The 56,861-nt window shown below is 61.8% G+C and carries 56 protein-coding genes (2 of these 56 running past the window's edge); 30 read left to right on the top strand and 26 right to left on the bottom strand.

Annotation, left to right across the window (positions count from 1 at the left end; all coding sequences use genetic code 11):
* Positions 1–163, top strand: partial view of a sterol desaturase family protein gene (locus tag D6858_RS15210; protein WP_120112571.1) — the 3' portion only. 800 nt of this gene lie to the left of the window's left edge; the window shows 163 of its 963 coding nt (coding positions 801–963); its start codon lies beyond the left edge, outside the window; it ends in the stop codon at positions 161–163.
* Between the two features lie 33 nt (positions 164–196).
* The gene (locus tag D6858_RS15205; protein ID WP_120112568.1) at positions 197–1,783 is read left to right on the top strand and encodes a GMC family oxidoreductase; all 1,587 of its coding nucleotides are present in this window, start codon (positions 197–199) and stop codon (positions 1,781–1,783) included.
* Positions 1,784–2,019: 236 nt separating this feature from the next.
* Here the strand turns inward: D6858_RS15205 and D6858_RS15200 are convergent, their stop codons facing one another.
* The 5 genes from D6858_RS15200 to D6858_RS15180 form a co-directional block, all read right to left on the bottom strand.
* On the bottom strand, positions 2,020–3,357 hold the full coding sequence (locus tag D6858_RS15200) for an ammonium transporter (RefSeq protein ID WP_120112565.1): 1,338 nt from the start codon (positions 3,355–3,357) through the stop codon (positions 2,020–2,022).
* A 26-nt stretch (positions 3,358–3,383) separates the two neighbouring features.
* Complete coding sequence (locus tag D6858_RS15195) at positions 3,384–3,722, bottom strand: P-II family nitrogen regulator (RefSeq protein WP_120112563.1); 339 nt, start codon at positions 3,720–3,722, stop codon at positions 3,384–3,386.
* 152 nt (positions 3,723–3,874) lie between these two features.
* A complete protein-coding gene (locus tag D6858_RS15190; RefSeq protein WP_120112560.1) occupies positions 3,875–4,573 on the bottom strand; it encodes an endonuclease/exonuclease/phosphatase family protein in 699 nt (232 codons plus the stop codon).
* Between the two features lie 19 nt (positions 4,574–4,592).
* A complete protein-coding gene (locus D6858_RS15185; protein WP_120112557.1) occupies positions 4,593–5,171 on the bottom strand; it encodes a pyridoxamine 5'-phosphate oxidase family protein in 579 nt (192 codons plus the stop codon).
* Positions 5,172–5,291: 120 nt separating this feature from the next.
* Complete coding sequence (locus D6858_RS15180) at positions 5,292–6,866, bottom strand: helicase HerA-like domain-containing protein (protein WP_120112554.1); 1,575 nt, start codon at positions 6,864–6,866, stop codon at positions 5,292–5,294.
* A gap of 108 nt (positions 6,867–6,974) precedes the next feature.
* Between D6858_RS15180 and pabB the strand changes: the two genes are divergently transcribed.
* From pabB to ribA, 9 genes are all read left to right on the top strand, one after another.
* On the top strand, positions 6,975–8,771 hold the full coding sequence (pabB, locus tag D6858_RS15175) for an aminodeoxychorismate synthase component I (RefSeq protein ID WP_120112551.1): 1,797 nt from the start codon (positions 6,975–6,977) through the stop codon (positions 8,769–8,771).
* Positions 8,768–9,418, top strand: coding sequence for an RluA family pseudouridine synthase (locus tag D6858_RS15170; RefSeq protein ID WP_120112549.1), 651 nt, complete (start codon positions 8,768–8,770; stop codon positions 9,416–9,418). The genes pabB and D6858_RS15170 overlap by 4 nt, the downstream gene beginning before the upstream one ends.
* Complete coding sequence (arfB, locus tag D6858_RS15165; RefSeq protein WP_120112547.1) at positions 9,411–9,824, top strand: alternative ribosome rescue aminoacyl-tRNA hydrolase ArfB; 414 nt, start codon at positions 9,411–9,413, stop codon at positions 9,822–9,824. Before D6858_RS15170 ends, arfB begins: the two co-directional genes overlap by 8 nt.
* 147 nt (positions 9,825–9,971) lie before the next feature.
* Positions 9,972–10,139: a 50S ribosomal protein L33 gene (gene rpmG, locus D6858_RS15160; RefSeq protein ID WP_013832249.1), complete on the top strand. Its 168-nt coding sequence runs from the start codon at positions 9,972–9,974 to the stop codon at positions 10,137–10,139.
* Positions 10,140–10,203: 64 nt separating this feature from the next.
* Positions 10,204–10,872: a LolA family protein gene (locus tag D6858_RS15155; RefSeq protein ID WP_120112545.1), complete on the top strand. Its 669-nt coding sequence runs from the start codon at positions 10,204–10,206 to the stop codon at positions 10,870–10,872.
* A 331-nt stretch (positions 10,873–11,203) separates the two neighbouring features.
* A complete protein-coding gene (locus tag D6858_RS15150; RefSeq protein ID WP_120112542.1) occupies positions 11,204–13,363 on the top strand; it encodes a TonB-dependent receptor in 2,160 nt (719 codons plus the stop codon).
* Positions 13,363–14,370 (top strand): PepSY-associated TM helix domain-containing protein, encoded by a 1,008-nt coding sequence (locus tag D6858_RS15145; protein WP_120112539.1) that lies wholly within the window; start codon positions 13,363–13,365, stop codon positions 14,368–14,370. Before D6858_RS15150 ends, D6858_RS15145 begins: the two co-directional genes overlap by 1 nt.
* 79 nt (positions 14,371–14,449) lie before the next feature.
* A complete protein-coding gene (locus D6858_RS15140) occupies positions 14,450–15,244 on the top strand; it encodes an exodeoxyribonuclease III (RefSeq protein ID WP_120112537.1) in 795 nt (264 codons plus the stop codon).
* Positions 15,241–16,305: a GTP cyclohydrolase II gene (ribA, locus tag D6858_RS15135; RefSeq protein WP_240623873.1), complete on the top strand. Its 1,065-nt coding sequence runs from the start codon at positions 15,241–15,243 to the stop codon at positions 16,303–16,305. Before D6858_RS15140 ends, ribA begins: the two co-directional genes overlap by 4 nt.
* Positions 16,306–16,338: 33 nt before the next feature.
* Here the strand turns inward: ribA and D6858_RS15130 are convergent, their stop codons facing one another.
* The 6 genes from D6858_RS15130 to recQ all read right to left on the bottom strand — a co-directional run bounded on the left by D6858_RS15130 (position 16,339) and on the right by recQ (position 21,210).
* The gene (locus D6858_RS15130; RefSeq protein WP_225082119.1) at positions 16,339–17,328 is read right to left on the bottom strand and encodes a right-handed parallel beta-helix repeat-containing protein; all 990 of its coding nucleotides are present in this window, start codon (positions 17,326–17,328) and stop codon (positions 16,339–16,341) included.
* A 58-nt stretch (positions 17,329–17,386) separates the two neighbouring features.
* Positions 17,387–17,644: a hypothetical protein gene (locus D6858_RS15125; RefSeq protein WP_120112532.1), complete on the bottom strand. Its 258-nt coding sequence runs from the start codon at positions 17,642–17,644 to the stop codon at positions 17,387–17,389.
* Positions 17,645–17,647: 3 nt separating this feature from the next.
* Entirely contained in the window at positions 17,648–17,848 is a 201-nt protein-coding gene (locus D6858_RS15120) for a type II toxin-antitoxin system antitoxin (RefSeq protein ID WP_120112529.1), read from the bottom strand.
* Positions 17,849–17,872: 24 nt separating this feature from the next.
* Positions 17,873–18,790: an SPFH domain-containing protein gene (locus tag D6858_RS15115; protein ID WP_420823843.1), complete on the bottom strand. Its 918-nt coding sequence runs from the start codon at positions 18,788–18,790 to the stop codon at positions 17,873–17,875.
* An 85-nt stretch (positions 18,791–18,875) separates the two neighbouring features.
* A complete protein-coding gene (locus D6858_RS15110; protein ID WP_120112524.1) occupies positions 18,876–19,418 on the bottom strand; it encodes a hypothetical protein in 543 nt (180 codons plus the stop codon).
* The gene (gene recQ / locus D6858_RS15105; RefSeq protein ID WP_420823841.1) at positions 19,408–21,210 is read right to left on the bottom strand and encodes a DNA helicase RecQ; all 1,803 of its coding nucleotides are present in this window, start codon (positions 21,208–21,210) and stop codon (positions 19,408–19,410) included. Before recQ ends, D6858_RS15110 begins: the two co-directional genes overlap by 11 nt.
* Positions 21,211–21,342: 132 nt before the next feature.
* On the opposite strand from recQ, the gene D6858_RS15100 reads away from it, so the two are divergent.
* The 4 genes from D6858_RS15100 to D6858_RS15085 all read left to right on the top strand — a co-directional run bounded on the left by D6858_RS15100 (position 21,343) and on the right by D6858_RS15085 (position 24,126).
* Positions 21,343–21,669 carry a hypothetical protein gene (locus D6858_RS15100; RefSeq protein WP_120112521.1) on the top strand — a complete coding sequence of 109 codons (327 nt, stop codon included), beginning with the start codon at positions 21,343–21,345 and terminating at the stop codon, positions 21,667–21,669.
* Between the two features lie 92 nt (positions 21,670–21,761).
* Positions 21,762–22,013 (top strand): hypothetical protein, encoded by a 252-nt coding sequence (locus tag D6858_RS15095; protein ID WP_120112768.1) that lies wholly within the window; start codon positions 21,762–21,764, stop codon positions 22,011–22,013.
* Between the two features lie 41 nt (positions 22,014–22,054).
* Positions 22,055–23,269 (top strand): acetyl-CoA C-acetyltransferase, encoded by a 1,215-nt coding sequence (locus tag D6858_RS15090; RefSeq protein ID WP_120112518.1) that lies wholly within the window; start codon positions 22,055–22,057, stop codon positions 23,267–23,269.
* A 2-nt stretch (positions 23,270–23,271) separates the two neighbouring features.
* A complete protein-coding gene (locus tag D6858_RS15085; RefSeq protein WP_120112516.1) occupies positions 23,272–24,126 on the top strand; it encodes an HTD2 family dehydratase in 855 nt (284 codons plus the stop codon).
* A gap of 22 nt (positions 24,127–24,148) precedes the next feature.
* Here the strand turns inward: D6858_RS15085 and ppk2 are convergent, their stop codons facing one another.
* Complete coding sequence (gene ppk2, locus D6858_RS15080; protein WP_120112513.1) at positions 24,149–24,919, bottom strand: polyphosphate kinase 2; 771 nt, start codon at positions 24,917–24,919, stop codon at positions 24,149–24,151.
* A gap of 73 nt (positions 24,920–24,992) precedes the next feature.
* Between ppk2 and phhA the strand changes: the two genes are divergently transcribed.
* Positions 24,993–25,934: a phenylalanine 4-monooxygenase gene (gene phhA, locus D6858_RS15075; RefSeq protein ID WP_120112510.1), complete on the top strand. Its 942-nt coding sequence runs from the start codon at positions 24,993–24,995 to the stop codon at positions 25,932–25,934.
* Positions 25,935–26,022: 88 nt separating this feature from the next.
* Here phhA and D6858_RS15070 read toward each other — a convergent pair whose 3' ends face one another.
* The 5 genes from D6858_RS15070 to D6858_RS15050 all read right to left on the bottom strand — a co-directional run bounded on the left by D6858_RS15070 (position 26,023) and on the right by D6858_RS15050 (position 31,815).
* A complete protein-coding gene (locus D6858_RS15070; protein ID WP_120112507.1) occupies positions 26,023–26,277 on the bottom strand; it encodes a hypothetical protein in 255 nt (84 codons plus the stop codon).
* Between the two features lie 71 nt (positions 26,278–26,348).
* On the bottom strand, positions 26,349–26,612 hold the full coding sequence (locus D6858_RS15065; RefSeq protein WP_120112504.1) for a GlsB/YeaQ/YmgE family stress response membrane protein: 264 nt from the start codon (positions 26,610–26,612) through the stop codon (positions 26,349–26,351).
* 106 nt (positions 26,613–26,718) lie between these two features.
* Positions 26,719–27,531 (bottom strand): undecaprenyl-diphosphate phosphatase, encoded by an 813-nt coding sequence (locus D6858_RS15060; RefSeq protein WP_120112501.1) that lies wholly within the window; start codon positions 27,529–27,531, stop codon positions 26,719–26,721.
* Between the two features lie 85 nt (positions 27,532–27,616).
* Entirely contained in the window at positions 27,617–29,788 is a 2,172-nt protein-coding gene (locus tag D6858_RS15055; protein WP_120112499.1) for a M13 family metallopeptidase, read from the bottom strand.
* Positions 29,789–29,973: 185 nt separating this feature from the next.
* On the bottom strand, positions 29,974–31,815 hold the full coding sequence (locus tag D6858_RS15050; RefSeq protein ID WP_120112497.1) for an ABC transporter transmembrane domain-containing protein: 1,842 nt from the start codon (positions 31,813–31,815) through the stop codon (positions 29,974–29,976).
* A gap of 172 nt (positions 31,816–31,987) precedes the next feature.
* Between D6858_RS15050 and D6858_RS15045 the strand changes: the two genes are divergently transcribed.
* Complete coding sequence (locus tag D6858_RS15045; protein ID WP_120112495.1) at positions 31,988–33,241, top strand: polyhydroxyalkanoate depolymerase; 1,254 nt, start codon at positions 31,988–31,990, stop codon at positions 33,239–33,241.
* A 5-nt stretch (positions 33,242–33,246) separates the two neighbouring features.
* Here the strand turns inward: D6858_RS15045 and D6858_RS15040 are convergent, their stop codons facing one another.
* Both D6858_RS15040 and D6858_RS15035 read right to left on the bottom strand, forming a co-directional pair.
* Positions 33,247–33,918, bottom strand: a complete 672-nt coding sequence (locus D6858_RS15040) for a DUF4126 domain-containing protein (RefSeq protein WP_120112766.1) — start codon at positions 33,916–33,918, stop codon at positions 33,247–33,249.
* Between the two features lie 100 nt (positions 33,919–34,018).
* Entirely contained in the window at positions 34,019–35,008 is a 990-nt protein-coding gene (locus D6858_RS15035; RefSeq protein WP_165859719.1) for a LytTR family DNA-binding domain-containing protein, read from the bottom strand.
* On the opposite strand from D6858_RS15035, the gene D6858_RS15030 reads away from it, so the two are divergent.
* Positions 35,007–35,561: a DUF2306 domain-containing protein gene (locus tag D6858_RS15030; RefSeq protein WP_205664975.1), complete on the top strand. Its 555-nt coding sequence runs from the start codon at positions 35,007–35,009 to the stop codon at positions 35,559–35,561. The genes D6858_RS15035 and D6858_RS15030 overlap by 2 nt on opposite strands.
* 80 nt (positions 35,562–35,641) lie before the next feature.
* On the opposite strand, the gene D6858_RS15025 is transcribed toward D6858_RS15030, so the two are convergent.
* The 4 genes from D6858_RS15025 to D6858_RS15920 form a co-directional block, all read right to left on the bottom strand.
* Positions 35,642–36,820: an acetyl-CoA C-acyltransferase gene (locus tag D6858_RS15025; RefSeq protein ID WP_120112490.1), complete on the bottom strand. Its 1,179-nt coding sequence runs from the start codon at positions 36,818–36,820 to the stop codon at positions 35,642–35,644.
* A 106-nt stretch (positions 36,821–36,926) separates the two neighbouring features.
* Positions 36,927–37,376, bottom strand: a complete 450-nt coding sequence (locus D6858_RS15020) for a MaoC family dehydratase (RefSeq protein ID WP_102154638.1) — start codon at positions 37,374–37,376, stop codon at positions 36,927–36,929.
* A gap of 60 nt (positions 37,377–37,436) precedes the next feature.
* Positions 37,437–38,834: a DUF5935 domain-containing protein gene (locus D6858_RS15015; protein ID WP_120112487.1), complete on the bottom strand. Its 1,398-nt coding sequence runs from the start codon at positions 38,832–38,834 to the stop codon at positions 37,437–37,439.
* Positions 38,831–38,977: a hypothetical protein gene (locus tag D6858_RS15920; RefSeq protein ID WP_165859718.1), complete on the bottom strand. Its 147-nt coding sequence runs from the start codon at positions 38,975–38,977 to the stop codon at positions 38,831–38,833. The genes D6858_RS15015 and D6858_RS15920 overlap by 4 nt, the downstream gene beginning before the upstream one ends.
* A 121-nt stretch (positions 38,978–39,098) precedes the next feature.
* Here D6858_RS15920 and D6858_RS15010 point away from each other — a divergent pair, with 121 nt between their 5' ends.
* The 9 genes from D6858_RS15010 (at position 39,099) to D6858_RS14970 (ending at position 52,689) form a co-directional block, all read left to right on the top strand.
* On the top strand, positions 39,099–40,331 hold the full coding sequence (locus D6858_RS15010; protein WP_120112484.1) for a TIGR04063 family PEP-CTERM/XrtA system glycosyltransferase: 1,233 nt from the start codon (positions 39,099–39,101) through the stop codon (positions 40,329–40,331).
* Between the two features lie 44 nt (positions 40,332–40,375).
* Positions 40,376–41,827, top strand: coding sequence for a hypothetical protein (locus tag D6858_RS15005; RefSeq protein ID WP_120112482.1), 1,452 nt, complete (start codon positions 40,376–40,378; stop codon positions 41,825–41,827).
* Between the two features lie 208 nt (positions 41,828–42,035).
* Entirely contained in the window at positions 42,036–46,676 is a 4,641-nt protein-coding gene (gene gltB, locus D6858_RS15000; protein ID WP_120112480.1) for a glutamate synthase large subunit, read from the top strand.
* An 11-nt stretch (positions 46,677–46,687) separates the two neighbouring features.
* Entirely contained in the window at positions 46,688–48,124 is a 1,437-nt protein-coding gene (locus D6858_RS14995; RefSeq protein WP_120112478.1) for a glutamate synthase subunit beta, read from the top strand.
* A 459-nt stretch (positions 48,125–48,583) separates the two neighbouring features.
* A complete protein-coding gene (locus tag D6858_RS14990) occupies positions 48,584–49,348 on the top strand; it encodes a helix-turn-helix transcriptional regulator (protein WP_120112476.1) in 765 nt (254 codons plus the stop codon).
* A 116-nt stretch (positions 49,349–49,464) separates the two neighbouring features.
* Positions 49,465–50,610: a D-glycero-beta-D-manno-heptose-7-phosphate kinase gene (gene rfaE1 / locus D6858_RS14985; RefSeq protein WP_120112474.1), complete on the top strand. Its 1,146-nt coding sequence runs from the start codon at positions 49,465–49,467 to the stop codon at positions 50,608–50,610.
* Positions 50,607–51,620 carry an ADP-glyceromanno-heptose 6-epimerase gene (gene rfaD, locus D6858_RS14980; protein ID WP_120112472.1) on the top strand — a complete coding sequence of 338 codons (1,014 nt, stop codon included), beginning with the start codon at positions 50,607–50,609 and terminating at the stop codon, positions 51,618–51,620. Before rfaE1 ends, rfaD begins: the two co-directional genes overlap by 4 nt.
* Positions 51,617–52,147, top strand: a complete 531-nt coding sequence (gene rfaE2, locus D6858_RS14975) for a D-glycero-beta-D-manno-heptose 1-phosphate adenylyltransferase (protein ID WP_165859717.1) — start codon at positions 51,617–51,619, stop codon at positions 52,145–52,147. The genes rfaD and rfaE2 overlap by 4 nt, the downstream gene beginning before the upstream one ends.
* On the top strand, positions 52,141–52,689 hold the full coding sequence (locus D6858_RS14970; RefSeq protein WP_120112469.1) for a D-glycero-alpha-D-manno-heptose-1,7-bisphosphate 7-phosphatase: 549 nt from the start codon (positions 52,141–52,143) through the stop codon (positions 52,687–52,689). Before rfaE2 ends, D6858_RS14970 begins: the two co-directional genes overlap by 7 nt.
* Before the next feature lie 243 nt (positions 52,690–52,932).
* Here D6858_RS14970 and ung read toward each other — a convergent pair whose 3' ends face one another.
* Positions 52,933–53,637, bottom strand: coding sequence for a uracil-DNA glycosylase (gene ung, locus D6858_RS14965; protein ID WP_120112467.1), 705 nt, complete (start codon positions 53,635–53,637; stop codon positions 52,933–52,935).
* 79 nt (positions 53,638–53,716) lie between these two features.
* On the opposite strand from ung, the gene D6858_RS14960 reads away from it, so the two are divergent.
* The 3 genes from D6858_RS14960 to D6858_RS14950 are packed head-to-tail and all read left to right on the top strand — an operon-like array spanning position 53,717 to position 55,632.
* On the top strand, positions 53,717–54,337 hold the full coding sequence (locus D6858_RS14960) for a ribonuclease D (protein WP_120112465.1): 621 nt from the start codon (positions 53,717–53,719) through the stop codon (positions 54,335–54,337).
* A 27-nt stretch (positions 54,338–54,364) separates the two neighbouring features.
* Positions 54,365–55,060, top strand: a complete 696-nt coding sequence (locus D6858_RS14955; protein WP_120112462.1) for an LPS export ABC transporter periplasmic protein LptC — start codon at positions 54,365–54,367, stop codon at positions 55,058–55,060.
* Positions 55,057–55,632, top strand: a complete 576-nt coding sequence (locus D6858_RS14950; protein ID WP_120112459.1) for an LptA/OstA family protein — start codon at positions 55,057–55,059, stop codon at positions 55,630–55,632. The genes D6858_RS14955 and D6858_RS14950 overlap by 4 nt, the downstream gene beginning before the upstream one ends.
* 48 nt (positions 55,633–55,680) lie before the next feature.
* Here D6858_RS14950 and holA read toward each other — a convergent pair whose 3' ends face one another.
* Positions 55,681–56,727, bottom strand: a complete 1,047-nt coding sequence (gene holA / locus D6858_RS14945; RefSeq protein ID WP_120112456.1) for a DNA polymerase III subunit delta — start codon at positions 56,725–56,727, stop codon at positions 55,681–55,683.
* Positions 56,724–56,861, bottom strand: the 3' portion of a protein-coding gene (gene lptE / locus D6858_RS14940) for an LPS assembly lipoprotein LptE (protein ID WP_240623865.1). It continues 363 nt past the right edge of the window; only the last 138 of its 501 coding nucleotides appear in the window; its start codon lies beyond the right edge, outside the window; the stop codon is at positions 56,724–56,726. The genes holA and lptE overlap by 4 nt, the downstream gene beginning before the upstream one ends.

Genomic DNA, 56,861 nt, shown 5'->3' with positions numbered 1-56,861 from the left:
ATCATATCTTCTTCGCCCACCCGGCTGGAGCCACGACGGCAGCCGGGAAACATCGGACACGATGCGCGAACGCTGGCTGGCGCGACAGGCGCAGCAGGAAACGGCAACGCCAAAGCAAGTTTCATCTGAAAACCCGATTGCAGGGACTCGCGAAGCCGCCTAACCCTTGTCTCCAGATAAAAAAGGAGCCTTGGGAATGGATGAGTTCGACGTCATCGTAATCGGCGGCGGCAGCGGCGGCAGTGCAGTTGCCGGGCGACTGGCGGAAGCGGGCAAGCGCGTGTGCCTGCTGGAAGCAGGACCGCGCAACGATAACATGTTTATCAAGACGCCGGGGTTCATGCCCTTCATCCGCAATGCCTCCAACTATCGGTACGATACGGTTCCGCAGAAGGGGCTGAAAGGGCGCATCGGTTATCAGCCGCGCGGGCGCGGGCTTGGTGGGTCGAGTGCCATTAACGCGATGATCTATATCCGCGGCAACCGCTGGGATTACGATAACTGGGCCGCGCTCGGCTGCGACGGGTGGAGTTACGACGACGTGCTGCCCTATTTCAAGCGGGCGGAACACAATGTGCGCGGTGAGGACGAATACCACGGGGCCCGTGGCCCGTTGTGGGTCAGCGATCAGAAGTACTGCAATCCCGGCAGCCACGCCTTCGTCGATGCGGCGACGCAACTGCAGCTTCCCCACAATGCCGATTTCAACGGCGCGAAACAGGAAGGTTTCGGGCTGTATCAGGTAACCCAGAAAGATGGTGAGCGCTGGTCGGCAGCCCGCGCCTATGTCGAACCGCTCCGTAGCAGTCACAATCTGGATATCCGTATCGGGGTGACAGTGCAGCGGATCGAGATATCCGAAGGCCGCGCGCGCGGGGTGACTTATACTGTCGCAGGCAAAGAACGCACGCTGTCGGCCCGCGGTGGCGTTGTGCTGTCGGCGGGCGCGTTCAATTCGCCGCAGATCATGATGCTGTCAGGTATCGGCCCGGCAGCGCATCTCAAGGAACACGGGATTGATGTGCTGGCCGATATGGCCGCTGTCGGTTCGGACCTGCAGGATCACCCCGACTACGTATCGAGCTGGGAAACGGACAATACCGATTTCATCGGCACCAGCCTGAAAGGCAGTGTGCGGATGGTGAAGGCCATCGTCGAACACCGCCGTAAGCGCACCGGCATCATGACCACGCCCTACGCCGAGGCTGGGGGTTTCTGGAAAGTGATGAACGATGCGCCTGCGCCTGATGTCCAGTGGCACTTCGTCCCGGCCATGCTGGAAGATCACGGACGGCAAAGCGTAAAAGGCCACGGCTTCTCGCTTCATGCCTGCGTACTGCGCCCCGAAAGCCGGGGAACCGTGCGGCTGGCCAGCAACGATGCCGACGATGCGCCGCGGATCGATCCCAACTTTCTCGACGACGAACGCGATATGGCGACTTTGCGTGCAGGGGTGCGGCTATCGCACCGCATCGTCGATGCGCCGGCAATGGCCGTCTACAATCCGCAGGATCGCTACCCCGTCGATCTCGACGATGACGATGCACTGGACGATCTCATCCGCAGCCGCGCGGATACCGTCTATCACCCTGTCGGCACATGCCGGATGGGCAGCGATCCCGACAGCGTCGTCGACCCGCAGCTCAAAGTGCGCGGTATCAATGGTCTGTGGATCGCCGATGCATCGATCATGCCGCGGCTGGTCAGCGGCAACACCAACGCGCCCAGCATCATGATCGGTGAAAGATGCGCGGACCTCGTGAAGGCGGAGCTGAAGCACTAACCACGTGGTATTGCGCCAGATGGCCCGCCGTTGGCGGGCCACAAGCCACATGAGCCCAAAGCAAAGGCATAAAGGTTTCTAGGTGTGGCCCCATAATCAGCCCACAAAAAAGAGGCCGGAGCGGCTGGCTCCGGCCTTGTAAAGGTGTTGTTCGCAGGAGGAACATCTGATGGCGGGACCGGGATTGAGGAGAGGAGAGAGTCCCCGATCCCGCCAAACTGGATAATCTTGTTCGATCAGTTGTAGGCGCGCTCTCCGTGTTCGCCGATGTCGAGACCTTCCTGTTCGACTTCGGGGGAGACACGCAGCCCGGTGATAAGCTTGGCGATGTAGATCGCGATCACGGTGCCGATAGCAGCCCAGACCAGCGAGACGAGCACGGCCTGAATCTGGATCCAGACCTGTGCACCCATCGCAGTGGAGCCATCGCCCGGCCCGCCGAATACCGGCTGATATACGATGCCGGTGCCGATGGCGCCAACGATGCCGCCTACGCCGTGGATGCCGAATGCATCGAGCGAATCGTCGAAGCCGAGCTTGGGCTTGAGCTTGCTGACCACCAAGAAACACACGATCGAGGCGACAGCGCCCAGCACGATCGCACCAAACGGGCCGGAGTTGCCGGCAGCCGGGGTCACTGCGACAAGACCGGCAATAATCCCCGAGCAGAAACCGAGTGCCGAACCTTTGTGGCCGGAGACCTTTTCCGCCAGCATCCAGAACAGACCTGCCGACGCTGTAGCAACAAAGGTGTTGATCATGGCGAGGCCTGCGGTGCCGTCGGCTTCTAGTTCCGACCCGGCGTTGAAGCCAAACCAGCCCACCCAGAGCAGACCGGTGCCCACCATAGTCAGCGTCAGGCTGTGCGGCGGCATCGGTTCGCTGGGATAGCCTTTGCGCTTACCGAGGATGATCGCAGCGACCAGTGCGGACACGCCCGCATTGATGTGCACCACAGTGCCACCCGCAAAGTCCAGCGCGCCGAGCTTGAACAGCAAACCGCCGCCTGCCCAGACCATGTGTGCAATCGGGAAATAGACGATCGTCAACCACACAGCCGTGAACACCATCACTGCCGAAAACTTCATGCGCTCGACTGTCGCGCCCAGCACCAGCGCTGCGGTAATCGCGGCGAAAGTCATCTGGAAGCTGACGAACACGTATTCGCTGATCACTTCGTCAGAGAATGTCGCTGCAGTCGAATCGGGCGTGACCGACGACAGGAACAGCGAACCGGAACTGACGAAATTACCGATGAACCCTTCCGAGGTCGTCGGCCCGAAGGCCATCGAGTAACCCCACATCACCCAGATCAGCATCGCCAGCGCCGCTGCCGCGCCGATCTGCGTCATTGTGGACAGCATGTTCTTCGACCGGGTCAGGCCGCCATAAAACAGCGCAAGCCCCGGCAGGATCATCAGCAGAACGAGAACCGTTGCGGTCATCATCCAGGCATTGTTGCCGGGGTTGGGAACAGGTGCCGCCTTTTCGGCAGCTTCCTGAGCAAAGGCGGCGGTGGTGGCGAGCATCGAGCCCCCTGCCACGACCGCGCCGGTAACGAGTTTGCGGATCATTGGAGTACCCCTCGTGTCCATGGGAATTACAGCGCGGTGTCGCCGGTTTCGCCGGTGCGGATGCGCGTGGCGGATGCGAGATCGAGCACGAATATCTTGCCATCGCCGATGGCCTCTGTGCTGGCGACTTGCTGGATCGTCTCGACAACTTGTGGGGCGATCGCATCGCTCGTCGCGATCTCCAGCTTCACCTTGGGAAGCATGTTGGTCGAATACTCGGCCCCGCGATAGATTTCCGTCTGGCCCTTCTGGCGCCCGAAGCCCTTCACTTCGGTCACCGTCATGCCCGCGACGCCGATGCCCGAAAGAGCCTCACGCACTTCGTCGAGCTTGAACGGCTTGATTACGGCGATGATGAATTTCATCCCTGCCCCCTTGCTGACCGCCGGACGATCCCGGCTCGGCCTATTCAGCAAGAGGTGTGCCAACCGCGCGAATCTGCCCGAAATACGTGCATTCGGGCAGATTCCAGAAATCCACGTTGTCCATATATGCCTTAAAATTAGGCTTTTGCCTATTATTCAGGCAATTCGAGGCGCGCCCAGACGGGAAGATGGTCCGATGCCTGGGACGCCAGTGCGCTGCGATGGACACCATGCTCCACCACCCGCCATTCTTGCGATGCGACAATCCGGTCCAGGTTGGCCACCGGTCTGCGGCTGGGGAAGCTTGGCCCGGGCACCAGCGATTGCCACCCGGCACCGAATTCGCGCATCGCACCGCTCGCCTTGCCCCACTGGTTGAGATCGCCAAGCAACACCGCTGGACACCCACCCTCGCAATCGTCGACGTGATCGAGCACGGCGCGGATCTGATCCCGTCGCCGGAGGCCTGATAAGTCTAGGTGCATTCCCACAACGCGCAAACGCCGTTCGCCCACAAAAAAGTCGCCCCGCACGGCCCCGCGTGGTTCCAACGTGGGCAGTACGAGCGGCTCCGATTCGACTGGCTTGAAACTACGCCGCACCAGCAAAGCATTGCCGTGCCAGCCCAGACTGCGTGGCCTGCGCGCTACGGGCAGCGGGCGCCAGGGCGTGTCGTCGAGCGCGGCACGCTCTATGACGCTCACTCGCTGGCCAAACCGGCGATCGCACTCCTGCAAGGCGATTACATCGGCATCGATTTCCCGCAACACCGATACGATACGATCGGCATCACGGATGCCGTCAATGCCGACACCCTTGTGTATATTATAACTGGCGAAAGTGAGCTGCACTGCGCTCAACCAACACCGATCATTCGCTGACGGTTCCGGCTTCGCCCGCAATATAGCGGTCGGTCGGGCGCGCGGGCAGCCCATCGATACTGCGATTGCGCGCGATGTATTTTTCCCTCCACACTCCGGGATCGGCCTGCCGGTGATACTTGGTCAGTGTTTCGCGCTGGCGGTCGAATTCCATCAGCGGCACGCCCCAGCCACAACTGGTCTGCACACTTTCGACTGCGATATCGAAAATCTGCCGTGTGCCGGGCAGCAACGCGAAATGCGCGGCCAGATCTTCCCATTCGGAGTCGGCAGGCAATACCGCTCGCCCCGTGCCGTATATCCGCAAAATCAGTGCTGGCTGCTGAAAGTTGCACACCATCACTGTGATACGCCCGTCAGCCATCAGATGGGCGTTGGTTTCATTACCCGATCCCCCCAGATCGAGATAGGCGACTCGTGTAGGTGACAGAACGCGAAGCGTATCGGCAAGCCCCTTGGGACTGAGATTGATCCGCGCATCTGCGGCAGCCGTGGCGACGAAAAACACCGGCTGCGCGACGATCATCGCGATATGGTCTTCCGTAAGCGCGTCGAAGAATTCAGCCATCTTGCAACAAGAATAGGCCGCAAATGGGCCTTCTGCCAAGTGTAACAGACTTGATAGTGATTCAGCGCAGCTTCTTCTCTTTCTTGCCCAACCCGCGCACTCTGCCGCGCACCAGGCTCATTACCGCATCAGACCGCCCAGCAGGTTGCGAACAAAACGGCCGGCAATCTGCCCGCCAAAGCTGGTCGCAATCGTCCCTGCGGCACTGGTTGTTGCGCTCCGCACAGGATTGGCGCTGGATTTACGGCCGCTTATCTTCGCGGCGACGATCGCGGCGGTCGAACTGGCAGCGGCGCCCATCGCCGCCTTGCCCGCCCGTTCCCACAACGATGTAGTCTTGCGCGAACGCTTAGCAACTTCGTCCTTGCCCTTCTCCGCCACTTCTTCGGCGGTATCAGCGGCATCGACAGCTTTGGCGGCGAGCACTTCCTGTGCACTCTCGCGATTAACCGCCGTATCGTATTTGCCATCGACTGGGCTGACCGACTGGATGATTGCGCGTTCTTTCGCAGTCAACGGCCCAAGTCGGCTGCGCGGCGGCTTGATAAGGGTGCGCTGGACGACAGACGGCGCGCCATCGGCCATCAAAGTCGATACCAGCCCCTCACCCACTTTCAGCTGCGTGATGGCCTCTGCCACGTCGAGTTCGGGATTGATGCGGAAGGTATCGGCAGCGGCCTTGATCGCCTTCTGATCGCGCGGCGTGAAGGCACGAAGAGCATGCTGTACACGGTTGCCCAGTTGCCCCGCCACATCTTCGGGAATATCGATCGGATTCTGCGTACAGAAATAGACGCCCACTCCCTTGGACCGGATCAACCGGACCACCTGCTCGATCTTGTCGAGCAGGGCCTTGGGCGGATCGTCGAACAGCAGGTGTGCTTCATCGAAGAAGAACACCAGCCTGGGTTTTTCCGGGTCGCCCACTTCGGGCAAAGTTTCGAAGAGTTCGGCCAGCAACCACAGCAGGAAAGTGGCATAAAGCTTGGGGCTCTGCATCAGCCGATCGGCGGCCAGCACGTTGATATACCCGTGCCCCTTTTCATCGACCTTCAGGAAATCGTCGATCTCCAGCGCGGGTTCGCCAAAAAAACGGTCGGCCCCTTGCGATTCGAAACTGAGCAACTGGCGCTGAATCGCACCGACGCTGGCTTTGGTGACATTGCCATACTTGCCACTCAACACGCCGCAATTTTCCGCCGACCATTGCAACATCGCCTGCAGATCGCTGAAATCGAGCAGAAGCAAACCGTTATCGTCGGCATAACGAAACACGATCTGCAAAACGCCTTCCTGCGTATCGTTGAGATCAAGCAAACGCGCGAGCAACAGTGGCCCCATCTCGGAAATAGTGGTGCGGATCGGGTGCCCCTGTTCGCCGTACAAGTCCCAGAAAATCGCGGGATTATCGGAATAGGTATAGTCATCCATGCCCAGATCCTTCGCCCGTTGTTCCAGCGAAGCGGCATGTTTGAAATCATGACTGCCCGGCATGGCGATACCCGACAGATCGCCTTTCACATCGGCCAGAAATACCGGCACGCCATCGGCGGAAAAGCTTTCCGCCAACCCCTGCAAGGTCACTGTCTTGCCAGTGCCAGTCGCCCCGGCGATCAACCCGTGGCGGTTGGCACGGCCAAGGTTGAGATACTGTTTCTCTCCATTGGCAGCCAGACCGAGAAAGATTTCACCCATTGCTCAAGATACTCCGGCATTTGGTTGACCCGGTAATCGCATGGCGCAGCGTGCCCTGCACGGTCAAGCACCCTCGACTTGCGCGCCGAAGAAGCTAAGGCAGGGGCAATGGGAGAACGCAGCCCTTTCGTATTGCTTGACGACGCGCGCGACAGTGGTGCCGCCAGTGCGCGGCACTATGCTAATCCGCGCGCAGTGTTCGTCGCCTATCGCCCGGCAGAGGTGTCATCGGTGCTGGAAGCGGCCGAAACCACACGGATCAGCAAAGGCGGCATTCTCGCGGGTTATATCGCATTCGAAGCCGGGTTCGCGCTCGAACCCCGGCTCGCTCCGCTGGCCGATGCGCGCAGCGGTGCTGCCGGACCGCTGGTGTGGCTGGGCCTGTTCGATGCGGAAGAAACCATCTCCGCCAACAGAGTGCCAGACTGGCTGGATGCCAATTCCGACGGGACCGCGTCGCTTGGCCCGCTCGATCCACAGCTGTCCACCGGCGGCTATATCGAAGCGTTCGACGCTATGCAGGATGCGATTCAGGCTGGCGATATCTACCAGGCCAATCTGACTTTCCCTGTCGCCGGCAGCTATCGCGGCGATCCACTTGCGCTTTACGCGGCGCTGCGCCGCGATGCGAAGGCGGGTTATGGCGGTGTGGTGTTCGACGGGCAGCACTGGCTGCTCAGCCTCTCGCCCGAACTGTTCGTGTCGCTTAAAGGCGAGACCGCACGGGTCAAACCGATGAAGGGCACACGCCCACGCGGACATAATTTGGAAGAGGATCACGATCTCGCAGAAGAACTGGCCAATTCGGAAAAGGATAAGGCCGAAAATCTGATGATCGTCGATCTGATGCGAAACGATCTCAGCCGGGTTGCCGTGCCGGGAAGCGTGCAGGTCGAATCGCCTTTCGCGATCGAAAGCTATCCCACCGTGCATCAGATGGTTTCCACGGTAGAGGCCAGGCTTGCCCCCGGCATGGGCACGATGGATCTTGTCCGCGCGATGTTCCCGTGCGGATCGGTGACAGGCGCCCCCAAAATCCGGGCACTGGAAATGATTGCCTCGGTGGAACGCGATGCGCGCGGGCCATATTGCGGCGCCATCGGCCGCATCGGACCGGATGGAGACGCCGCCTTCAACGTGGCCATTCGCACCTTGCGCCTTTCCGAGATTGAAAACGGACAGGGCACCGCGGTTCTGGGCCTCGGCTCTGCAATCGTGGCCGATAGCGAAGCGCTGTCTGAATGGCGCGAAGGCATTTTGAAAGGCGATTTTGCCCGCCGCAGCGCGGGTGCGTTCGATCTGATCGAAACGATGCGGTTCGATCCGGAAACCGGCATTGAGCTGCTGGAACTGCATCTTGAACGAATTAAGGCGAGCGCAGAGGAATTCGGCTTTTCATTTGATCGGCACGCAGCACGTAATCAGATTCAGGCACTGTGTTTCGATCTCGATGCGGCATCGAAAGTGCGACTGCTGGTGGCCCGCAGCGGCGCGATGGGCCTGGAAGCATCGCCTCTGCCCGAAACGCCAGAACGACCGCTGACCTGCGCGATCCTTCCGCTGCCGGTCAGTTCAGGTGACTGGCGCCTGCGACACAAGACCACTGACCGCGCGTTCTATGATGCGGCGCGTGAAGTGGCGCGCGATGCCGGGGCAGACGAAGCTCTGTTGTTGCGAGACGATGGACTGCTGACTGAAGGCTGCTTCACCTCGCTATTCGTGAAAAGGCGCGGTATGCTGCTGACCCCACCAGCATCGCTTGGCCTGCTGCCAGGTGTACAACGGCGCCACCTGATCGATCAAGGCCGCGCGCGTGAGGAAAATCTGACGCTAGATGATCTGACGGATGGCTTTTTTATCGGTAACGCCCTGCGCGGACTGATGCCTGCGAGACTCCTGATATGATCCCCATCCTTTATGAAGATGGCGAAGCGCTGGTCATCGACAAGCCCGCGCGCCTGCCGCTCGAACGTCCGCGTGCGGGCGGCGCATCGCTGGCAGACCGGATCAGCGAACTGCGGCTGGGCTTCCAGCGCGATCCGGTGCCTGTCCACCGGCTCGATACCGACACATCGGGATGCCTGTTGCTGGCCCGCAATCCAAAAGCGCTCAAGCGGTTCAACAAGGCATTCGAAGATCGCGTGGTCGAAAAGCGCTATCTGGGCATAGTGGAAGGCACCTTGAACGATAGCGAGGGCACGATCACGCTCTCGCTATCCAAAATCAGTTCGGCGGAGGCCGGGTGGCGGATGATCCCGGCGAAGAAGGGTAAACCGGCGACCACACATTGGCGCCAAATCGCGTCGGCGGGTGGGCTGACTCTGGTCGAGTTCCGGCCCGAAACCGGGCGCACGCATCAGATTCGCGTCCATGCGGCATCGGGTCTCGGCGCGCCGTTGGCGGGGGATCCGGTCTATGGCAACCGGGCGACCGCGCCTCGCACAATGCTCCATGCAGCGGGCCTCGTTGTTCCGCGCGAGGGCAAATCGCCTGTCGTTGCCCTATCGCCGCTGCCGCCCGATTTCGCACAACTCGGCTTCGCGCATGAGTGATGCCGATGCAACGGTCGAGCGTGCGCTTTCGCTGGTGGAAGAAAGCTTCATCGCCGCATCCGGGCCAGGCGGGCAAAACGTCAACAAAGTGGCGACCGCGGTGCAACTGCGGCTCAACGTGTTTGCGCTGCGCCTGCAACCACAGGTCTTCACCCGGCTCAGATCGCTGGCGGGCAGCAGGATGACGAGCGGGGGCGAAATCGTGCTGACCGCCCGCCGGTTTCGCACACAGGAAGCGAATCGCGCCGACGCCCGCGACAGGCTGGCAGAACTGATTCGCAAGGCCCACGAAAGCCCGCGCAAACGCGCCAAGACCCGTCTCAATCGAATCAACAAGGAAGCCCGTATTAAGGCAAAGAAATCCCGCGGCACGGTGAAGGCCAACCGCGGCAAAATCGATTGGTAGACGCAGTGCAGGCCCGCTCCCTCGACACTTGACTTTATCCACCGTTTGCAGCATTGGCCGCCCCGGACGGGCGGCGCACGTGTGCCGCCCTTGGTATTTGTGAGGTCCGGCAGGGCTTCCATCAAGCACGCATCAGGACGCAAGAAAATGGCGAAGCCCGCAACCGTCAAGATCCGGCTGGTTTCCACCGCCGATACCGGTTTCTTCTATGTGACCAAGAAGAACCCGCGCAACACGACCGAGAAAATGTCGTTCCGCAAGTACGACCCGGTTGCGCGTAAGCACGTCGAATTCAAGGAAGCCAAGATCAAGTAAGCTGAATGGCCGGAACCGGTTGGGTTCACAGGCGGTTCAAGGCTCCGACGCAATAAACCGGAGCATGATGATCTTGACCACATTCCGCAAAGTCCCGTTGCGCGCCGCCATTGTCGGCGCGCTTTCGCTTGCCCTGCCTGCAGGTGCTGCTTTCACTCTGGCGGCGACGCCAGCAGTGGCCGCCAGCCCAGACAAGCTCGATACCGCCGTATCGGCGCTTCGTGCGATCTCGACGATGACTGCCGATTTCGTGCAGACCGATGCCAAGGGGCAGTCGCTTTCCGGCAAGATGACGCTGAAGCGTCCCGGCAAAATTCGCTTCGAATATGCGAAGGGCACCGACATGCTGATCGTTTCGAATGGTAGCTCGCTCTATCTGATCGATTATGCGGTGAATCAGGTTCAACGCTGGCCGATCAAGAGCTCGCCGCTCGGTGCGTTGCTCGACCCCAGCCGCGACGTAAAAAAATACGGCAAGTTGATGTCGACCAGCACGAACGACGTGATTGGCGTCGAAGTGCGCGATCCGAAGCACCCGGAATACGGCGTTATCACGCTTGTGTTCAGCCGCAACGCATCGGCCCCTGGCGGATATGAACTGGTGAGCTGGGTCGCACTCGATTCGCAGAACAATCGCACAACCGTGCGGCTGAAAAATCAGCGCTACGGCGCCAGTGTTTCGGACAGCACATTCAAGTTCAAGGATCCGCGCCGTTCGGGCCGTCGCCCTTAATCAACGCATACAGGGTGGATCGTTCGCATCCTGCGACAAAGCGCGACAATGCGTTCATGGACCTGAAAGGCACTCGTTCCTACATATAGGGCAGCAGGATGGCTTGAGAGGGCGGTTTCCCCCCTGTTGCCCCCTCTACCCTTAACGGGTCACCTGCAACAGCGTGACGAACGCTCAAAAGGAACCCTCGTGCCAATGCCCCCGGCACGAGGGTTTTCCTTTGCTATTGCCGTTCTCACCTGAACCAGAGTACGCATAGACAGCCCCGCTACACCGCTATTGCAATCCATTATCATTATCCTTAGGGCGCCTCGCATTCACAGGAGGTTCCATGCATTTCGGTCGGCTTTTTATCGCATCAGTGTCCACTCTCGCCTTTGCCACACCGGCTGTCGCGCAAGATGCGGCGGAAGCAGACGGAGATGCCGCGGTAGAGGCAGCCGCTTCGTCCGATATCGTGGTAACCGCCACACGAACTCAGCTCCCTGCCAGCGCGCTGCCGCTCACTATCGATGTGCTCGATTCGGAAACATTCAACCGCCAGCTGACCATCTCCGGTTCGACCGTTGACGCGGTATCGGCGCTTCTCCCGTCGTTTTCTCCGACGCGGGAAAAACTGAGTGGCGCCGGGGAAAGCCTGCGCGGCCGGTCGCCGCTGTATGCAATTGATGGCATTCCGCAGTCGACCCCGGTTCGCGACGGTTCGCGCGATGGCTATACCATCGACCCGTTCTTTATCGACCGGGTGGAAGTGATCTACGGATCGAACGCCCTGCAAGGCATTGGCGGCACGGGTGGCGTGGTCAATCAGGTCACCGTAGCCGCGCCTAAGGAAGATGGCGTTTCTATCCGTACTCTGTTGCAAGGAACTGCGTCCGATAGCTTTGCGGGCGAGGCGCTGGGCGGTAAAGCCGCCGCTCTGGCGGGCTGGCGCAATGGCGCTTTCGACGCCTCAATCGGTGGTGCGTTCGAACGACGCGGCGCATTTATCGACGGGGCAGGCAAACGCATTGGCGTGGATGGCGCACAAGGTGAAATTCAGGATAGCGATAGCTGGTCGGTATTTGGCCGTCTCGGATACGATCTGGGTCCGGACACCCGCGTCGAGCTGGTCGCCAATCATTTCGAACTGCAGGGCAATGGCCATTATGTAAGGGTTCCGGGCGACCGCGCCGAAGGTCGGCCTTCATCAAGCGAACTGGGCCAGACCCCTGGTGATCCGCCATCGAATACCGCCGACATGGTTTCCCTCTCACTGACGGACAAGAATCTCGCGGGAGGCACCTTCACGCTGCAAGGTTTCTACAACCGGACACGAGACCTTTTCGGCGGCGACATCAACAGCACCTTCCAGGATCCCGCCATCGATCCCACAGGCCAGCTCTTCGATCAGTCCGCCAACAAGTCGCGGAAAGTCGGCGGCAAGGTAACTTATGAACGGGGTATCCCCGGATTTGACGATCTCGTCGTCACCCTCGGTTTCGATGCTCTGTTCGACAAGACCGAACAGACCCTGATTCAGACCGGGCGCGCCTGGGTGCCCGAAACCGAATTCCGCAGCCTCGCTCCCTTCGCGCAGGCTAACCTCAAGCTGCTAGACGGTGTCGTGCGCCTTGCCGGTGGCGTGCGCCATGAAGATGTGAAGCTGACGGTGGACGATTACCACACGCTGGCATCGTACAGCGATAACGGCACCCCCATATTCGTCGCAGGCGGATCGCCTTCGTTCAGCCGCACTCTTTTCAACGGCGGGGTTATCGTCGAGCCGATTCAGGGTCTGCGCGCATATGGCAGCTTTGCCGAAGGGTTCACCATTGCCGATGTTGGCCGCATTCTGCGCAGCATCTCCGAAGAGGGGGTGGATATCGACGATTTCCTGTCACTCGAACCGGTGATCTCCAATAACAAGGAACTGGGCGTCGAGCTTGAGCGTGGCCCGGTGAAGGCCACTGCCAGCTATTTCTGGTCGTCGAGCAAACTCGGCTCGCGGCTGGTGATGAACAGCGACGGCATCTTCGAGGTCGTCCGCGCGCCAGTGGATATCGAAGGTCTTGAGCTCAACCTCAAGACCCAAACTCCCGTTCCCGGACTGGACGTGTCTTTCGGCTATAGCCACCTGGTCGGCAAGACAGACGGTAACGGAGACGGTATTCTGGAGGCCGATCTCGACGGTGCGAATATCTCGCCGGATCGACTGAACCTTGCAGCCGATTTCACCCGTGGCCGTTTCAGCGCACGGGCGCAGGGCCGGTTTTATCTGTCGCGCACGTTCGACGGGCAACCGGCGGACAGCGCCTTCGAAGGGTATACCCTGCTCGACGCCTACATCGGGTATCGCACCGGGCTTGGTCTGGTCTCGCTGGGCATTCAGAACGCGCTCGACGAATATTACCTGACCTACGACAGCGACACTGTCCGCACATTCGACAATTCGCGCTACTTCGCCGGGCGCGGACGCACCTTCACGCTATCGCTGCAAAGCGAGTTCTGATGAACCTGCTGGCCACGCTACACCGCTGGGCCGGGGCGACGATCGGAGCGATCCTGATCGTCCTCGGTCTGTCGGGGGTCGCGCTGGTCTGGGAGGACCAGTGGATCGGCGTACCCGGCGCCAATGATCGGGCGGACGTCTCTGCGTCAGCCCTCACTCGCACAGTCAACTCCGCAATCGCGCATCATGCCGGCCTGACGCGAATTACATTCGCAGGCGATAGTATCGGTCTGCACCAGGCAGCATATGCCGATGGCAGCGGAGCCTATCTGAACGGTCAAGGCGCCATCGTCGAACAATGGTCGGGCATGTGGCAACGCCCCGAATTGTGGATTTTCGACCTGCACCATTATCTGTTTGCGGGCGATATCGGCAAAACGATTACGGGTGTCGCCGGGCTGGCGGGGGTATTCTTCGTTATATCGGGTGCGATCCTGTGGTGGCGCACCCGGCGTACGTTCGTTTTCCGCCTCTGGCCCAAGCGGATGACGCGCAGCGCCATTATCCGCCAGCATCGCGATCTTGGCATCATCGTTGCGCCATTGTTGTTCGTCGTGATGTTGAGCGGCACGGTGATGATATTCAAACCGATCGGCGCGGTTCTGGTTGCGCCGTTCCCGGCAACGGTCGAACATCCGGCGCTGCCTGCCACACAAGTTGACAGGACTGACTGGAACGCCATTTTCCGCCTTGCCGAAAAGACTTTTCCCGGCGCCGAAATCCGCCGCATTCAGTTTCGCGACGGAACCACGAGCATTCGCCTGCGACAATCGTTCGAATGGACACCCAACGGGCGATCTTTCCTACGGATCGACAATACCGGGATCGTTACTGTCGATGCCCCAACCGCCACCCTTGATCGGCAGAGCGTGACGGAGAAATTCTATCCGATTCATGCGGGCAAAGTCGGTGGAAACGGGTGGAAAATCGTGCTGACGCTGACCGGGATCAGCATGGTCATGCTCGGCGCGCTGGCGTTCTTCGGATTTTGGCTCCGACGGAAATAATCCCGCTGGCCGCATCTGGCGGTAAAAGGATACAAGGTAACGCCTTGCCCGCACGGCCCGCGCTCCCTATCGAAACGACATGCTGTCTGTTGCCACATGGAATATCAATTCGGTCCGCCTGCGTATCGAGCAGGTCCAACGCATGTTGCGCGAACAGTCGCCCGACGTTCTCTGCCTGCAGGAAATCAAATGTCAGGAAAGCCAGTTTCCGGCGCAGGCGCTGGCCGACATGGGCTATATCCATCAGGCGGTACACGGTCAGAAGGGATATCATGGCGTGGCTACGGTCAGCCGGGTGCCCTTGCGCGAAATCACCCGGTTCGACTGGCAGGATAATGGCGAAGCGCGCCACGTCGGTGTCGAACTGACCGAAGGCGAAGGCAAAGGCCTTGTCATCGAAAACGTCTATATTCCGGCAGGCGGCGATATTCCCGATCGCGAACTGAACCCGAAATTCGGGCAGAAGCTCGATTTTCTGGAACGGATGACGCGCTGGTCCGACACACTGGGCCGCCCCACATTGCTGGTCGGGGATTTCAACATCGCCCCGCTCGAATGCGATGTTTACGATCACAAGGCTTTGCTGAAAGTAGTCAGCCATACCCCCCTGGAGGTGGAGACATTGGGCAAATTGCGCGATGCTCACGGGTGGGTCGATCTGGGGCGTCATTTCATCCCGGCGCCGGAACGCAATTATTCGTGGTGGTCGTATCGCAGTTACTGGCGGCAGAAGGATCACGGGCGGCGGCTCGATCATATGTGGGCCAGCCCCGACCTTGCGCCGCAGGCATCGACGCATCGCTTCGTTGAAGAAACCCGGCGCTGGGAGCAGCCGAGCGACCATATCCCGCTGATTACGGAGTTTTCGCTCTGACGGGGCCAAGCCCGCAACGCCGCGCGGCGCAGGCAGTCGATGCCTTGCGCCACGGCTGGCCCATCGCACTGGATGGCGGGCCAGTGCTGTTGCCTGCCGAAACCGCGATAGCAAATGGCGCGACATCGCGGCTTGCCCTGATTTCCGCCGCCCGTGCCGCAACGCTTAAGCTGGCCAATCAACGCGAAGCGGCCGAACCGCATGCTCCCGTACTGGTCCGCGCTGCCGAACCCTTCGATCTTGCCGCCGCGCGCGCATTGGCTGACCCGGCGCTCGATCTGGCCACTCCGCTGAAAGGGCCGTTTCGGGCGGAAACACTCGAATGGGAGGAGGCGGCACAGGCCGGGCTGGCGCTGGCACGGATTGCCGGGATTTTGCCGGCCTTCATGGTCGATCCGCAAAATGCAGGCGAGCCGCAACCATTTGCCCCCGGCGATCTGTCGGCCCTGTCCGATCCAGTCCACCTGACTATCGCCAGCCGTGCGCGCTTGCCTGTCGATGCCAGCGATCAGGCCGAAATCGTCGCCTTCCGCAGTATAGACGATACGCGCGAACACGTTGCGTTGATCATCGGAGAGCAGCGCAGCGATCGCGTGCCCATCGTGCGGCTTCATTCCGAATGCCTGACGGGCGATGTGCTTGGCAGTCTGAAATGCGATTGCGGGCCACAACTCGACGCCGCGCTCCACGCCATCGCGCACGAGGCGCAAGCGGGCGGCTGGGGCGTGTTGCTCTATCTGCGGCAGGAAGGGCGTGGGATCGGGCTGGTCAACAAACTGCGCGCCTATCGCCTGCAAGACGATGGGTTCGACACCATCGATGCTAACCAACGGCTGGGCCTGCCCGACGAGGCTCGCGATTTCCCAACCGCAGCGCGTATGCTTGAACTGCTGGGCGTCTCTGAAATCCGGCTGATGACCAACAATCCGGCAAAAGTCTCAGCGCTGGAACAAGCGGGCGTGAAGGTGATCGAACGACTGGCGCACCAGTTGCCCGACAACCCGCACAATGCGCGCTATCTGGCGACCAAGCGTGATCGGGCAGGGCACCTGCTGACATAGCAGGCGGTGGTTTGATCGCGCTATACGGTAGCGTTATCGTTTCTCGAACGGCTTGATTCCGTCCCCCAGTGTATTGGGCCCAAGCTTCAGCGCCGCACCTGTCCAGTCAGCGACGAAGGCACTGCTGCGGCGCAGCGAAGGCGCGAAACGGGCATCGTTGCCTGCAATTGTCAGACCGGTCGACGGATTGGAGCGGTTTTCCGCTCCGATCGCGATGAATGCAGAGTAGTTCTCTTTATCCCGCCCCTGCACGAACCAGTTGTTGGTGATCTGGCCGGTTGCCCCATTGGGAAGGTCGATCATGTAATTGGTGGCGCGGCCCGCGGAATCGTCGAAATCGCTCGATGCGATCTCCACCACTTTCGCGCGCGCTTTCAGATAATGGCCGCCGGTTCCGCGCTCAAAACGGGTGCGCGTCACCCGCAGATGGCCATATTCGCCAACGTAGAGCGAATGGGCGCATCCCGACTGATCCTCGCAATTGCCAAGCCCTGAGAAGGTGGACTTGTCGATCACAATCGTTCCGTTGGGATCGCTGGCGGTCAGAATCCCCTGCTGGCTATCGAGGAACCAGCTTTGGGCCACCGTCAGGTCTCCGTGTTCCAGCCGGATACCCGCGCCGTTGTAATCGGGCACCGCCATATTGCGGAACACCAGACCGGCCACGCGGGCGGAGCGGCCACCAAGAACCAGCGCGGCTTTTCCCTGACAGGTTGTGCCCGCAAACACGCTCTTGCCCGGGTCGGTCGCGAGATAGGTGATATTGCCGTCGCTTTGCACCGCACATTCGCGATAAGTGCCCGGCGCAATGGCGATTGTGGCTGTACCCCCGCCGATGGCATCAACAGCCGCCTGCAAAGAGGGGTAGCCGCGCTTGGTTTCCACTACCGTGAACGGTGCACGCGCATCCTGTGCCAGCAAAGCTGCTGTCGGGATTGCCGCAATAGCAATCGTAGCAATTGCTCCGATCAGCAGCGGGGAGATGCGTGCAGGCGCGGCGGGCGGCAGGGCGTGGCTATCCATACCGCCCGCGATAGAGAGAATGGGTTAACGCCCGGCTAAGGCTGATCCATGCGAGCGATCAGTCTTTTGCACCCCAGCGCCAGCGCCAGGGGCCGCGTGTGCGTTTCTTCGCGATGATAATCAGCAGGCCGGTAGCAATGGCAAGACCAGTCCACCGCAAGATAGGGTCGAGATCCGGGACATTGACCAGCCCCAGGACGAGCGCGAGGAATGCAATGATCAGAGCCCATCCCTGCCAGGCAATGGGCAAGCCCGCACCATATCCAAATCGCTTGGGCTCAAACCAGTACCCTTCCTCGAAAAATTTATGCAACATGGCTTAATCTCCTTTCGGGGGGCGACCGCGACGGGCGGGCTTCGAGTGTGCGATCGAAATCCCACGTGCCTCCAGCGCTTCGCGCAACAGCATCTCTATTTCCGCATTCGCACTCCGCAATTCGGCCGCTGCCAAACGTTCGATCGCGGCATGGACCGCTGGATCGAGACGCAGGGCGAAGGCTTTCTTCTTGGCAAGCGACATGGGTGAAAAGTCCCGTCAGGGCTCCTACTGGTACAGGGTCCCGGCGTTGACCACCGGCTGCGCCTCACGTTCACCGCACAATACGACCATCAGATTCGATACCATTGTCGCACGGCGTTCGTCGTCCAATTCGACGATCTCGTCTTCGCTCAACTTAGCAAGCGCCATTTCCACCATACTGACGGCGCCCATCACCAGCTTCGCTCGCGCAGCAATCACGGCTTCGGCCTGCTGACGACGTAGCATGGCTCCGGCGATTTCCGGCGCATAAGCAAGGTGCGTCAGCCCGGCTTCGTCCACGACGATCCCGGCAACATTCAGTCGTTCGTTCAGTTCGACCTGCAATTCGCGGTTTACCACATCGGGGCTGCCGCGCAGAGTGGTTTCTTCCTGCTCCAGATCGTCATAGGGATGGCGTGCCCCCACGGTTCGCAGACCGGCTTCGATCTGGATGTTCACGAATTCCTTGAAATCATCGACATCGAACGCTGCCTGCGCGGTATCGGCCACCCGCCACACCACGTTGCAGGCGATATCGATCGGATTGCCTTTCAGATCATTGATCTTGACCCGGTCCGAATGGACGTTGTGGGCGCGGGCAGAGATCTTTTTCCGCATCATCCACGGCCAGATCCAGCGCAGGCCTTCCGTCCGGTCGGTGCCCGAATAGGCGCCGAACAGCGTGATAACCGCAGCCTGATTGGGCTGGATCATATAGAATCCTGACGCCACCAGCAGCGTACCCACGATTGCCAGCAGCACACTGCCTACAAATAACAGCTTTACCACCCGCTCCGCCCCGGCAGGCGGAAATCCGCCCGCCACAAGCCATACGCCCACCACGACAATCGCCAGCAAGACGAACAGCATGAAATAGCCATTGAAGGTTTTCGCCGGCCGTTCGCGGCTGGTATTCATTCCCTTAAGTTCGACAGACACGATAACGGTTCCTTCGATATAATTATGATATCATATTTATATCGATCCGCCGGATTGTCAATCAAAACCGGACGTGCGACCGGGAAGCTCAGGGTTCGGTGTTGAAGCTTTCGCTGCGCGCGACCGGCTGTGCCATGCCCCATTGCTTCACCTGTTCATCGATCGCTGCCACCCGGTCATAAAATGCACGATAATCGGGATCGAAGCACCCATCGTAAAAGGCGACTGTCCGGGTTTCCGAGCGCCGTGCGACCTCCAGCCTTCCGTAAACGCCGTCCGTCCGCAAATTGTGGCACTGCTGATAGGCCAGGGCCGGGTTTGGCAGCGCAGCGACTTCTCCCCACAGCCGGTCAAATCCCTCCGGCCCGACATCGAACTCATGATGGTCCAACCGATAGGGTCCGTATGGGGCATAATTTGCCGAAACCCGTTCTGTATATGTCCCCCGGCCATTCGCTTCGACCGACCAGTTGCCAACCGGCCTGCCCCAGCTTGTCAGCGACATGGCGATGCGGTCTGGCGGTTGCGCGCCCTCCATTCCGGATGTTGATGCGACACATGCTGTCAGTGATACGGCCAGCAGAAACGATACGGCCAGGCGCAACACAAAGATACTCCGATCAGTCTGCATGGCGGATCACCGCAAGGAACTCATCGCCATAGGCATCGAGTTTCTTTGCCCCTACTCCGCCGATGGCACTCAATTCATCACGCGATTGCGGTCGTCGAGCCGCCATCTCCCGCAGGACGGCATCGTGGAATACGACATAAGGGGGCACACCCGCGTCCTGCGCCAGCTGGCGGCGCCGCTCACGCAGAGCATCGAACAGCGGATCACCCACCGGATTGGTCTCTGCATTGGTGCCGCGCCTGCGATTACTCCGTTCGCGGCGCGGTGGGATCACGATCTCCACACTCGCTTCGCCTTTCAGGATCGCCTTGGCATCGCCGGCCAGTTGCAGGCCGCCATGCTCGGTCGCAGTCAGGCTGCCACGCGCCTGAAGCGCCCGGCTCAGCGGCTGCAGCAGGCGCGCCTCTTCACCCGTAACAATCCCGAATACACTCAGGCGATCATGCCCGCGTTCGGCAACGCGGGCGTCGTTCGATCCGGTGAGCACTTTCTGAACATGGCCAAAGCCATATGTCTGCCCGGTGCGATAGACAGCCGACAGCAGCTTGCGCGCCAGTTCGGTCGCATCGGTCACACCGGGAGGCGACAGGCAGTTGTCGCAATTGCCGCATCGTTCTGGCGGATGTTCCCCGAAATGGCGCAGCAGGACACCGCGCCGACAACCCGGCGTTTCAACCAGACCGGCCAGCGCGTCGAGCCGCTGCCGTTCCGATTGGCGACGGGATTCGTCCACTTCGCTCAATCGCTGGCGCGCGGTGGCAAAATCGCTCGCGCCCCATAACATGACCGCCTGTGCGGGATCGCCATCGCGCCCCGCCCGCCCGGTTTCCTGATAATAGGCCTCTATCGATTTGGGGATACCCGCATGGGCGACAAACCGCACATCCGGCTTGTCGATCCCCATGCCGAAAGCAATCGTCGCGACGATCACCATATCTTCGCTGGCAACAAAAGCCGCCTGATTGGCGGCGCGCTGTTCTGGCGGCAGACCGGCATGATATGGCAGCACTGATCGTCCGGTCGCTGCGGCGAGCTGTTCGGCCAGCTTTTCCACCCGCGCACGAGTCGGTGCATAGACTATGCCCGGCCCCGGCTGTTCAGCCATCAACGCAGCCACTTGCCGCGCGGGATTATCGCGATCGCGGATGGCATAGCGGATATTGGGCCGATCGAACCCGGCCACGATCAGCCCGCTTTCTGGGATGCCGAGCTGAGTCAGAATATCGATGCGTGTATGCGCATCCGCTGTCGCGGTCAGCGCCAGGCGGGGCACATCGGGGAATGCATCCATCAACGGACGCAGTTGCCGGTAATCGGGCCGGAAATCGTGACCCCATTCGGATACGCAATGCGCTTCGTCGATAGCGAACAGCGCAATCCGCGTACTGGCCAGCAAATCGCGGAATTGCGGCTGGCTGGCCCGTTCCGGGGCGACATAAAGCAGATCGAGATCGCCACGACGAAACGCGTCCATCGTTTCGCGCCAGTCGGCATCGGCGCTGGTCAGCGTGGCAGCGGCGATGCCATTGGCCCGCGCGGAACGAAGCTGATCGTGCATCAGCGCGATCAGCGGGCTTACCACCACGCAGGTGCCGTCCATCATCGTCGCAGGCAACTGATACGTCAGCGATTTCCCTGCCCCGGTCGGCATTACCGCCAGCGTCGACTCACCTGCCAGAACGCGGGCGACAACCTGATCCTGCACTCCGCGAAAGCTGTCGAAACCGAACACCTCTCGCAAGGCGGCACGGGCATGGGCAAGATCGGCAGACGGGGCAAACATGGTATCCATTGGCCCAGCCAATGCCACAGCGCGCTGCGCGGGGGAACGGGGGAGGCGGCTGTGTGGACAGCTTCGCGTTGCCCTTGGCCGAGCCGGTGGCTAAACCCACGCACAACCCATTCCAACTGGAGAGACCACAGAATGAAGAAATTTGCCTATGTAGCGATCCCGCTGGTGCTGACTCTGGCCGCCTGCGGCAAGTCCGACGATGCATCGACCGAAGCGGAAGCCGACACCGTCGAAATGCCTGCTGACGACGCGATGGCAACCGTCACCGAAACGCCGGAAGCCGACGACGCCGCCAACGCCGCCGCCCCAGCCATCGACGCCGCATCGGAAGCGGCCGCTCAGAAAGTGCAGCAAACCGCGCAGCAGGCGGGCGAAAGCGCAGCTGAAGTCGCCGCTCGCGCACAGGCAGCCGCCGCTGCCGCCGCCGCAGCGACGGGTGAACAGGACGCAAAGGAATAAGCGCTTCCGCTTAATCCGATGGACAGGCGGGCGGGTCGCATGGCGCGATTCGCCCGCTTTTCCTTTTCGCCGTATGCGGTATGGCATCGGCTATGCGTTTCATCCGGCCACTTGTCGCCCGCCCCGCCACCGTGCTTTCCACTGTTGCAACGGTGCTGCTGCTTTCTGCGTGTAGCTCGCAGAGTGAAGATCCCGGCCCCACCGGCATGACCGAGAGCGAGAGCAAGGCGCTCGACGATGCCGCTCAGATGATTGAGGAGCGGCGCCTGCCGCCCGACGCTATCCCCAACCCCAGCGCAGAGGCGGCGACCGATACCGCCAGCCAAAACCCAGCCAACAACTGATTACGCGGGCGGCCCACCGCCCCTTTGGGAGAGAAACCAGCATGAGCCAACGCCGCGCCGTCATCGTCAGCCCACTTCGCACACCGGTGGGCAAATTCCTCGGCGCGCTCTCGTCGCTCGATGCCGGCCAGCTCGGTGCAATTATTCTCAAAGCGTTGATTGACCGATCTGGAATCGATCCGGCGCGGGTCGACGATGTCGTGTTCAGCCAGGGATATGGAAGTGGCGAAGCCCCCGCGATTGGCCACTGGGCGTGGCTGGCGGCAGGGTTGCCTCTGGAAGTGCCTGGCTATCAGCTCGACCGGCGCTGCGGGTCGGGACTACAGGCGATCGTCAATGCCGCTATGATGGTGCAATCGGGCCATGCCGACGTGGTCGTCGCTGGTGGCTGCGAGAGCATGTCCAACGTCGAACACTATGCAACCGGGCTGCGTGCCGGGAAGAAAGCCGGGAATATCGAATTGATGGACCGCCTGACCCGCGGCCGGGTGATGAGCCAGCCGATCGAACGGTTCGGGGCCATCAGCGGAATGATCGAAACGGCGGAAAATCTTGCCAGCGATTATGGCATCACGCGCGCCGCGGCCGATGCCTATGCTGTCCGCAGTCACCGCAACGCCACTGCTGCGTGGGAGGCGGGCCGATTTGACGCTCACCTCGTCCCCATCGAAGTGCCGCAGCGGCGCGGGGAACCGGTTGTCTTCGCAAAAGACGAAGGTTTCCGTCCGGATGCCAGCATGGAAACCCTCGGCGCACTGCGCCCGCTCGAAGGGGGTGTTGTCACCGCCGGCAATGCCAGCCAGCAAAACGATGCCGCTGCCGCCTGCCTTGTCGTAGCCGAAGACAAACTGGCCGAACTGGGGCTGGAACCTGCGCTGTGGTTCACCGGATATGCCGCCGCCGGATGCGACCCAAGCCGCATGGGTATTGGCCCCGTCCCGGCGGTCGAGCGTCTGTTTGCCCGCACCGGCATGGGCTGGAACGATATCGGCATGGTCGAACTGAACGAAGCCTTCGCACCGCAGGTTCTCGCTGTGCTGAAAGGGTGGGGCTGGTCGGAAGACGACAGCCGGATGGACATGCTGAACGTCAACGGATCGGGTATCTCGCTCGGCCACCCCATCGGCGCGACCGGGGGCCGCATTCTGGCAGATATGGCCGCAGAAATGGCGCGTCGCGAAGTGCATTATGGGCTTGAAACCATGTGTATCGGCGGCGGACAGGGGATCGCCGCTATTTTCGAGCGGGCAACGTGACGATGAACGACTGGACTGCATGGGTCGGGCGCGAAGAACGCCGCAGCGACACGCTTGATGCCGCTCTGGCGGCGCGCTGGCTGGCGACATTCGACCTGCCCACCCCGACCGACGGGGCGATGCCGCAAGGCATTCACCTGTGCCTGTGCCCCCCCGATGCGCCAACTGCGACACTGGGGGAAGACGGCCACCCTGTGCGGAACGAGAGCGATGCCAGCTTCCTGCCCCCGATCCCGCTTCCCCGCCGGATGTGGGCATCGAGCAGGATGGAATTTCATGCCCCGATTGCCATCGGCGCAACTATCGAGCGCACCAGCAGAGTCGCTTCCGTCACACCCAAATCAGGCCGCAGTGGCGAAATGGTGTTCGTCGATGTCGTCCACGATACTGCCGCCGATGGCGCGCTGGCCGTGCGGGAGACGCAGACGCTGGTCTTTCGCGAGACGTCACCAGCCGATGCCCCACTCCAGCCGCCCGAACCTGGTGAAGGGATGTTCGATCCCGCAGAGTGGGGCGCGCATCGCACTCTCACACCTGATTCCCGGCTGCTGTTCCGCTACTCCGCTCTGACCTTCAACGCCCACCGCATCCATTACGATGCACCTTATGCTCACGACATAGAGCGTTATCGCGGGCTGGTCGTCCATGGCCCGCTCAGCGCCAGCCTGCTGTTGCAACTGGCTGCACGCGAATTGGGCGACAACCGCCTGACCGGCTTCACCTTCCGTGGAGTAAGCCCGGCCATCGCAGGAGAGGCATTGCATCTGGCAATACACAAGAGTGATACGGGGATTGCATTAGGTGCGTTTGCCGATGACGGGCGCGAAGTAGTCCGCGCAAAAGCAACGGTGCGATAAGGGTCACAATCAGCGACCCCCGCTATTCGACCGGATAGTCCTTTATCGGTTTGAGCACGCCATATTCCTCCGCATGTGGAGGATGGTCCAGAGGCGGAAACGAAAGTTCCTCCGGCTGAACAGCGGTATCTGGCATTCGGTCGAGCAGGTCGCGTAGCAGAGTCAACCGCCCAAGCTTCTGATCGTTGAAATCTACCAGAGTCCACGGCGCATGTTCGGTATGCGTCGCTTTCAACATCTCCTCCCGCGCATGGCTATAGTCGTCGTATTTGCCCCGCGCGGCGAGGTCGATCGGTGACAGTTTCCAGCGTTTGAGCGGATCGTCGAGCCGCTCTCTCAGCCGTTCTTCCTGTTGCGCCTGATCGGTGGTGAGCCAGTATTTGAACAGCAGGATGCCATCGTCCACCAGCATTCGTTCGAATACCGGTGCCTGTTTCAGAAAAGCATCCACTTGCGGCTGCGTGGCAAAACCCATGACCTGTTCCACTCCGGCCCGGTTGTACCAGCTCCGGTCGAACAGAACGATCTCCCCCGCGCTGGGCAGGTGGCGAACATAGCGCTGAAAATACCATTGCGTCTTCTCCGCTTCGGTCGGCGCAGCCAGCGCCACGGTGCGACATTGGCGCGGATTGAGGGGACCGCCAACTGCCCGGATCGCCCCGCCTTTGCCCGCGGTATCGCGCCCTTCGAACAACACGCAGATTCGCGCACCCGTCGCTTTTGCCCAGCGCGCCATCGCGACCAGTTCCAGTTCGAGCGGCTCGTACAGCTCTTCGTATTGTTTTTTCTTCATTTCCCTATGTACCCGGCCTTCACGGACAGTTTGTCAGCACCGTATGGAGGTGCTACAAGTTTCAATTGTAATCATGGCTACTCTCGCAGACCAAAATCAGGATTTTTCCGTCCTGCCCGATTTGCCCGCGGATGTCTTCACCGCTCCGCTTCGCAAGCCCGCGCATGTTGGTGACGATTGGATCGAACCGGCGCAAACCCAATACGACGCGGCAGAAGATGCCATCTGGAACGACCTTTACGAACGGCAGATGGACGTATTGCCCGGTCGCGCCGCCAGCGCGTTTATAGCAGGCCTTCAGAAACTACCGCTGGGCCAGCGCGGGGTACCCGATTTCAACGAACTGTCGGAAGAACTAGGCCACCTGACCGGATGGAGCGTGGTGCCGGTGCCAATGCTGATTCCGGATCATGTGTTCTTCTGGCATCTGGCCAACAGACGCTTCCCGGCGGGCAACTTCATCCGCACACGCGAAACGTTCGATTACATTCAGGAACCCGACGTGTTCCACGATGTGTTCGGCCATGTGCCGATGCTGGCCGATCCGGTCTATGCCGATTACATGCAGGAATATGGCCGCGCCGGGTGGAAGGCCATGCGATACAACCGGCTGAAAGCATTGGGCGCGCTTTATTGGTACACAGTCGAATTCGGCCTGATTCTGGAAGGGCCCAGCGATGTGCGCGCCTATGGCGCTGGTATCCTCTCCGGCCCGACCGAAGCGGTATTTTCAACCGAAGCCAAAAGCCCGAACCGCATCATGCTGAACGTCGATCGCGTCATGCGAACCGATTATGTCATCAGCGATCTTCAGCCGACCTATTTTGTGATCGAAAGTTTCGAAGACCTCTATCACCAGACGGTGGAGCGCGATTTCGACCGGTTATATCGCAACCTGCCGCCTGCGTTCACATATGCCAACGCAGCGGTTATCGATGTCGACGACGTACTCCACCGCGGCACTCAGGAATATCTGCTACGCGGCGGGCGCGGCAGCGGCGCGAAACCGATCTGAGCGAAACCTCAGCAGCAAGAGATAACGTGCGGGTATAGAAAAACCGGCCCGGAACGCCTCCGGGCCGGTTTCCATTGCTTGTCAGCGATCAGTTGCCGGTGGCGTGGTCGGCTGCTTCGCCAGCTTCTTCCATTGCATCGGCCTTGTCTTCAGCCTTCTTGGTCATCGCGTCTGCCTGTGCATCGGTGATCTGGCCAGCGTCTTCCATCGCCTCGGCCTTGTCGTTCACCGCTTCGGCATGCTGTTCACCAGCGTCTTCCATCGCGTTTTCCTTCGGGCCGTCACATGCAGCAACCCCGAGGCCAAGCGCGAGCGCCGACGAAATCATGATAAACTTCTTCATTTCAGTATCCCCTTCTTGGAGCGGGCAGCCCGTCGTATTGAAATGGCGGCCCAGTGATAAACGGTCACGGTTTAGTGAAGCTGGCGGGTGAACGCCTGCCGCAGGATGTTGAAACCAGCCAACAATCCGATCGTTCCGACAAATGAAAAAAGCAGCGCTGAAGCGGTCAGTCCCACCAGCAACGAGCCATCATTCGCAAGCCAGCCAATCACCAATGTGGAGAACACGCCAACTGCAACGTTAGCGAGCACACATTGCCGATCATCGGCACAGACAAGAATGGAAGCAAGCCAGCCAAGGATGCCCCCGACGGCCAGCAGCACGATCAAACCCATTGAACTTCAAATCCCTGTGACTGCTGGGCCGGTAACGTCCCGGCAGCCGACAAAGTTCCGAATTCCGCGATGAAGCGAGCCTCACCAGAAAGTGAGAGGTGAGCAATCAGCCGAAGCTGAGCCAGGCAATCGCTGCGGCGCCGATCACGATACGATACCAGGCGAACGGGGCAAACCCGTGGCGGCTGACGTATGCGACGAATGCGCGGATCACCGCCAGTGCAACAACGAAGGCGACAGCAAAGCCGATGCCGATTTCCGTCCAGCCCACTGGTCCGGCTCCGGTCGCCAGCGCCTCGCGGTGATCGATAATTTGCAGCACAGTCGCGCCCATCATGGTCGGAATCGCGAGGAAGAAGCTGAATTCCGCCGCGGTGCGTCGTTCGACACCCATGGCAAGCGCGCCCATGATCGTCGCGCCGGAGCGGCTGACGCCGGGGATCATAGCGATGCACTGGACAAACCCGATACCAAGCGCAGTTTTGATGGGCAGATCGCCGATGCCTGTCGCTTCCCCTTGTTTCGCGGTACGTTCGATCACCAATATCGCGATGCCACCGATCAGCAGCGCCCAGCCAACCGGCACCGGGCTTTCCAGCAGAGCATCGATCTGATCCTTGAACAGAACCCCCAGCACCGCCGCCGGGATAAATGCGATCAGCAGGTTACGAATGAAACGCAAGCTATGCGCTTCACCCTTCAGCAGCCCCATGCCAACAGCCCAGAAGGTGCGCCAATATGCCACCACGACCGCCAGAATGGCGCCCAGCTGGATCACGATATTGAACACTTCCCAGGTTTTCGGGTCGTAGCCAAACAGCTTGGACGCCAGAATCAAATGCCCGGTGGACGACACCGGAACGAATTCCGTGAGACCTTCGACGATGCCAAGGAGGATGGCTGTAAGTGTAAGACCCATGACTGCCGCCCATTGAAGCACGGGCGGAACAAGTCAAGCGACCTGTCCCGCCCGTGCAGGGGTTCATCGATTTTGTTCCGGCGCCTTACCAGATCTTCAGGCGTTGTTCCGGCGGCAGATAAAGCGCGTCACCCGGCTTCACATTGAACGCCTTGTACCATGCATCCATGTTGCGCACGATGCCGTTCACCCGGTACTGTTCCGGGCTGTGCGGGTCGGTGCGGATACGCATACGCGCCGCATCGTCCCGCTGTTGCGACCGCCAGACCTGCGCCCACGCGAGGAAGAAGCGCTGATCGCCGGTCAGGCCGTCGATCACCGGCGCTTCCTTGCCGTTCAGCGCCAGTTTGTAGGCGCGGTAGGCCAGGCTCAGTCCGCCCAGATCGCCGATGTTTTCACCCAACGTGAAACGCCCGTTCACACATGTCTTGCCATCGTCGAGCGGGCAGAACTTGTCATACTGTTCGACCAGCTTGTTGCCCAGCTTGTCGAATGCTTCGCGGTCGGCGGCGGTCCACCAGTTGCGGAGTGCGCCAGTACCATCGCTCTTCGCACCCTGATCGTCGAACCCGTGGCTCATTTCGTGGCCAATTACGGCCCCGATCCCGCCATAGTTCACCGCAGGATCGGCCGTCGCATTGAAGAACGGGGGTTGCAGAATGCCAGCCGGGAACACGATCTCGTTCATGCTGGGGCTGTAATAGGCATTGACCGTTTCCGGCAGCATTCCCCACTCAGTACGGTCGATCGGGCCGCCGAGTTTGGCGAGATCGTGATTCCATTCCCATGCGCCCGCCGCAACGCGGTTGGCGATGGGATTGTCCGCAGTCATCGTCAGACCTTCATAGACCTCCAGATTGTCGCGATAACCGATCTTGGGCGTGAAAGCGTCGAGCTTGGCAATCGCTTCCTTCTTGGTGTCGGCGCCCATCCAGTTATTCGCCTTGATTGATTCCGCCAGCGCGATCCGCAGATTGGCGACCAGCTTGTCCATCGCCACCTTGTTGGCAGGCGGGAAGTACTTCTCGACATAGGCCTTGCCGACCAGCTCGCCGACGAGGCTTTCGGTTTCGTCGATCGCGCGCTTCCACCGCGGGCGCTGCTCAGGCGTGCCCGACAGGGTCTTGCCATAGAATTCGAAGTTCGCCGCATCGATATCCGACGGCAGGACGGAGGCATTGCCGGAAATGAACCGTGCGATAGTCCACGCCTGCAAGGTCGAAACCGGCACTTCGCTCAGCAGCTTGAACATGCCCGGCACACCGCTGCCGATCGACTGGACCTGTTGCGGAGTGAGGCCCAGCTCCTTGGCGCGTTCGGGCGAAGGCGGCAGGTAGGCGACATTGAATTTCGTCGCTTTGTTCAGGCCAGAGGTCTGCATAAACGCGGCCAGCGGGAAATCGCCAGCCAGCGCGGCAAGCTGTTCCGGGGTTTCGGCATTGTAGGTCAGGTCGCGGTTGCGGCGCGCATTGCGATCCCACGATACGTCGCGCGCGATCACGTCTTCCAGACTGTACACCGCCTCGGCCGCTGCCTTGGAGTCGGCATATCCAGCCTTGCCGAGAATGAACGCGAGATAATCGCGATATTTCTGCTGGATCTCCTTACCCTTCTCGCTCGTGTCGAGATAGTAATCGCGATCGGGCAGGCCCAGTCCGCCGTTGTAGATGCCGACCAGATATTGATCCGGCTGTTTGGAATCGACCATCACACCGCCACCGAACGGAGCGGGATAGCCCGGCTTACCCCACAGGGCAGCGAGTTTCGGCAGCGTGTCGGCACCGATGATCGCGGTCAGATACGGCTGCGCGTGGCTCAGGCCCGCGGCATCGATCGCCTGCGTATCGATGAAGGCGTTGTACACATCGACTACGCGGGCATCGCTGCTGTCGGGCGCGGGGTTGGATGCGACCATCGTATCGACCACGTTCTTCACATCTTTGGTCGAACCTTCACGCAGCAGGTTGAATGCCCCGAAGCGCGAAAATTCGGCCGGCAGCGGATTGGCTTCGAGCCATTTCTCGTTGGCGTAGGCGAAGAAGTCGTCGCCAGGCTTCACGTCGTGATCGATGTAGGCAGGGTCGAAACCCCAGGTGCCGAAACTCATTGTCGGCAGCTTGTCTTCATCTGCGGCGGCATCCTTGGCAGGTGCAGGCTTTGCGGCGGCAGCAGGCGTCGGATCGGCAGCAAATGCAGGAGCGGCAAGCGTCAGCGCAAGCGCGCTGGCACCAGCGGCAATAGCGGTCTTGATGGTCATGAAAGTCCCTTCTTGATCCGTTCGGGGCGCGTAGACTGGCCCGATACGGGCGCGCCCGGAATGGTCCTGTCTGTGCGCCGCGCACGGCGAACCCGTCAAGCAGCGCCAATACGTTCGTCGGCTGCATTGACCGCTTGGTAGATTAACCCGCCTGAGGCTCGGCTGAACGCAGCAGCGCGCTGGCTTCAGGCCATTTCTCCGGTGCCGAACTGCAATCGTGCAAGCCGCGCGTACAACCCGCCTGCCACTGTCAGCTCGGCATGGGTGCCCTGCTCCACAATGCGGCCTTCTTCCATCACCACGATCCGGTCTGCCGCGCGGACTGTCGCGAGGCGGTGGGCGATCACCAGCGTAGTGCGATCTGCCATCAACCGCTCCAGCGCATCCTGCACCAGCCGTTCGCTTTCCGCGTCGAGCGCACTTGTGGCTTCATCGAGCAACAGGATCGGTGCATCGCGCAGGATGGCACGGGCAATCGCGATCCTCTGACGCTGCCCACCCGATAGCTGAGTCCCGTTTTCGCCAAGAAACGTATCCAGCCCTTGCGGCAGATCGCGCAGGAACGCCTCGGCATTGGCTGCCCGCGCCGCTTCCCAGATCGCTTCGTCGCTGGCGTTCCATGCGCCATAACGCAAGTTGTCGCGGGCATTGGCGGAAAACAACACGCCTTCCTGTGGAACCAACGCGATACGCTGGCGGATTTCCGCAGGATCGGCGCTGGTCAGCGGCACTCCATCGAGGCGGATCGTTCCCGCCTGCGGATCGTAAAACCGTTCCGCCAACTGGAAGATCGTCGATTTTCCCGCACCCGACGGGCCAACGATGGCCACAGTTTCGCCGGGCTGCACCTCCAGCGTAAAATCGTGCAGTGCAGCGGTGTCCAGTCGCGTGGGATAACGGAAACTGACATTGCGGAACGACAGGTTGCCACGCGCGGGCACCGGCAGCGCCTCTGGCCGGGCAGGCGCGGCGATTGTCGGCTTTTCATCGAGCAGTTCGGCCAGTCGGCTGGCAGCCCCCGCCCCGCGCAATAAATCGCCATAGACTTCTGTCAGCGATCCGAACGCCCCCGCGACCAGACCGGCGGTGATAACCACCGCGGCAATCGTACCCCCGGATATTTCGCCGCTCGCCACGCCGACGGCCCCGCGCCACATCAGCGCAGTGATCGCCCCGAAAATCAGCAGGATGACAATCGCCGTCATCGCCGCACGGATCAGGATGCGGCGCTTGGCCGTGCTGAACGTGCTTTCCACCGCGCCGGTAAACCGTTCCCGCTCGCGCGATTCCTGATTGAACGCCTGCACGATCTTCATCGCGCCGAGCACTTCGGTCACCATCGCCCCGATATCGGCCACCCGGTCCTGACTCGACCGCGAAACTGTACGCAACCGACGGCCGAAATAAGTGATCGGGATCACGATGGCGGGGATCACCAGCATCATCCACATCGTCAGCGTCGGCACCAGCCAGAACAGGTACGCGGTGCCGCCAATGGCCATCAGCGTGTTCCGCAGGGCCACCGAAACGGTGGTGCCCACCACCTGTTCGATCAGCGTGGTATCGCTGGTCATCCGGCTGGAAATTTCCTTGGGGCTGTTCTCTTCATAGAACCCCGGCGCGAGGCGCAACAGGTTCTGCTGAACACGCAAACGGATATCGGCCACAACCCGTTCACCCAGCCAAGACACGAAATAGAACCGCGCCGCTGTGCCCAATGCCAGCACACAGACAATCATCATCAGATAGCGGAACCAGCGCGCGATATCGTCAGGATTTCCTCCAGCCGAAAAGCCACGGTCGATAATCAGCTTGAACCCGGCCGGGATCGCCAGCGTCGCCCCTGCCGTAATCACCAGCGCGATCAGTGCCAGCGTCACCCGCCCCGGATAAGCGAGTGATTGCTGCCAGATCATCAGCAGCGGACGAATGCTCTTCGCCGCCTGCTGATCGCGTTCCTTGCGACGGCGGCCCCGCTTGCGGCGGGAGGGAGTGGCAGTCTCGTCATCCAGTGGGGTGTCGTCCATCGACGCCGCACATAAGCTCACCCTGCGGCGAAATCCACTGGTACACTGGATATTCCGGAACGACGCCCAATATTGTGCATTGCACAATGACCCGAACGCAGGCACCATACCCTCGGTTCGGGCAAAGGCGCCAGTGGCGCGATAACAACGCCGCAACGGCAGGAGAATACCAATGCTCTATCACGCACACGAGATGCAACGGGCATGGCTGAACGGAGCCAGCGCATGGGCTTCGATCGCTTCGGAAATGTTGGGAAATCCCGCCAATCCGATGGGTTATTTCGGGCTCGGCCCCACTGCGGCGAGCGCACTGGAAGTGTTCGCCCACGCTACGCAGTCGCGTGGCAAACCCGAATTCGGGATCGATGCAGTCAATGCCGGTGGACAACCCCACGCGGTGATCGAATCGATCGTGCTGAACAAACCGTTCGGCGATCTTCTCCGCTTTACTCACGACGGGCTGGACGATTCATCGCCCAAAGTGCTGATCGTCGCTCCGATGAGCGGCCATTATGCCACGCTGCTGCGCGGCACGGTCGAGCGGATGCTCGAACATAGCGAGGTGTATATCACCGACTGGGCCGATGCGAAGATGGTTCCCATGCGCGAAGGCAGCTTCGATCTGGACGATTACATCGATTATATCATCGACTTCCTCGAATATATCGGACCGGGCGCGAATGTGATCGCGGTGTGCCAGCCTTCGGTGCCCGCGCTTGCAGCCACGGCCGTGATGAACGCTGCGAAAAACCCGGCGACCCCTGCGACGCTGACGATGATGGGCGGCCCGATCGACACCCGTTGTTCGCCCACAACGGTCAACGATCTGGCGATGGAGCGGCCAATCGAATGGTTCCGCCAGACAGTGATCGCCACCGTGCCGATGCAGTATCCGGGGCACGGGCGGCGGGTCTATCCCGGCTTCATGCAGCTCGCCAGTTTCATGAGCATGAACCTCGGCAGCCATTTGATGAGCCATTACGAGATGTTCAAACATCTCACCGCAGGCGACGATGCCAGCGCCGATCTGACCAAGGCATTTTACGACGAATACCGTTCGGTCTGCGACATGACCGCCGAATTCTATCTCCAGACAGTGGAGGAAGTGTTCCAAAAGCATTCGCTGCCCAACGGAACATTCGTCCATCGTGGCAAAGCGGTCGATCTCGGCGCGATCGACCAGACCGCGTTACTGGCAGTCGAAGGCGAGCGGGACGATATTTCAGGTATCGGCCAGACCAAGGCCGCGCTCGATCTGGCCACGGGCCTCGCCAAATCGAAGAAGCAGTATCTGCTGGCCGAAGGGGCCGGGCACTATGGCATTTTCAATGGCAGCCGCTGGCGCACCAAAATCGCGCCAGTAGTCGAAGAATTCATCGCCAAACACGCCAGGAAGAGCAAGGCGCAGCTCAAACAAGTGGCCTGAGGCTGCTATCCCGCGTCAGGCCCTGCGTTGGGCCCGGCATCCTGATCGCCTGCGCTGACCGGCGCTGTCCTGACCGGCACCGTCTCACCTCGCCCCTTGCGACCCAATAGCTTGCGGATCACCCGCCGCGCCATCAGCGTGAGGTAGATCGCCAGCGCCAGCAGCGCCACGGCCACCAATGCGGCAATCGCCGGAAAGGCATAGACCAGCACCAGCGACCCGCCGATCACTACATCTTCGGCAAGCGAAGCGGCAAGATTGCTGACCGGTTCGGGGCTGGCGTTGATAACCGCGCGCGTACCCGCCTTGCTGGCATGGCTGGCCAGCGCCCCGGCGCCCCCCAGTATGAACGCGATCACTTGCGTGGTTGGATCGGATGGATCGACAATCGCCAGCGCCAGCATCGCACCGCCAATCGGACGGACAAGCGTGTGCACTGCATCCCATGCGCTGTCGAGCCAGGCAATCTTGTCTGTCAGCAGTTCGATCAGCGCAGCGAGCGCAGCAACGCCCATGACCCACGGGTTAGCCAGCACGTCCAGCGCGGTGAGATGTTCGGGCAACGGCAACGGCCCCCAGCGCATCGCCGCACCAGTGGCGAAGATGCACAGATACAGGCGCCACCCGGCCAGCAGACTGACCGATCCGGCTATACCCAGAATCTCGATAATTCCCATCGACCCCTCCTCCGCCAGCGCCCGATCCACGATGTTACGCGGTAACAGCCGTGATTGCACGGCATAGGCTGAATTAATAAACCTCCACGTCAGCCCCCTCCTAGAACCAGCCTGCGAGGCGTAGTTCCTCGACCATGCTGCGTGCGACCGGCACTTCGCGCCCATCCACCAGTTGCAGACGGATCGCCCGCCCCTGTCTGGTTGTGCCGCTGACCGCCCGGCGCGCAACCCACCAACCACGGTGAACGCGCGCCCCGTCGATTCCGCGCAGCGCCTCTGCCGCATCGCCCATTCGCATCAGGATCAGCGCGTCGCCCCTGTCGGTGTGGACCCGCAGATAATGATCTTCGTTTTCAAGGTAGAGCACATTCTCCCCCAAGGCAGGAGGCAGCTTGTCGAAAATCAGACGCGCCGGATCGGGCGATGGCGCTTCTTCCCGAACAGGCAGAGACGGTGAAGCCTCCATATCAGCATGCGCGGTGCCGCGATCCCTATCACACGGTGAGACGCTTTCCTCCGCCACCGGGCTGTTTCGCCGCAGCAAGACCTGCAATGCGGTGAACAGTCCCCCCACCACCACGACATTGGTATAAAGCGCCGCAAGCCGATCGAGCCGCATCTCGCCAAGCTGCCAGCCATAGAGCGTACCCGCAACGATCAGCGTCGTCGGAAACGATGCCAGCACCGTAGCGAGCGCCAGCCCCAGCCAGAGCGGCAAGCCGGTGTGTCCGGACAGTGCGATCCCGCCCGCCACCACTGGGCGAAAACAAAGATATCCGCCAATCGCAAACACCAGCCATACAAACAGGCGGGCGCCGAACGACATCGCATCCATTCCAAATGGTGCCAGCAGCGCCATCGCCAGTGCAGCAGCACCCATCAACGCGATTTCACGCGCCAGTCTGCCTCTGTCTGGAAGAATGTCCGCCAAAATGCCCGTCCCGTTCATGCTTCGCCAGCTGTACAGTCTGCACCAGCGAAGGCCAGCCTGCGAAATGCAGTGCGCGTTCGTGCAATCGCGATTGCCCGTCAACGGGCCGGTGGCATTGCCGGTGCCATCGAAACCATCCGATGCACGAAGGACTGCCATGACTCCCTCTCCCACACCCACACATTCCAGCCGCGCTGCCGGTGCAGAGGCCGCCTTGCCGGGCCGTTCGGCACAGGCCGTGCGTTGGGGCGCGATGATCGTGATTGCCGGGATGAGCGTTGCATGTGCCGTTGCGATCGCACGTCTGGCCGCCGCGCCCGATCGGGTAACGATTGCCCCGCACATCCCTCACCTTTGGCTGACCATTCATCTGGTCTGTGCTGTCCCCGCGATCCCGCTGGGCGGGTGGATCCTGTTGAACCGCAAGGGTGACCGCCGCCACAAAATGCTGGGCCGGATCTGGGGCATCATGATGCTGGGCGCAGCGCTGTCGAGCTTCGCGCTAACCGGATTGCTGGGCGGAAGCTTCAGCCCGATCCATGCGCTGTCGATCCTCACGCTGGTGACCATCCCGCGGGCGGTGTGGAACATTCGTCGCGGTAATGTACGCGCTCACAAACGTTCGATGGTCATTCTTTACATCAGTCTGGTGGTGGCCGCCGGGTTTGCATTCCTGCCCGGACGCCTGATGGGCGACTGGCTGATGGGCTGACCGCCGCCGCCCGCCCCAAAAAGAACGCAGCGCCACCGGGCGGGCCGGGGCGCTGCGCGTATTACCTTGCTGTTGGTGCGTCAGAGGACTTCGAACAGGCCCGCTGCACCCATACCGCCGCCGACACACATGGTCACCACGACATACTTTTCGCCGCGACGCTTGCCTTCGCGAATGGCGTGGCCAACGCAGCGCGCGCCAGTCATGCCATAGGGATGGCCAATGGAGATCGAGCCGCCGCTGACGTTGAGCTTCGCACCGTCGATGCCCAGCTTGTCCTGACAGTACAGCACCTGGACGGCAAACGCTTCGTTCAGTTCCCAAAGACCGATATCGTCGATCTTCAACCCAAACCGGTCGAGCAGCTTGGGAATGGCATATACCGGGCCGATGCCCATTTCATCGGGTTCCGTCCCGGCGACAGCCATACCGACATAGCGCGCCATCGGGGTCAGGCCCTTCTTCGCCGCCACGCCCGCTTCCATCACGACAACTGCCGCAGAGCCATCGCTCAACTGGCTGGCGTTGCCAGCCGTGATCGAACCGCCGGGGATCACCGGCTGAAGGCTGGAAAGCCCTTCCAGCGTGGTCGAGGGGCGATTGCCTTCGTCCTGCTTCAGCGTGATTTCCTTGTCGGAAATTTCGCCGGTTTCCTTGTTCTGCACCTTCATCGTGCGGGTCACTTCGACGATTTCGTCGTCGAAAATCCCGGCCTGCTGCGCGGCGGCGGTACGCTGCTGGCTGGACAGCGCGTATTCGTCCTGCCGTTCGCGGCTGATGCCGTAACGGTTGGCGACCGTTTCCGCGGTCTGCAACATCGGCATGTAAATCGCGCCGTGCATCGCCAGCAGTTCGGGATCGGGCATCACCCGCATTTCAGGCGTCTGCACCAGACTGATCGATTCCTGCCCACCGGCAGCAACGATGTCCATCCGGTCCATCACCACCTGTTTGGCCGCAGTGGCGATAGTCATCAGCCCGCTGGAGCACTGGCGATCGATGGTCATGCCCGAAACCGTCACCGGGCACCCGGCGCGCAGTGCGACCTGACGGCCCAAATTGCCCGCCTGTGCACCCTGCTGCAGCGCAGAACCCCAGATAACATCGTCGATTTCGCCCGCTTCGATACCGGCACGTTCGATGGCCGGAGCGAGCGAAAGGGCGCCGAGCGTAGCGCCCGGAGTGGCATTGAACGCACCGCGATAGGCCTTGCCGATCGGGGTACGGGCGGTGGATACGATCACTGCATCACGTGACATGGAGTATTCCTTTGTTGCGAAGTGCGAATTGCCGGACCTTAGGCTCAGATCAGGCAAATGAGTTTCGCGCGCCCGATCACCCACGGGCACAGGCGCGCGGATCGGTTCAGACGAAGATCTGGGTGATCCATTCGCAGATCAGAGCGGGCTTTTCCTCGCCTTCGATCTCGATGGTGATTTCGGCGGTCTGCTGCCACTGGCCGGGCCGTTTTTCGACCATTTCCACCAGTTTCCAGATGCCGCGAATGCGCTTGCCGGAACGAACGGGGTTGATGAACCGCGTTTTGTTGCCGCCATAATTGATGCCCATTTTCACGCCGTCGATCTGCGGCATATCCGAATTGGCACCAAGATAGGGGATCATCGACAGCGTCAGGAACCCATGCGCGATCGTGCCCCCGAACGGAGTCATCTTCGCCATATCCGGATTGACGTGGATAAACTGATGATCGCCGGTCGCATCGGCAAATTTGTCGATCCGGTCCTGGCCAATTTCGACCCATTCGCTGGTCGCGATGGTTTCGCCGACTTTCGCCTGGATTTCCTGCGGGGACATGCGCCTCTCCTCTTTTCGAAGCCGTGGTATGTTGGCGGCTTCATAGGCGCATGATTGGCCCTAACGCAACGCGCCTGCCTGTGCCGCTACGGCATTCTGGCCTGCACGGGCACGCCGCCGCCGCTGAGCAGCGCGGGGCGATTCGGGTTTCTGCGAATCGGTGCGTTTGCAATATGTCCACAAAGCACACTGCACCCCCACCAGCGTGAGGATAAACGGCTGATAGGCGATCCCCTGAAACAGGGAGCCGAGCAGATAGATCGCCTGCCCGAACTGCAACGCCACGGCCAGCGGCGCCTGCCATGCTTCATGCTCTGCCGTCCGCCCGCGCCAGCGCCGCCGGATGCGTTCCATCTGCCACAGGCCGAGCGCGTGAATCCACAGCCACAGGGTAATGCCAGGATACCCCTGCTCTCCCAGCATTTCGAACACCGCAGAGTGATAGGCGCGGCCCTTGTCGGTCACGGTCGTCATCCGCACCGATTCGCCGGTGCCATCGTCGACTCTTTGCGGCATCCGATAGGTGAACGAATTGCCGCGATAGGCATCGAACCCGCCACCCAGCGGATGTTCGGCGGCATAGTCGATAGTCCACTGCCACACCGCCAGTCGGGTGGACGCGGATTCATCTTCCTTGTGATCCTCGATGGTGTTCATCCGGTCCCAGTAGCTCTGCGGCACGAACGGCAATGCCGCCATGCCCAGCAGACCGGCCCCGGCGATATAGAGGAACCGCCGCCTGGTATCGCGCAGCATCAGTATGCCGAGCAGCGCGATGCACAGCAGACCGGTGCGCGCCTGCGTGCCGATGGGCATCAACAGACAGGAAAAGATCAGCGCCCCGGCAAAGGTCTTCACTCGCCAGTCGGGCCGGAAGATCGTGCCGTATTTCACCAGCCACAGGATCGTAGGGATGATAGCGATGGCAACGGTGGAGATGGTCGAGCTTTCGTACATCCCCGAATTGTCGTTCACGAACAGCGATAGCACGCCATATCCGCCGCCGCCGGTTGCGGTTTTCATCCCGCCGTCGATGATGATCGCTCCGGCTGTCAGGACCATCGTCAACAGCACCGCTTCGAATCGCAGGCGTGTCGTCAGAGTCAGCGGCACGAATATCGCGAACAGCAGCGCCTTCCACACCCAGCTCCACTTGTGCGCGGCCTCTGCCGGGAAATCGGCCCCGAACGTAGTGAACGCACAATAGGCCAGCAGCGCCACCAGCAACCATTGGCGAAACGCGAACTGCGCGCCTTTCTTGTTATCGACCAGCAGCCACCCGCCAAACGCAGCACAGAACGCGATCAGCGACACCGGCAGCGCCGCGACGAAGCGCCAGCCAATCGTCTGCGGCGCCAGTGTATCGATATAGATATAGAGCAGCACCCAGATGAAGGAGCGTTTCAGCCCCAGCACCAGAAACGCGACGATGAACAGCAGCAGCGCGAGGTCGGTCACGGCGCGGCGCTCTCTTCCGGCCCGTCGTCTTGCGGAAGCGATGGCGGCGGCGGATCGGCATCGAGATCGTCGCGCATCGCCAGCCGCAAACCCATCAGCAGCAGCAGACCGTGCGTCAGCGCCAGAGCGAACAGGTCGATCATGCTGTTATCAACTGCTCCCTGGACTTCTCGCAATGTGGACGGGACGATTCCGGTCCATTGTCGCACCCGATAACAGCAGGCAGTTGACGCGGCGTTAAGGCTATCGTGAGATAGTCTGACCATGACCAGAGTTCTACATGTCCTCGACCATTCATTGCCGCTCCACAGCGGCTATACCTTCCGCACACGCGCGATCATGACCGCGCAGGCTGCCAGCGGGCTGGAAGTGCGCGGTATCACCGGGCTAAGGCACAAGGCGGATGGGCCACCAGCCGAAGTGGCCGACGGGTTGCTGTTCCACCGGGCCACAGGCGATGCCGGTGGCCCCGTTGGGCTGCGCGAACTGCGCGAAGTCGCTCGGCTGGCGGAAGCTATCGAGCGCGTGGCGCAGGATTGGCGCCCCGATGTGCTGCACGCGCATTCGCCCGCACTGTGCGGGCTGGCCGCGCTGCGCGCCGGGCGCAAGCTGGGCATCCCGGTGGTGTATGAAATCCGCGCCTTCTGGGAAGATGCCGCTGTCGGCAACGGCACCGGGCGCGCCGGATCGGTGAAATACCGGCTAACGCGGGCGATGGAAAACCGCGTTGTCGGTGAGGCCGCCGCCGTGTTCACGATCTGCAACGGTTTGCGCGACGATCTGATCGCGCGCGGTTTCGACGGTGGGCGGATCGGCATTTCGCCCAACGGCGTGGACCTGTCGCTGTTCGGCGATCCCCCCGCGCGTGATGATGCACTGGCCACCGAACTGGGCATCCCTGCAGGGGCGCCGGTGATCGGCTTCATCGGCAGTTTTTACGATTACGAAGGGCTGGACGATCTCATCGCGGCCATGCCGCGCCTGCGCCAGCGCCACAGCGATGCCCGCCTGTTGCTGGTCGGCGGCGGGCCGATGGATGCGGCATTGCGCGCGCAAGCCGCTGCGTCACCCGCGGCCGATGCGATCGTGTTTACCGGGCGCGTACCGCACAGCGAAGTCGAACGGTATTACTCGCTGATCGATATTCTTGCCTATCCGCGCAAGGCCAGCCGCCTGACCGATCTGGTCACACCGCTCAAGCCGCTGGAGGCGATGGCACAGGGCCGGATCGTCGCCGCAAGCGATGTCGGCGGCCATCGCGAACTGATCGACGATGGCGAGACCGGCACTTTGTTCGCGCCCGACAATCCCGCCGCCTGTGCCGACGCGCTGGCCGACCTGATCGATGCCAGCGACGGATGGGAATGCCAGCGCAAACGCGCCCGCGCGATCGTGGCCGAACGGCACGACTGGGCGCGCAACGTCCATCGTTATCAAGTCGTTTACCATCACCTGTTAGGCACAGCGGTTGATGAGGGGCTGAGTGTTGCCGCCTGAGGCGCGGATGCACATAGAACAGCTCGTAAGCATGGGGTAAACGAGTGCAACCCACGAACAAGAAGCAAGCGGCTAAACCGCCGGTCAGCGCCCACCCGGCGTTTCCCGTTATCGTGGCGTTGTGGTTCTGCGCCCTGTTCGGCATTGGCAGCATGGTTCTGCCGGCGGCATTGCTCGAAAAAGTCGTCGCGTCGACGGGTATTTCTGCCGTCATTCCTGCAGCTGCACCGCCACTGGGTACGACCGCGCGCATTCTGATCGCACTGGCGGCAGCGGGCATCGGTGTTGTCGCGGGCCTGTTCGTTGCTCGCAAGGTTGCCGCTTCGCAAGGCAACACCACTCCGGCCCGCAGCCGTTCGATCGCGTCAGGCCCGGAAGAGAAAGCCGAAAGCGCCGCCGATCCTCTTTCGACCAAAAAACCCATTTCCGCGCATGAAGAACTGGGGAGTGACCGGTTCGACGCTCCATTCGACGATGATGAAGATGGGGTGATGTCAGTCGCGACCGACACCGGGAGCGATGCCGAGAGCGACGCGCACCGCTTTCACACTGCTCTGCAAAGCGATGAAGTGCATGACGATGCGCCCCAACTGGCGACATTCACCGGAAGCGGGGACGAGATCGTCGCTATCGAGGACGCGCCCATTGACGAATATGGCATTCCGCCCGCGGACCCGCAGGCTCCCATCGCGTATGCCTCAATCGCCGGGTCAGACGAAGAAACCGCCCCTTTGGCAAGCGAGGAGGAGGCGATGGCCGACCACACCCAGGCCACGCCGTTTGCTGCCACCGACGCAGACGACCTACCAGCCTCCGCACAAACCCAGGAAGTGTCTGCCACGCATCCCACCGACAACATTCTGAACCGGCCGTTGGAAGAGTTGTCGATTGCCGGACTGGTCGAACGGTTCGCGCATGCGCTGGAAACCCACCGTACATCGGTCGCGGCGCAGGCGAATGGTGCGCCCGCACCGGAATATTCCGGCCACACGCCCGATTCCGCGAACGAAGCACCCCAATCGGCGGCCTGTCGCGAATCTGCGCCCCTGGCTCCACCGCCGCCGTATGTGCCGAGCGCACTGCGCCCCATCGCAATCGATGGCGACGATGAAGGATTTGAGGACGAGCATGTGCCCGATCTCGATCTGACGTCTAGCCTTGCCCGGCCGACATATTCTGCGGGTTATGCGGAAGATCGCTCAGGCGTCGATCAGGCCACCAAACCCGTGCCGTTCGCTATCGCGCGCGATACGTTTGCCGTGCCGGAAGACGAAACCGACAGCGACTATGACGACAGCGAGAACGGCGACGAATATTCATCGTTGCTGACGATGAAGAGCCCGTTCACTCTGCCGCGCGAAACAGTGCGGGTCGATGATGAGGACGACAGCGATGCCAGCCCTGTGGCAACGGCCCGCCATCACGACGCCGCCGAAACCGAACAACGCCTGCGCGAAGCGCTGGAGAAACTGCAGAGAATGAGCGGGGCCGCCTGAGCTGTCCCTGCTACCCGGAGGTAACCCCTCGTGAGTAAAGCCGGACTTTAGCCGACTCAATCGCCTTCGCGGTTGCAATAATTCGATCCTGTCTGCATTGGTCAGACTTGCGATAACTTTGCTGCGCGAAAACGCGCTGCGAATCGCGCTTCATTGCCGCGAACGCCGCATGTCGGCGGTTAACGGCCAGTGACAGGATAGGAATTGAATGGGATATCCAACGCCTCTGGGCCTCTACGATCCGCGCAACGAACACGACGCCTGTGGCGTCGGTATGCTCGCCCATATTAAGGGCAAGAAAACGCACGAAATCGTGACCCGGGCGCTGGAAATTCTGGCGAACCTCGACCATCGCGGCGCTGTGGGTGCCGATCCCCTGCTGGGCGATGGAGCAGGCATCCTGATTCAGATTCCCGATCCGATCTTCCGCAAATGGGCCGACGCCGAAGGGCACGATCTGCCGCAGCCGGGCGATTATGCCGTCGCCATGTGCATGATGCCGCAAGATGAGGCGGCACGCGAATTCGTCCGCGAAAAATTCGAAAAATTCGTCGGCAAGGAAGGACAGCGGCTAGTCGGCTGGCGCGATGTGCCTGTCACGCTCGACGGGCTGGGCAAGGCAGTCATCGAATCGATGCCGGTGATGCGCCAGTGCGTGATCGCCCGCGGCCCCGCCTGCGAAGATCAGGACGCGTTCGAACGCAAGCTGATCGTGATCCGCAAGCAGGTGCAGAACCCGCTGAAAAAGCTGGCGATCAAGCACAACCTGCCTGACCTGACAGACCTTTACATCCCCAGCTTCTCCAGCCGTACCATCGTGTACAAGGGGCTGTTGCTGGCAACGCAGGTCGGCAGTTTCTACGACGATCTGCGCGATCCGGACTGTGTGTCCGCGCTGGGGCTGGTCCATCAGCGTTTTTCGACCAACACGTTCCCCAGCTGGCGTCTGGCCCACCCCTATCGCTTCATGGCGCACAACGGAGAAATCAACACCGTTCGCGGCAATGTGAACTGGATGACCGCCCGCCGCCGGACGATGGAATCCCCGCTGCTGGGGGCTGATCTCGACAAGCTGTGGCCGATCATCCCGCACGGGCAATCGGACACCGCCTGCCTCGACAACGCGCTGGAGCTATTGCTGCTCGGCGGATATTCGCTGGCCCATGCGATGATGATGCTGATCCCCGAAGCGTGGGCCAAGAATCCGATGATGGACCCGCAGCGGCGCGCATTTTACGAATATCACGCCGCGCTGATGGAACCGTGGGACGGCCCGGCGGCGGTGTGTTTCACCGATGGCCGCCAGATCGGCGCAACGCTCGACCGTAACGGCCTGCGCCCGGCGCGCTATTGCGTGACGAAGGACGATTATATCTGCCTGTCGTCCGAAAGCGGGGTTTTGCCGTTCGCGGAAGAGGACATCGTCCGCAAATGGCGCCTGCAACCGGGTAAGATGCTGCTGGTCGATCTGGAACAGGGCCGCATCGTCGAAGATGCCGAGCTGAAGGCCGAGCTATCCGCTGCCGAACCTTATGCCAAATGGTTGCAGGCGGCGCAGTACAAGCTGGCCGATCTCGACCATATCGAACCCGAACTGAGCGATGTGCCAGAAGACGCCAGCGATCTGATCCAGCGCCAGCAGGCGTTCGGTTATACGCAGGAAGATATCGGCAAATTCCTCGAACCGATGGCCGCCAATGGCGACGATCCGATCGGTTCGATGGGCACCGACACCCCGCTGGCCGTACTGTCGCAGCGCCCGCGTCTGCTCTACGATTATTTCAAGCAGAACTTCGCGCAGGTCACCAATCCGCCGATCGATCCGATCCGCGAAGAACTGGTGATGAGCCTGCTGTCGATGATCGGCCCGCGCCCCAACCTGCTGGGCCACGAAGCCGGTACGCACAAACGGCTGGAAGTCGAACAGCCGATCCTGACCAACGAAGATCTGGCCAAGATCCGCTCGGTCGAGGCGGCGCTCGATGGCGCATTCCGTTGCGCCACCATCGACATCACCTGGGACGCCGCCAGCGGAGTCGAAGGGATCGAGCTGGCGATCAAGGAAATGTGCTGGGCCGCCACCGAAGCGGTGTTGCAGGACCATAACATCCTCGTCCTGTCCGACCGCGCGCAAGGGCCGGACCGGGTGCCGATGCCCGCGCTGCTGGCCACCTCGGCTGTCCACCACCATCTGGTGCGGCAGGGTTTGCGGATGCAGACCGGGCTGGTGATCGAAACCGGCGAAGCGCGCGAAGTGCACCATTTCTGCGTTCTGGCCGGCTACGGCGCCGAAGCGATCAACCCGTATGTGGCGTTCGAAACGCTCGAACAGATCCGCAGCGACAAGCTACCGCATATCGATGCCGCTCAGGTTCAGAAGAACTATATCAAGGGCGTCAACAAGGGCATGCTCAAGGTCATGTCCAAGATGGGCATTTCGACCTACCAGTCGTATTGCGGCGCGCAGATTTTCGACGCTGTCGGCCTGTCGAGCCAGTTAATCGACGATTATTTCTCCGGCACCGCGACCACTATCGAAGGGGTCGGGGTGCGGGAAATCGCGGAGGAGGCTGTGCGCCGCCACGCGATCGCCTATGGCCACAACCCGATTTACGAACACATGCTGGACGTGGGCGGAATCTACCAGTTTCGTATGCGCGGCGAAGAGCATGCGTGGACCCCGGAAAGCGTGGCCGATCTGCAGCATGCGGTGCGCGGCAATTCGCAGGATCGCTACGACGCGTTCGCCCGGTCGATCAACGACCAGAACGAACGCCTGCTGACGATCCGCGGGCTGATGGAATTCCGCAACGCCGATCAGGCCATCCCGCTGGAAGAAGTCGAACCGGCGAGCGAAATCGTCAAACGGTTCGCCACCGGCGCGATGAGCTATGGCTCGATCAGCTGGGAAGCGCACACCACGCTGGCGCTGGCGATGAACCGCATCGGCGGCAAATCGAACACTGGCGAAGGCGGCGAAGACCCGCGCCGGTTCGTGCCGCTGGATAATGGCGACACGATGCGTTCGTCGATCAAGCAGGTTGCCAGCGGGCGGTTTGGGGTGACCACCGAATATCTCGCCAATGCCGACGATATCCAGATCAAGATGGCGCAAGGGGCCAAGCCCGGCGAAGGCGGGCAATTGCCCGGCCACAAGGTCGACAAGATCATCGGCAAGACGCGCCACGCCACCCCCGGCGTGGGCCTGATCAGCCCGCCGCCGCACCACGACATCTATTCGATCGAAGACCTCGCGCAGCTGATCCACGATCTGAAAAACGTGAACGGCGACGCGCGGATTTCGGTGAAACTGGTGAGCGAAGTGGGTGTCGGCACGGTCGCGGCGGGCGTATCCAAGTGCAAGGCCGACCACGTGACCATTTCGGGTTACGATGGCGGCACGGGCGCTTCGCCGCTGACCAGCCTGACCCATGCTGGCGGGCCGTGGGAAATCGGCCTGGCCGAAACCCAGCAGACCCTGCTGCTCAACAACCTGCGTACCCGCATCGCGGTGCAGGTCGATGGCGGGCTGCGGACCGGACGCGACGTGGCCATCGGCGCGCTGCTGGGTGCGGACGAGTTCGGATTTGCCACTGCGCCGCTGATCGCCGCAGGGTGTATCATGATGCGCAAATGCCACCTGAATACCTGCCCGGTGGGCGTGGCCACGCAAGACCCCGAACTGCGTAAGCGGTTCAACGGGCAACCCGAACACGTCATCAACTATTTCTTCTTCGTGGCGGAAGAACTGCGCCGGATCATGGCCGATCTCGGCTTCCGCACGGTCCGCGAAATGGTCGGGCGGGTCGACAAGCTCGATATGCGGCGCGCGCTGCGCCACTGGAAGGCGAACGGTGTCGACCTCAGCCGTATCCTGCAACAGGTGCCGCAAGGCGACAGCGAAGAGCTGTTCTGGTGCCAGACACAGGATCACAAGCTGGACGAAGCGCTCGACCGCAAGCTGATCGAACTGGTGCAGCCTGCAATCGACAAGGGGCAAACCATCGTCGCGGACCTGACGGTGAAGAACGTCAACCGTTCGGTCGGCGCGATGCTGTCGGGCCATATCGCCAAGGCGAAAGGCCACGCGGGTCTGGCCCCCGATCAGGTGAAGCTGAACTTCACCGGGGTCGCGGGGCAGAGCTTCGGCGCATGGCTGGCCCACGGGGTCACGCTGGAGCTGACTGGCGATGCCAACGACTATGTCGGCAAGGGCCTGTCGGGCGGTCGCATCGTCGTGCGCCAGCCGGACAACGTCGATCGCGATCCGGGCGAGAACATCATCGTCGGCAACACCGTGCTCTATGGCGCGATTGCGGGCGAAGCGTTCTTCAACGGCGTCGCGGGCGAACGCTTCGCTGTGCGGAATTCGGGCGCGGTCGCCGTGGTCGAAGGGACCGGCGATCATGGCTGCGAATATATGACCGGCGGCGTGGTCTGCGTGCTCGGCAAAACCGGGCGCAACTTCGCTGCGGGGATGAGCGGCGGCATCGCCTATGTCTATGACGAGGATGGCGAATTCGCGCAGCTATGCAATCCGGCGCAAGTCGATCTGGAGAAGATCGATCCGGCCCGTGACGAGGAAGACGGCACTGGCCGCCCGCAACAGCGCGCGCGCAATGTCGAAGACAGCGGCATGGGCGACATGTTGCGCCACGATGCCGAACGTCTGCGGATACTGGTCGAACGCCATCATCTGCATACCGGCAGCGCAAAGGCCAGGGCATTGCTCGACGATTGGGACAATGCCCTCGGCAAATTCGTGAAAGTAATGCCCCGCGATTATCGCCGCGCGCTCAAGCAGCTCGAAGCCGAGCGCGAGGAAGCCGCGATGGAAGCGGCGGAATAGGGGTCAGGACAATGGGCAAGGAAACAGGCTTCCTCGAATACGAACGCAAGGACCGCACTTATGCGGACCCGGCGGAACGGCTGAAGCACTACAAGGAATTCGTGATCCCGCACACCGAACCGGACCTGCGCCTGCAGGCCGCGCGGTGCATGAATTGCGGCATCCCCTATTGTCACAATGGTTGCCCGGTGAACAACCTGATCCCGGACTGGAACCACCTGACCTACGAAGGGGACTGGAAGAACGCGCTGGAAGTACTGCATTCGACCAACAATTTCCCCGAATTCACCGGCCGTGTCTGCCCCGCTCCGTGCGAAGCGAGCTGCACGCTCAACATCACCGATGAACCGGTGACGATCAAATCGATCGAATGCGCCATCGTCGATCGCGGCTGGCAGGAAGGGTGGATCGAGCCGCAGGTTCCGGCAAGCAAGACCGGCAAGTCGGTCGCCGTGATCGGTTCCGGCCCCGCCGGACTGGCCTGTGCGCAACAACTGGCGCGGGCGGGCCATACGGTAACGCTGTTCGAAAAGAACGACCGCGTCGGCGGGTTGCTGCGGTATGGTATTCCCGACTTCAAGATGGAAAAGCACCTCATCAATCGTCGCGCGGTGCAGATGGAAGCGGAAGGCGTGAATTTCCGCACCAGCACCGAGGTAGGGGTCGATGTATCCTTCAAATCGCTGAAAGAAAACTTCGATGCGGTGGTGCTGTCGGGCGGGGCGGAAGATGCGCGCCCGCTGGGTATTCCCGGCGCGGAGTTGCCCGGTGTGCGAATGGCGATGGAATTCCTCACTCAGCAGAACAAGCGCAATGCGGGCGACGACGAAGTCCGCGCCGCCCCGCGCGGCACGCTGACCGCCACGGGCAAGAAGGTGGTCGTGATCGGCGGCGGCGACACCGGCAGCGACTGTGTCGGCACATCCAACCGGCAAGGCGCCGAAAGCGTGGTGCAGCTGGAAATCATGCCGCAACCGCCGGAGAAGGAAAACAAGCTGCTGACCTGGCCGCACTGGCCACTGAAGCTGCGGACCTCCTCCAGCCATGAAGAAGGGGTGGAGCGCGATTTCTCTGTCCTGACCAAGCGGGTCGTGGGCGAAGGCGGCAAAGTGACTGGCCTCGAATGCGTCCGTCTCGAATGGGAGGGCGGCACGATGAAAGAAATCGCAGGCAGCGAATTCACCATTCCGGCCGACCTGATCCTGCTGGCGATGGGTTTCGTCGGGCCGAAGAAGGCGGGCCTGCTCGAACAGGCGGGCGTGGAACTGACGGATCGCGGCAATGTCGCCGCCGATACGGTCAGCTATGCCACCAGCGAGCCGGGTGTCTTCGCGTGCGGCGATATGCGTCGCGGGCAAAGCCTGGTGGTGTGGGCCATCCGCGAAGGTCGCCAGTGCGCCCGCGCAGTGGACGAAGCGCTGATGGGGGTCAGCGAACTGCCGCGTTAAGGGCAGCAGCCATTGGCATTCGTGCCGCACCCAACCGCCTGTCCGTCACCGCAAACGCAGTAACCCAATCCATGGGGTCAGGGTTTCGCCCATCGCGGCGTTTGCGGTGGACGAAGCGGGCAGTCCATAGATTGCCGCGTCGCCTCGCTCCTCGCAATGACGAAGGGTGGGCGATGGTCGGTAGGGCCATGACACCCTGCACGCCCCCGGCTCCCACCCGCCCGTCCGCCGTTGCGAACGCCGTGACGCAGTCCATGACTTGAAGGTTCCGCCTTTCGCAGCGGGAGGGATGGAGCGGTGAGGTGCAGTTGCACTCACCATACCGTTCGAAATTCCGCGCCATCTAGTGTCCCAAAATGATACACATAGGACACAAAACCGCGTAAACTTGGCGCTGCGCGTCGCTCCTATGCATACTGTCAATGGCGAATCGCAGAGCGAACGCAATCGGAGAACTGGATGGCGAGTGGCGATGAAACCGGTTTCTGGCCCTGGGTCGAAGCAATCGACCGGGCGGAAACGATATCGGGCCTGCGCGATACATTGTTGGCGGCTTTCTCGTATGTCGGCTTTACTGCAGCCTATTTCCTTGCTCCCGTGGTATCCGATGCGCGTGTCGGGCGAGTGCTGACCAATGTCGGTTTCCCGCGCGAATGGGAGGAGCGCTATCGCGCAGAATTCTATCTGATCGATCCAATCGCAACCCACGCGATTACCCGGCGCGGCGCCTTCTGCTGGCCCGACGATCTGGCAGAAACTCCACTCAAACCGGCAGAGCGCGACTATCTTGCGCTGCTGGCCGATTACGGAATGGAACGCGGAGTGGGCCTGGCCTCTTTCGGTCCGTTCGCGCGCACCGGCTTTGTCGGTGTCGGGTTGCCCCGTTCAGGCATCGCAATCGATCGTCGTTCGATCCTGATGGTAGAGGTTGCCGCGCGACTGGCGCATCAGCGTTACCTGCGGCTGATCGATCCGTTCCCTAATGGCCCGCCCAGCCTGTCCGACCGGGAAATCGAAGTTCTCTCGCTGATCGCGCAAGGGAAGAGCAACGCTGTGATCGCTCAGCTCCTCGATATCTCGCCCAGTTCGGTCGATGTGTATGTAAAACGGATTTTCACCAAGATGGGGGTGGCCGATCGGACATCGGCATCGGTGCGGGCGCTGGCTATGGGGCTGGTTGTCACCGGCAGGTTCCCCAAACAGTCGCATAGCGGGCGGCTATAGCCGCTCTTCGCAGTGGCCTGCTGCCTTTCGCGCTTAATCATGTACCCTAATTGCCGCCTTGTCGGGTAATTAAGGTACATGATGGCATTCTAAGATTAAACTAGGGGGCTGTTGCAATGCCCTCGGGTCGCCCCGATGGCAGAGGTGCGCCGGGCCGATCCTCCCAAAAGATAAGCACGGCGCACCGCCTCTTGCCCTCCCCCGGCAGTACCGCAGCGCGAATCGGTGAATCGCCCGGCTGGAACTTTGTACGACAGCGCGCTATAGGGAACTGGGATCTGACTTCTTCCAGGGGAAGCAAGCTGCAGATTCCTGCCACCCAGATCAGCGCTGCCCAAATCACCGGCGCCCAAATCGCCACCACGCGCATTCTGATCGCGGGCGATGTCATGCTCGACCGGTATTGGTTCGGGGATGTCGAAAGGATCTCGCCCGAAGCGCCGGTGCCCGTGGTCCATGTCACGCGTGAGGAATACCGCCTCGGCGGCGCGGGGAACGTCGCGCTGAATGTCGCATCGCTCGGCGCGCAGGCCGCATTGATGAGTATCATCGGGGAAGACGATGCCGCCGCCCGGCTGCGCGCCCTGTTGCACGATGCCGGGATCGAGCCGCTGCTGGAAAGCGATCCGACGCTGCCGACAACGGTCAAGCTGCGCGTCAGCGGCCGGGCGCAACAGTTGATCCGGCTCGATTTCGAACATGCGCCCGGTACACACGTGCTCGACCGCAAGCTGGCGCGGTTCCGCACTCTGCTGGACCGGTTCGATGCAGTTCTCCTGTCGGATTACGGCAAAGGCAGCCTGGCCCATGTGCAGGCGATGATCGCGCTAGCCCGCGAAGCGGGTAAGCCAGTGCTGATCGATCCCAAGGGTGGCGACTATACCCATTATCGCGGGGCCACGGTCATCACACCCAACCGCGCCGAATTCGAACTGGCCGCAGGCCGCTGCGATAGCGAAGCGGAACTGGAGCAACGGGCGGAAACGATGCGGCGCGATCTCGCGCTCGACGCCGTGCTCGTCACCCGCTCGCACGAAGGGATGTCGCTGTTCGACAACGAGGGGCATTTGCGGGTGCCCGCCGCCGCGCGCGAAGTGTTCGATGTGACTGGCGCGGGCGACACCGTGATCGCCACGCTGGCAACGCTGATCGCCAGCGGCATGCCCTTGCGCGATGCGGTGGGGATTGCCAATCGCGCCGCCGGGATCGTCGTCGGTCGTTTCGGTACGACCGCGATTGCATACGAAGATCTCTTCTCATGACAGTGATTGTCACCGGAGCCGCCGGATTTATCGGCGCCAATATCGTCAAAGGGCTGAACCAGCGCGGCTGCAGCGATATCGTGGCGGTGGACGATCTGCGCCAGCCGGGCAAATTCGCCAATCTGGCCGACCGCCACCTCGCGGATTATTTCGACATGGGCGACTTTCTGCACCGGCTCGCCACCGGGCAACTGGGCCGGGTGGAGGCGGTGTTTCACGAAGGCGCGTGTTCCGATACGATGGAACACGACGGGCAATTCATGATGGCCAACAATTATCGCTGGTCGAAGGATCTGCTCGATATCTGCCTGCGCGACGGGATACGCCTGCTCTATGCCTCCTCCGCAGCGGTCTATGGCGGATCGACGGGCTTCGCGGTCGATCCGGCGAACGAGCGCCCGCTGAATGTCTATGGTTATTCCAAGCTGTTGTTCGACAATGTCGTGCGCCGCCATCTGGCAGAAGGTGCCCCGATGCAGATCGCGGGATTCCGATACTTCAATGTCTATGGCCCGCACGAACAGCACAAGGGGCGCATGGCGTCGGTCGCGTGGCACCATATGCAGCAGTTGCGGAATGAAGGGCACGTCCGCCTGTTCGGCCCCTATGGCGGCTATGCGGCGGGCGAACAGCGGCGCGATTTCATCGCTGTCAGCGATATCGTGCGGGCCAAGCTGTGGTTTCTCGACAATCCGCAGGCGTCGGGCATTTTCAACCTTGGCACCGGGCAGGCCGAACCGTTCAATGCCGTGGCCAGCGCGGTCATCAATGTCGAGCGGGCGGCCAGTGGGCAGGCACCGCTGACGCTGGCCGAACAGGTCGCGCAGGGGCTGATCCGCTATGTTGATTTTCCCGACGCGCTGAAGGGCAGGTATCAGTGCTTTACGCAAGCCGACCTGTCGGGCCTGCGCGCTGTGGGATATGATGCGCCCTTCGCAACGGTGGAGGAAGGCGTCAGCGCCTATGCCCGCGATGCGGGCGCTTCGATTGCAGCGGAGCAAACGGCATGACCGCCCCGCTCACCTCACCCGATATCCGCCGCATCTGCACCGCCGGCACTGCGCGGCTGCAGGAAAAGCTGGCCCCGGCCCGAATGGCCAGCGGGGCGCTGGCGCTGCCCCGCCCGCTGGTCTTCACCAACGGCGTGTTCGACATCCTCCATCGCGGCCACGTCACTTATCTGGCAGCGGCGCGCACGTTGGGCGCATCGCTGGTGGTAGGGTTGAACAGCGACGATTCGGTGCGGCGGCTGGGCAAAGGGGCCGACCGGCCGATCAACCCGCAGGCCGACCGCGCGCTGGTGATCGCCGCGCTCGCTTCGGTCGATGCGGTGCTGCTGTTTGGCGAAGATACCCCGTGCGAACTGATCGCCCGCATCCGCCCCGATATCTATGTGAAGGGCGGCGATTACGACATCGATGCCCTGCCGGAAGCAGAGATGGTGCGCGGCTGGGGCGGGCAGGCCTATGCCCTGCCGTTTGAGAGCGGTTATTCGACCACCGCGCTGATCGCCCGCACCCGTGCCGCGCCATGTTGACCCCGGCGGCCTTTCTCGATCGCGACGGGGTGATCAACGAAGATCGCGGCTATGTTTCGACATGGCGCGATTTCGCTTTCCTGCCCGGTGCAGTGGAGGCGATCTCGCGGTTGCAGGATGCGGGATATCTGCCAGTGGTCGTCACCAATCAATCGGGTATTGAGCGCGGCTATTTCAGCGAAGCCGACTATCGCACACTGACCGAACGGATGTGCGCCGCGCTGGCCGATGCCGGCGTGACGATTGGCAAAGTCTATCACTGCCCCCACGCGCCCGGCCGTCGGCCACCGTGCACGTGCCGCAAACCCCGCGCGGGGATGATCGAACGGGCAATTGCCGAACTGGGGATCGACCGCGCCGCATCGTTCATGGTGGGCGACAAGCTAGGCGATATCACCGCCGGGCGCGCCGCCGAACTGGGCGCGACATTCCGGGTCGGCCCCAAGGCAATCGGCGCGAAAGACGGCGCGACCGCGCGCTTCCCCGATCTGGCCACTTGCGCCGCCGCCATTGCTGCGGGGGACGTGACGGTGGGATGCTGACGCACGGGGGACGCAGGGGGGCACCCGTATCCGCAAAACACTTCCCTACACCCGCCGCGCTATGCTTGAGCGGGTGGCATGGTTTTGTGCTGCTACGCTATGCGCCAGATGGCTCATTTGCGGTGTCGCCTGGTCGCGCCGCAGGGTGTGGCAAACCGCGATTTGGCGAAGTCCACAGCAGGCCGCGGAAAGTCACACACAAGCCACGGAAAAACCGTAGCTTTCCCGCAAAAGTCACAGATTTCAAAACTGCAAGGAGCGGTCCATGTCCCAGTCGATTCCGCCCCGCCCGTGCTGTTCCAGAAAGGCATTGGTCTGGCTGAACGGGCGCGATCCGAAAAACCCGCGATAGGCCGACAGCGGGCTGGGATGCGGGCTGCGCAGGATCAGATGCGGGGTGTCGCCCTGCAGCGCCGGGATACGCGCAGCCTTGCTCTGCGCGTGGCTGCCCCACAGGATGAACACGCTCGGTTCGGGCCGCTCCGCCACGGCAGCGACGCAGGCATCGGTAATCGCATCCCATCCGCGCCCGGCGTGGCTGCCCGCTTTGCCGGCCTCCACCGTCAGCGTGTTGTTGAGCAACAGCACGCCTTGCCGCGCCCAGTGCGACAGATCGCCGTGCCGCGGCGGCGCGATTCCCAGATCGCCCTCCAGTTCCTTGTAGATATTGACCAGACTGGGCGGCACCTGCACCCCGTCGGGCACGGCAAAGCACAGTCCCATCGCCTGCCCCGGCCCGTGATAGGGATCCTGCCCCAGAATCACGACTTTCACCGAATCGAGCGGGGTCAGTTCCAGCGCCCGCAAACGACTGCCGCGCGGGGGATAGATGGCGTGCCCCGCATCCTCCTGCGCGCGCAGGAAACCGCCCAGTTTGCGGGCTTCGGGCGTGGCCAGCACGGGCTCCAGCACCGCGCGCCAGCTATCGGGGATTGCTTCGCTTGCCATACTTTCTCGCTACGCTGCGCGACCGATGCTCGCCAGCGCCTCTTTCCCTCTATCCCCAATCGCCCTAAGGACACCTGCGATGACTGTACATTTCCATGAAGAGGATCTGCCCGCCGGTGTGCTGGCAGGCGACGGGCCGATCGCGGTCGATACCGAAACGATGGGTCTGGTGACGCATCGCGACAGGCTGTGCGTGGTGCAGCTGAGCGATGGCGGGCCGGACGAACATCTCGTGCGGTTCAAGGTGGGCAGCGATTACGACGCGCCCAACCTCAAGGCATTGCTGGGCGATCCGAACCGGTTGAAGCTCTATCACTTCGCCCGGTTCGATCTGGCTGCTATCGAATACTACCTCGGCACGATGGCCGCGCCGGTGTTCTGCACCAAGATCGCCAGCAAGCTGACCCGCACCTATACCGACCGCCACGGGCTGAAGAACATCGTCACCGAACTGCTCGGCGGGGAAATTTCCAAACAGCAGCAGTCGAGCGACTGGGGCGCCCCCGAACTGACCGAGGCGCAGCGCGACTATGCCGCGTCGGACGTGCGCTATCTCCACCGCCTGCGCGATGTGCTGGCCGGGCGGCTGGAACGCGAAGGCCGCACCGAAATCGCGCAGGCATGCTTCGATTTTCTGCCCACCCGCGCCCGGCTCGACATGGCCGGATGGGCGGACAAGGACATATTCAGCCACGAGTAGGGCCGCCCCCGCTCAGGACAACAGGCAATGACAGGCGTCGAAGAGATCGAAACCGAACAGGCGAGGCAGCTGCGCAGCACGCGGCAACACTTTGCCGCGCCCGGTGGTTCGCACGATCGGCTGGTTGGGTTTCTGGCCAAGGCATTGCCGATGGCGGTGGGCGTTGTCGCCGCGCTGATGGTGATTACCCCGCTGTCGCCGCGCGGCGAAGTCAGCTTCCTGCTCGACAAGAACAAGGTTGCCGTGGTCCACGAACGGCTGCGGGTGGATAACGCGATGTATCGCGGGCTGGACGATAACCGGCGGCCGTTCTCGCTCACTGCAGGCAGCGCGGTGCAGAAATCCAGCAAGGAAGGGATCGTGCGGATGAACGATCTTGTCGGCCGGATGCTGTTGCCCGATGGCCCCGCGCAGATCGTTGCCCCGGCAGGCCAGTTCGACTTGCGTAGTCAGGTGGTCGATGTCGACGGCGATGTCCACTTTACCGCCGCCGATGGATACAATGTGCTGGCGCGCGGTGTAAAAATCAACCTTGCCAAACAGACACTGGTGGGCAGCAACGGGGTATCCGGTGCGATCCCGGGCGGCACGTTCTCTGCCAACCGTCTGGAGGCCGACCTCGCCGCGCGTACCATCCTGCTGGATGGCAATGCGCGCCTTCGCATGGTTCCGGGCAAACTCCAGATGCCTCAGATCAGCCAGACCAGAAAGCCAACTCCATGACCTCTCGTTCCCCCTTCAATGCCCGCACCGCGCTGCGTAATGCCACGCTGGGCTTTGTGCTGACCTGTGCGGCGTTCGCTGGGATACAGGCAGGCGCGCAGGCGATTGCCGGGCATAATTCCGATGCGCCGGTCGATTATGCCGCCGACCGGATCGAGCTGCAGGATCGGGAAAAGCGGGTGGTGCTGTCGGGCAATGTCGATGTGACGCAGGCTGGGCTGCGGCTGCGCGCCGCCCGCACGATCATCAACTATACCGATGCGGGATCGCTGAAAATTCAGCGCATCATGGCCACTGGTGGGGTGACGGTGACGCGCGGCAACGAACGCGCATCGGGCGATGTGGCGGTGTACGATTTCAATCGCCGGATCATCACGATGGCGGGCAATGTGCGGCTGCTGCGCGGCACCGATACGCTCAACGGCGGGCGGCTGGTGATCGACTTGCGGAGCGGTGTTTCCAGCGTCGATGGCAATGCCAGCGGATCTGCCCCGATCACCGGCGCGGTGAAGAGCAGCGGCAACGGGCGCGTCAGCGGATCGTTCTCCGTGCCGAAAGACGGCGGGAAGTAAACCGCTGGCCACGGTGCGCTGCGGCACAATGCACCGGGCGCGAATACCTCACTTACGGGCGCCAGCGCCCACCCGCGCAATACCCGCCAGCGCCTGCGTCAGCAGCGTTTCGCTGGCCGAACTATTCGCCAGCAGCGCGCGATGCAGTTCGACCAGACGCGACACCAGCCGATCCAGCCGCTTGCCGCGCCATACCGATAGCTGATCGGACAGGTCGGGCGCGTCCTTGAAGAACACCCGCCGCGCCTTCGTCTCCGCCTGCACGAACTGGCGCGGATTCTGTCCCGGCGCCAACCGCGAATCGAGCTGCGCCAGTTGTGCCGCGCGCCGTTCGAACGCGAGCAGCAAGCCAACGGGGTTGAGGTTCATCTCCCGCATCCGGTGCAATTCGCCCGCCAGCTCCGCCGCGCGGCCCGACAGCACCGCGTTGACCAACGGCATGAACCCGTCTTCCTCGGTCCGCGCGCCAATCAGGTCGAGCGCTTCGGCATCGACCGTCACCGGCGCTTCGGGACCGGCATCGAGATAGAGCGCCAGCTTGGTCACTTCGGACTGCGCCAGCCGCACGTCCAGCCCGGTGGCGCGGGCGATCCGTTCGGCCATCGGCCCGCTGAGGCGCAAGCCCGCTTCATCGCCCATCGTGCGAACCATATCGCGCAGTTGGTTGAGATCGGGCGGCCAGAACATCGCCACCAGCGCATCGTCGCGCTTTTCCAGCAGCTTGGCCGTGCGCGCCTTGTCGGTGGCGGATGTGGCCACGATCAGCACCGGGCACGGATCGCCTTCCCCGCTGTCGATCGCCGCCAGCAGATTGGCGACGGCATCGTGCGCCTCATCACCACTGGCGCGCACGAAGATATGACGGCTGCCCGCGAACAGCGAAGTCGAGCGGGCTTCATCGTCGAGCAGAACGGGATCGCGGCGCAAATCGCCACCTGCCAGATCGACCCGTTCCCCCGGATCATCCAGCATCGCGGCGATCCGTTGTGCGGCGGCGTTGGCCCCGGCTTCGTCCGGCCCGCAGAAAAAGAAAACCCGTGCAGAGCGCGCGGCCCGTGGGGCGGCGGCGGCAAAATCCCGCTGTGTCGCCTTCATCGCCGCTCGCGCAGCGTCAGCGCGACTTGCGTAGCGATCTGGCTGGCAACCACTTTGGCGAGGTTTTCCAGCGCAGTCTGTTCAGCGGCAATCGTTGCATATTCGCTGGAGACGACATCGATACCGGCATCCGA

This window comes from Tsuneonella suprasediminis (genome assembly GCF_003605755.1).
Lineage (GTDB): Bacteria > Pseudomonadota > Alphaproteobacteria > Sphingomonadales > Sphingomonadaceae > Tsuneonella > Tsuneonella suprasediminis.
Note: the sequence above shows the minus strand (reverse complement) of the source record. Positions and strands in the feature narration are given on the sequence as shown.

Bases quoted from the DNA above. Each gene is read 5' to 3' on its own strand.
- phhA (WP_120112510.1), top strand. From the start codon at position 24,993: ATGGCTACTCTCGCAGACCAAAATCAGGATTTTTCCGTCCTGCCCGAT.
- D6858_RS15025 (WP_120112490.1), bottom strand. From the start codon at position 36,820: ATGTCACGTGATGCAGTGATCGTATCCACCGCCCGTACCCCGATCGGC.
- D6858_RS14990 (WP_120112476.1), top strand. From the start codon at position 48,584: ATGGCGAGTGGCGATGAAACCGGTTTCTGGCCCTGGGTCGAAGCAATC.
- ung (WP_120112467.1), bottom strand. From the start codon at position 53,637: ATGGCAAGCGAAGCAATCCCCGATAGCTGGCGCGCGGTGCTGGAGCCC.
- D6858_RS15085 (WP_120112516.1), top strand. From the start codon at position 23,272: ATGAACGACTGGACTGCATGGGTCGGGCGCGAAGAACGCCGCAGCGAC.
- D6858_RS15170 (WP_120112549.1), top strand. From the start codon at position 8,768: ATGATCCCCATCCTTTATGAAGATGGCGAAGCGCTGGTCATCGACAAG.
- D6858_RS15145 (WP_120112539.1), top strand. From the start codon at position 13,363: ATGAACCTGCTGGCCACGCTACACCGCTGGGCCGGGGCGACGATCGGA.
- pabB (WP_120112551.1), top strand. From the start codon at position 6,975: ATGGGAGAACGCAGCCCTTTCGTATTGCTTGACGACGCGCGCGACAGT.
- D6858_RS15110 (WP_120112524.1), bottom strand. From the start codon at position 19,418: ATGCAGACTGATCGGAGTATCTTTGTGTTGCGCCTGGCCGTATCGTTT.
- D6858_RS15125 (WP_120112532.1), bottom strand. From the start codon at position 17,644: ATGTTGCATAAATTTTTCGAGGAAGGGTACTGGTTTGAGCCCAAGCGA.
- D6858_RS15195 (WP_120112563.1), bottom strand. From the start codon at position 3,722: ATGAAATTCATCATCGCCGTAATCAAGCCGTTCAAGCTCGACGAAGTG.
- D6858_RS15205 (WP_120112568.1), top strand. From the start codon at position 197: ATGGATGAGTTCGACGTCATCGTAATCGGCGGCGGCAGCGGCGGCAGT.
- recQ (WP_420823841.1), bottom strand. From the start codon at position 21,210: ATGGATACCATGTTTGCCCCGTCTGCCGATCTTGCCCATGCCCGTGCC.
- D6858_RS15095 (WP_120112768.1), top strand. From the start codon at position 21,762: ATGCGTTTCATCCGGCCACTTGTCGCCCGCCCCGCCACCGTGCTTTCC.
- D6858_RS15140 (WP_120112537.1), top strand. From the start codon at position 14,450: ATGCTGTCTGTTGCCACATGGAATATCAATTCGGTCCGCCTGCGTATC.
- D6858_RS15065 (WP_120112504.1), bottom strand. From the start codon at position 26,612: ATGGGTTTGATCGTGCTGCTGGCCGTCGGGGGCATCCTTGGCTGGCTT.
- D6858_RS15200 (WP_120112565.1), bottom strand. From the start codon at position 3,357: ATGATCCGCAAACTCGTTACCGGCGCGGTCGTGGCAGGGGGCTCGATG.
- D6858_RS15060 (WP_120112501.1), bottom strand. From the start codon at position 27,531: ATGGGTCTTACACTTACAGCCATCCTCCTTGGCATCGTCGAAGGTCTC.
- D6858_RS15090 (WP_120112518.1), top strand. From the start codon at position 22,055: ATGAGCCAACGCCGCGCCGTCATCGTCAGCCCACTTCGCACACCGGTG.
- D6858_RS15155 (WP_120112545.1), top strand. From the start codon at position 10,204: ATGATGATCTTGACCACATTCCGCAAAGTCCCGTTGCGCGCCGCCATT.
- D6858_RS15130 (WP_225082119.1), bottom strand. From the start codon at position 17,328: ATGGATAGCCACGCCCTGCCGCCCGCCGCGCCTGCACGCATCTCCCCG.
- D6858_RS15035 (WP_165859719.1), bottom strand. From the start codon at position 35,008: ATGGCAGTCCTTCGTGCATCGGATGGTTTCGATGGCACCGGCAATGCC.
- D6858_RS15050 (WP_120112497.1), bottom strand. From the start codon at position 31,815: ATGGACGACACCCCACTGGATGACGAGACTGCCACTCCCTCCCGCCGC.
- D6858_RS15920 (WP_165859718.1), bottom strand. From the start codon at position 38,977: ATGATCGACCTGTTCGCTCTGGCGCTGACGCACGGTCTGCTGCTGCTG.
- rpmG (WP_013832249.1), top strand. From the start codon at position 9,972: ATGGCGAAGCCCGCAACCGTCAAGATCCGGCTGGTTTCCACCGCCGAT.
- holA (WP_120112456.1), bottom strand. From the start codon at position 56,727: ATGAAGGCGACACAGCGGGATTTTGCCGCCGCCGCCCCACGGGCCGCG.
- D6858_RS15070 (WP_120112507.1), bottom strand. From the start codon at position 26,277: ATGAAGAAGTTTATCATGATTTCGTCGGCGCTCGCGCTTGGCCTCGGG.
- D6858_RS15010 (WP_120112484.1), top strand. From the start codon at position 39,099: ATGACCAGAGTTCTACATGTCCTCGACCATTCATTGCCGCTCCACAGC.
- D6858_RS15040 (WP_120112766.1), bottom strand. From the start codon at position 33,918: ATGGGAATTATCGAGATTCTGGGTATAGCCGGATCGGTCAGTCTGCTG.
- D6858_RS14970 (WP_120112469.1), top strand. From the start codon at position 52,141: ATGTTGACCCCGGCGGCCTTTCTCGATCGCGACGGGGTGATCAACGAA.
- D6858_RS14950 (WP_120112459.1), top strand. From the start codon at position 55,057: ATGACCTCTCGTTCCCCCTTCAATGCCCGCACCGCGCTGCGTAATGCC.
- D6858_RS15100 (WP_120112521.1), top strand. From the start codon at position 21,343: ATGAAGAAATTTGCCTATGTAGCGATCCCGCTGGTGCTGACTCTGGCC.
- D6858_RS15045 (WP_120112495.1), top strand. From the start codon at position 31,988: ATGCTCTATCACGCACACGAGATGCAACGGGCATGGCTGAACGGAGCC.
- gltB (WP_120112480.1), top strand. From the start codon at position 42,036: ATGGGATATCCAACGCCTCTGGGCCTCTACGATCCGCGCAACGAACAC.
- D6858_RS15030 (WP_205664975.1), top strand. From the start codon at position 35,007: ATGACTCCCTCTCCCACACCCACACATTCCAGCCGCGCTGCCGGTGCA.
- rfaE1 (WP_120112474.1), top strand. From the start codon at position 49,465: ATGCCCTCGGGTCGCCCCGATGGCAGAGGTGCGCCGGGCCGATCCTCC.
- ppk2 (WP_120112513.1), bottom strand. From the start codon at position 24,919: ATGAAGAAAAAACAATACGAAGAGCTGTACGAGCCGCTCGAACTGGAA.
- D6858_RS15120 (WP_120112529.1), bottom strand. From the start codon at position 17,848: ATGTCGCTTGCCAAGAAGAAAGCCTTCGCCCTGCGTCTCGATCCAGCG.
- D6858_RS15185 (WP_120112557.1), bottom strand. From the start codon at position 5,171: ATGGCTGAATTCTTCGACGCGCTTACGGAAGACCATATCGCGATGATC.
- rfaD (WP_120112472.1), top strand. From the start codon at position 50,607: ATGACAGTGATTGTCACCGGAGCCGCCGGATTTATCGGCGCCAATATC.
- D6858_RS15055 (WP_120112499.1), bottom strand. From the start codon at position 29,788: ATGACCATCAAGACCGCTATTGCCGCTGGTGCCAGCGCGCTTGCGCTG.
- D6858_RS14995 (WP_120112478.1), top strand. From the start codon at position 46,688: ATGGGCAAGGAAACAGGCTTCCTCGAATACGAACGCAAGGACCGCACT.
- D6858_RS14960 (WP_120112465.1), top strand. From the start codon at position 53,717: ATGACTGTACATTTCCATGAAGAGGATCTGCCCGCCGGTGTGCTGGCA.
- D6858_RS15180 (WP_120112554.1), bottom strand. From the start codon at position 6,866: ATGGGTGAAATCTTTCTCGGTCTGGCTGCCAATGGAGAGAAACAGTAT.
- D6858_RS15150 (WP_120112542.1), top strand. From the start codon at position 11,204: ATGCATTTCGGTCGGCTTTTTATCGCATCAGTGTCCACTCTCGCCTTT.
- rfaE2 (WP_165859717.1), top strand. From the start codon at position 51,617: ATGACCGCCCCGCTCACCTCACCCGATATCCGCCGCATCTGCACCGCC.
- D6858_RS14955 (WP_120112462.1), top strand. From the start codon at position 54,365: ATGACAGGCGTCGAAGAGATCGAAACCGAACAGGCGAGGCAGCTGCGC.
- arfB (WP_120112547.1), top strand. From the start codon at position 9,411: ATGAGTGATGCCGATGCAACGGTCGAGCGTGCGCTTTCGCTGGTGGAA.
- D6858_RS15020 (WP_102154638.1), bottom strand. From the start codon at position 37,376: ATGTCCCCGCAGGAAATCCAGGCGAAAGTCGGCGAAACCATCGCGACC.